The organism is Bradyrhizobium sp. 44, assembly GCF_023073095.1.
GTDB lineage: Bacteria > Pseudomonadota > Alphaproteobacteria > Rhizobiales > Xanthobacteraceae > Bradyrhizobium.
This window is the reverse complement of record NZ_JADPIY010000020.1, coordinates 396620-450966: the sequence shown is the minus strand read 5'-3', so window position 1 is coordinate 450966 and position 54347 is coordinate 396620. Positions and strand designations below refer to the sequence as shown.

At 63.6% G+C, this 54347-nt stretch carries 62 protein-coding genes and 1 pseudogene (1 of these 63 cut by a window edge); 36 read left to right on the top strand and 27 right to left on the bottom strand.

What is annotated here, in order from left to right; translation table 11 throughout:
• Positions 1 to 209: 209 nt before the first annotated feature.
• Positions 210 to 659: a hypothetical protein gene (locus IVB41_RS24365; protein WP_247435647.1), complete on the bottom strand. Its 450-nt coding sequence runs from the start codon at positions 657 to 659 to the stop codon at positions 210 to 212.
• A 223-nt stretch (positions 660 to 882) separates the two neighbouring features.
• Here IVB41_RS24365 and IVB41_RS24360 point away from each other — a divergent pair, with 223 nt between their 5' ends.
• The 7 genes from IVB41_RS24360 (at position 883) to IVB41_RS24330 (ending at position 3281) form a co-directional block, all read left to right on the top strand.
• Entirely contained in the window at positions 883 to 1269 is a 387-nt protein-coding gene (locus tag IVB41_RS24360) for a response regulator (protein ID WP_247435643.1), read from the top strand.
• Between the two features lie 50 nt (positions 1270 to 1319).
• Positions 1320 to 1565, top strand: a complete 246-nt coding sequence (locus IVB41_RS24355; RefSeq protein ID WP_247435640.1) for a hypothetical protein — start codon at positions 1320 to 1322, stop codon at positions 1563 to 1565.
• 57 nt (positions 1566 to 1622) lie between these two features.
• Entirely contained in the window at positions 1623 to 1853 is a 231-nt protein-coding gene (locus IVB41_RS24350; RefSeq protein WP_247359394.1) for a DUF6894 family protein, read from the top strand.
• A 75-nt stretch (positions 1854 to 1928) separates the two neighbouring features.
• On the top strand, positions 1929 to 2285 hold the full coding sequence (locus tag IVB41_RS24345) for a hypothetical protein (protein WP_247435638.1): 357 nt from the start codon (positions 1929 to 1931) through the stop codon (positions 2283 to 2285).
• Between the two features lie 116 nt (positions 2286 to 2401).
• Positions 2402 to 2785, top strand: coding sequence for a hypothetical protein (locus IVB41_RS24340; RefSeq protein WP_247435635.1), 384 nt, complete (start codon positions 2402 to 2404; stop codon positions 2783 to 2785).
• Between the two features lie 47 nt (positions 2786 to 2832).
• Entirely contained in the window at positions 2833 to 3024 is a 192-nt protein-coding gene (locus tag IVB41_RS24335; RefSeq protein ID WP_247397768.1) for a hypothetical protein, read from the top strand.
• A 74-nt stretch (positions 3025 to 3098) separates the two neighbouring features.
• Entirely contained in the window at positions 3099 to 3281 is a 183-nt protein-coding gene (locus IVB41_RS24330) for a hypothetical protein (protein WP_018457954.1), read from the top strand.
• Between the two features lie 581 nt (positions 3282 to 3862).
• Here IVB41_RS24330 and IVB41_RS24325 read toward each other — a convergent pair.
• Positions 3863 to 4069, bottom strand: coding sequence for a hypothetical protein (locus IVB41_RS24325; protein WP_027567024.1), 207 nt, complete (start codon positions 4067 to 4069; stop codon positions 3863 to 3865).
• Between the two features lie 163 nt (positions 4070 to 4232).
• On the opposite strand from IVB41_RS24325, the gene IVB41_RS24320 reads away from it, so the two are divergent.
• Entirely contained in the window at positions 4233 to 4592 is a 360-nt protein-coding gene (locus tag IVB41_RS24320) for a hypothetical protein (RefSeq protein ID WP_155809614.1), read from the top strand.
• Positions 4593 to 4784: 192 nt separating this feature from the next.
• On the opposite strand, the gene IVB41_RS24315 is transcribed toward IVB41_RS24320, so the two are convergent.
• Positions 4785 to 5447 (bottom strand): hypothetical protein, encoded by a 663-nt coding sequence (locus tag IVB41_RS24315; protein WP_247435632.1) that lies wholly within the window; start codon positions 5445 to 5447, stop codon positions 4785 to 4787.
• A gap of 484 nt (positions 5448 to 5931) precedes the next feature.
• Here IVB41_RS24315 and IVB41_RS24310 point away from each other — a divergent pair, with 484 nt between their 5' ends.
• The 4 genes from IVB41_RS24310 (at position 5932) to IVB41_RS24295 (ending at position 7425) form a co-directional block, all read left to right on the top strand.
• The gene (locus tag IVB41_RS24310) at positions 5932 to 6102 is read left to right on the top strand and encodes a hypothetical protein (RefSeq protein WP_007590796.1); all 171 of its coding nucleotides are present in this window, start codon (positions 5932 to 5934) and stop codon (positions 6100 to 6102) included.
• A gap of 320 nt (positions 6103 to 6422) precedes the next feature.
• Positions 6423 to 6665, top strand: coding sequence for a hypothetical protein (locus tag IVB41_RS24305; protein WP_007590794.1), 243 nt, complete (start codon positions 6423 to 6425; stop codon positions 6663 to 6665).
• Between the two features lie 123 nt (positions 6666 to 6788).
• Positions 6789 to 7028, top strand: a complete 240-nt coding sequence (locus IVB41_RS24300) for a hypothetical protein (protein WP_027567027.1) — start codon at positions 6789 to 6791, stop codon at positions 7026 to 7028.
• Between the two features lie 106 nt (positions 7029 to 7134).
• The gene (locus tag IVB41_RS24295) at positions 7135 to 7425 is read left to right on the top strand and encodes a hypothetical protein (protein ID WP_027567028.1); all 291 of its coding nucleotides are present in this window, start codon (positions 7135 to 7137) and stop codon (positions 7423 to 7425) included.
• Between the two features lies 1 nt (position 7426).
• Here IVB41_RS24295 and IVB41_RS24290 read toward each other — a convergent pair whose 3' ends face one another.
• Both IVB41_RS24290 and IVB41_RS24285 read right to left on the bottom strand, forming a co-directional pair.
• Entirely contained in the window at positions 7427 to 7846 is a 420-nt protein-coding gene (locus IVB41_RS24290; protein ID WP_035961255.1) for an NUDIX hydrolase, read from the bottom strand.
• 115 nt (positions 7847 to 7961) lie between these two features.
• Complete coding sequence (locus IVB41_RS24285) at positions 7962 to 9071, bottom strand: AI-2E family transporter (RefSeq protein ID WP_247435629.1); 1110 nt, start codon at positions 9069 to 9071, stop codon at positions 7962 to 7964.
• Positions 9072 to 9595: 524 nt separating this feature from the next.
• On the opposite strand from IVB41_RS24285, the gene IVB41_RS24280 reads away from it, so the two are divergent.
• The 3 genes from IVB41_RS24280 (at position 9596) to IVB41_RS24270 (ending at position 12386) form a co-directional block, all read left to right on the top strand.
• The gene (locus IVB41_RS24280; RefSeq protein WP_027567031.1) at positions 9596 to 9823 is read left to right on the top strand and encodes a hypothetical protein; all 228 of its coding nucleotides are present in this window, start codon (positions 9596 to 9598) and stop codon (positions 9821 to 9823) included.
• Positions 9824 to 9941: 118 nt separating this feature from the next.
• Complete coding sequence (locus tag IVB41_RS24275) at positions 9942 to 11990, top strand: acetoacetate--CoA ligase (RefSeq protein WP_247435625.1); 2049 nt, start codon at positions 9942 to 9944, stop codon at positions 11988 to 11990.
• A 93-nt stretch (positions 11991 to 12083) separates the two neighbouring features.
• A complete protein-coding gene (locus IVB41_RS24270) occupies positions 12084 to 12386 on the top strand; it encodes a hypothetical protein (protein WP_247435621.1) in 303 nt (100 codons plus the stop codon).
• 3 nt (positions 12387 to 12389) lie between these two features.
• On the opposite strand, the gene IVB41_RS24265 is transcribed toward IVB41_RS24270, so the two are convergent.
• Positions 12390 to 12626, bottom strand: a complete 237-nt coding sequence (locus IVB41_RS24265) for a hypothetical protein (RefSeq protein WP_247435618.1) — start codon at positions 12624 to 12626, stop codon at positions 12390 to 12392.
• Positions 12627 to 12964: 338 nt separating this feature from the next.
• Complete coding sequence (locus IVB41_RS24260; protein ID WP_247435614.1) at positions 12965 to 13252, bottom strand: hypothetical protein; 288 nt, start codon at positions 13250 to 13252, stop codon at positions 12965 to 12967.
• Positions 13253 to 13441: 189 nt separating this feature from the next.
• Between IVB41_RS24260 and IVB41_RS24255 the strand changes: the two genes are divergently transcribed.
• The 3 genes from IVB41_RS24255 (at position 13442) to IVB41_RS24245 (ending at position 15062) form a co-directional block, all read left to right on the top strand.
• Complete coding sequence (locus tag IVB41_RS24255) at positions 13442 to 14029, top strand: formyltransferase family protein (protein ID WP_247435611.1); 588 nt, start codon at positions 13442 to 13444, stop codon at positions 14027 to 14029.
• Between the two features lie 198 nt (positions 14030 to 14227).
• On the top strand, positions 14228 to 14572 hold the full coding sequence (locus IVB41_RS24250) for a hypothetical protein (RefSeq protein ID WP_007590760.1): 345 nt from the start codon (positions 14228 to 14230) through the stop codon (positions 14570 to 14572).
• Positions 14517 to 15062, top strand: coding sequence for a hypothetical protein (locus IVB41_RS24245; RefSeq protein WP_027567036.1), 546 nt, complete (start codon positions 14517 to 14519; stop codon positions 15060 to 15062). The genes IVB41_RS24250 and IVB41_RS24245 overlap by 56 nt, the downstream gene beginning before the upstream one ends.
• A gap of 52 nt (positions 15063 to 15114) precedes the next feature.
• On the opposite strand, the gene IVB41_RS24240 is transcribed toward IVB41_RS24245, so the two are convergent.
• Complete coding sequence (locus IVB41_RS24240; RefSeq protein WP_247435608.1) at positions 15115 to 15513, bottom strand: RidA family protein; 399 nt, start codon at positions 15511 to 15513, stop codon at positions 15115 to 15117.
• A gap of 150 nt (positions 15514 to 15663) precedes the next feature.
• On the opposite strand from IVB41_RS24240, the gene IVB41_RS24235 reads away from it, so the two are divergent.
• Positions 15664 to 16539: a DMT family transporter gene (locus IVB41_RS24235; protein WP_027567038.1), complete on the top strand. Its 876-nt coding sequence runs from the start codon at positions 15664 to 15666 to the stop codon at positions 16537 to 16539.
• Between the two features lie 204 nt (positions 16540 to 16743).
• Positions 16744 to 18165: a caspase family protein gene (locus IVB41_RS24230; RefSeq protein ID WP_027567039.1), complete on the top strand. Its 1422-nt coding sequence runs from the start codon at positions 16744 to 16746 to the stop codon at positions 18163 to 18165.
• Positions 18166 to 18240: 75 nt separating this feature from the next.
• Here IVB41_RS24230 and IVB41_RS24225 read toward each other — a convergent pair whose 3' ends face one another.
• Both IVB41_RS24225 and cysK read right to left on the bottom strand, forming a co-directional pair.
• Complete coding sequence (locus IVB41_RS24225; RefSeq protein ID WP_027518078.1) at positions 18241 to 18483, bottom strand: BrnA antitoxin family protein; 243 nt, start codon at positions 18481 to 18483, stop codon at positions 18241 to 18243.
• Between the two features lie 3 nt (positions 18484 to 18486).
• Positions 18487 to 19464, bottom strand: a complete 978-nt coding sequence (cysK, locus tag IVB41_RS24220) for a cysteine synthase A (protein WP_247435605.1) — start codon at positions 19462 to 19464, stop codon at positions 18487 to 18489.
• A 222-nt stretch (positions 19465 to 19686) separates the two neighbouring features.
• On the opposite strand from cysK, the gene IVB41_RS24215 reads away from it, so the two are divergent.
• Positions 19687 to 19905 (top strand): hypothetical protein, encoded by a 219-nt coding sequence (locus IVB41_RS24215; protein WP_027567041.1) that lies wholly within the window; start codon positions 19687 to 19689, stop codon positions 19903 to 19905.
• Between the two features lies 1 nt (position 19906).
• On the opposite strand, the gene tgt is transcribed toward IVB41_RS24215, so the two are convergent.
• Complete coding sequence (gene tgt / locus IVB41_RS24210; RefSeq protein WP_247435602.1) at positions 19907 to 21055, bottom strand: tRNA guanosine(34) transglycosylase Tgt; 1149 nt, start codon at positions 21053 to 21055, stop codon at positions 19907 to 19909.
• 204 nt (positions 21056 to 21259) lie between these two features.
• Here tgt and IVB41_RS24205 point away from each other — a divergent pair, with 204 nt between their 5' ends.
• From IVB41_RS24205 to IVB41_RS24190, 4 genes are all read left to right on the top strand, one after another.
• The gene (locus tag IVB41_RS24205; RefSeq protein WP_027567043.1) at positions 21260 to 22468 is read left to right on the top strand and encodes a patatin-like phospholipase family protein; all 1209 of its coding nucleotides are present in this window, start codon (positions 21260 to 21262) and stop codon (positions 22466 to 22468) included.
• Positions 22469 to 22601: 133 nt separating this feature from the next.
• Positions 22602 to 23348 carry a TetR/AcrR family transcriptional regulator gene (locus tag IVB41_RS24200; protein ID WP_027567044.1) on the top strand — a complete coding sequence of 249 codons (747 nt, stop codon included), beginning with the start codon at positions 22602 to 22604 and terminating at the stop codon, positions 23346 to 23348.
• Between the two features lie 249 nt (positions 23349 to 23597).
• A complete protein-coding gene (locus tag IVB41_RS24195) occupies positions 23598 to 24200 on the top strand; it encodes a PepSY domain-containing protein (RefSeq protein WP_247435600.1) in 603 nt (200 codons plus the stop codon).
• Positions 24201 to 24420: 220 nt separating this feature from the next.
• Complete coding sequence (locus tag IVB41_RS24190; RefSeq protein ID WP_247435597.1) at positions 24421 to 25458, top strand: aspartate-semialdehyde dehydrogenase; 1038 nt, start codon at positions 24421 to 24423, stop codon at positions 25456 to 25458.
• A 114-nt stretch (positions 25459 to 25572) separates the two neighbouring features.
• Here IVB41_RS24190 and queA read toward each other — a convergent pair whose 3' ends face one another.
• The 5 genes from queA to coaD all read right to left on the bottom strand — a co-directional run bounded on the left by queA (position 25573) and on the right by coaD (position 28784).
• Positions 25573 to 26646 (bottom strand): tRNA preQ1(34) S-adenosylmethionine ribosyltransferase-isomerase QueA, encoded by a 1074-nt coding sequence (gene queA / locus IVB41_RS24185; RefSeq protein WP_027567047.1) that lies wholly within the window; start codon positions 26644 to 26646, stop codon positions 25573 to 25575.
• A 143-nt stretch (positions 26647 to 26789) separates the two neighbouring features.
• On the bottom strand, positions 26790 to 27254 hold the full coding sequence (locus IVB41_RS24180; protein ID WP_007590736.1) for a peptidylprolyl isomerase: 465 nt from the start codon (positions 27252 to 27254) through the stop codon (positions 26790 to 26792).
• Positions 27251 to 27676 carry a hypothetical protein gene (locus IVB41_RS24175; RefSeq protein ID WP_027567048.1) on the bottom strand — a complete coding sequence of 142 codons (426 nt, stop codon included), beginning with the start codon at positions 27674 to 27676 and terminating at the stop codon, positions 27251 to 27253. Before IVB41_RS24175 ends, IVB41_RS24180 begins: the two co-directional genes overlap by 4 nt.
• A gap of 8 nt (positions 27677 to 27684) precedes the next feature.
• Complete coding sequence (locus tag IVB41_RS24170; RefSeq protein ID WP_247435594.1) at positions 27685 to 28248, bottom strand: peptidylprolyl isomerase; 564 nt, start codon at positions 28246 to 28248, stop codon at positions 27685 to 27687.
• A 41-nt stretch (positions 28249 to 28289) separates the two neighbouring features.
• Positions 28290 to 28784, bottom strand: coding sequence for a pantetheine-phosphate adenylyltransferase (gene coaD / locus IVB41_RS24165; protein WP_027567050.1), 495 nt, complete (start codon positions 28782 to 28784; stop codon positions 28290 to 28292).
• Between the two features lie 247 nt (positions 28785 to 29031).
• Between coaD and IVB41_RS24160 the strand changes: the two genes are divergently transcribed.
• Both IVB41_RS24160 and IVB41_RS24155 read left to right on the top strand, forming a co-directional pair.
• Positions 29032 to 29289, top strand: a complete 258-nt coding sequence (locus IVB41_RS24160) for a hypothetical protein (protein ID WP_247289802.1) — start codon at positions 29032 to 29034, stop codon at positions 29287 to 29289.
• Positions 29290 to 29504: 215 nt separating this feature from the next.
• Positions 29505 to 31358: a potassium transporter Kup gene (locus IVB41_RS24155; protein ID WP_247398181.1), complete on the top strand. Its 1854-nt coding sequence runs from the start codon at positions 29505 to 29507 to the stop codon at positions 31356 to 31358.
• A 260-nt stretch (positions 31359 to 31618) separates the two neighbouring features.
• On the opposite strand, the gene IVB41_RS24150 is transcribed toward IVB41_RS24155, so the two are convergent.
• From IVB41_RS24150 to IVB41_RS24140, 3 genes are all read right to left on the bottom strand, one after another.
• On the bottom strand, positions 31619 to 31936 hold the full coding sequence (locus IVB41_RS24150) for a BA14K family protein (protein ID WP_346283300.1): 318 nt from the start codon (positions 31934 to 31936) through the stop codon (positions 31619 to 31621).
• Between the two features lie 187 nt (positions 31937 to 32123).
• Positions 32124 to 34868 (bottom strand): DNA gyrase subunit A, encoded by a 2745-nt coding sequence (gene gyrA / locus IVB41_RS24145; RefSeq protein ID WP_247435589.1) that lies wholly within the window; start codon positions 34866 to 34868, stop codon positions 32124 to 32126.
• A 371-nt stretch (positions 34869 to 35239) separates the two neighbouring features.
• Positions 35240 to 35737 carry a single-stranded DNA-binding protein gene (locus IVB41_RS24140; protein WP_007590726.1) on the bottom strand — a complete coding sequence of 166 codons (498 nt, stop codon included), beginning with the start codon at positions 35735 to 35737 and terminating at the stop codon, positions 35240 to 35242.
• A 458-nt stretch (positions 35738 to 36195) separates the two neighbouring features.
• Here IVB41_RS24140 and IVB41_RS24135 point away from each other — a divergent pair, with 458 nt between their 5' ends.
• From IVB41_RS24135 to IVB41_RS24115, 5 genes are all read left to right on the top strand, one after another.
• Complete coding sequence (locus IVB41_RS24135; RefSeq protein ID WP_247435586.1) at positions 36196 to 36978, top strand: outer membrane protein; 783 nt, start codon at positions 36196 to 36198, stop codon at positions 36976 to 36978.
• 233 nt (positions 36979 to 37211) lie between these two features.
• On the top strand, positions 37212 to 37901 hold the full coding sequence (locus IVB41_RS24130) for an outer membrane protein (protein ID WP_027567055.1): 690 nt from the start codon (positions 37212 to 37214) through the stop codon (positions 37899 to 37901).
• A 276-nt stretch (positions 37902 to 38177) separates the two neighbouring features.
• Positions 38178 to 41159 carry an excinuclease ABC subunit UvrA gene (gene uvrA, locus IVB41_RS24125; protein WP_247435582.1) on the top strand — a complete coding sequence of 994 codons (2982 nt, stop codon included), beginning with the start codon at positions 38178 to 38180 and terminating at the stop codon, positions 41157 to 41159.
• Between the two features lie 47 nt (positions 41160 to 41206).
• On the top strand, positions 41207 to 41770 hold the full coding sequence (locus IVB41_RS24120) for a DinB family protein (protein ID WP_247435578.1): 564 nt from the start codon (positions 41207 to 41209) through the stop codon (positions 41768 to 41770).
• A gap of 18 nt (positions 41771 to 41788) precedes the next feature.
• Positions 41789 to 42463 carry an HAD-IA family hydrolase gene (locus tag IVB41_RS24115; protein WP_247435575.1) on the top strand — a complete coding sequence of 225 codons (675 nt, stop codon included), beginning with the start codon at positions 41789 to 41791 and terminating at the stop codon, positions 42461 to 42463.
• A gap of 48 nt (positions 42464 to 42511) precedes the next feature.
• On the opposite strand, the gene IVB41_RS24110 is transcribed toward IVB41_RS24115, so the two are convergent.
• From IVB41_RS24110 to IVB41_RS24100, 3 genes are all read right to left on the bottom strand, one after another.
• Positions 42512 to 43465 carry a cytochrome D1 domain-containing protein gene (locus IVB41_RS24110; RefSeq protein ID WP_247435570.1) on the bottom strand — a complete coding sequence of 318 codons (954 nt, stop codon included), beginning with the start codon at positions 43463 to 43465 and terminating at the stop codon, positions 42512 to 42514.
• Positions 43466 to 43467: 2 nt separating this feature from the next.
• Positions 43468 to 44049 (bottom strand): SRPBCC family protein, encoded by a 582-nt coding sequence (locus IVB41_RS24105; protein WP_247435567.1) that lies wholly within the window; start codon positions 44047 to 44049, stop codon positions 43468 to 43470.
• Positions 44050 to 44936: 887 nt separating this feature from the next.
• Positions 44937 to 45704: an AAA family ATPase gene (locus IVB41_RS24100; RefSeq protein WP_247435562.1), complete on the bottom strand. Its 768-nt coding sequence runs from the start codon at positions 45702 to 45704 to the stop codon at positions 44937 to 44939.
• Between the two features lie 262 nt (positions 45705 to 45966).
• On the opposite strand from IVB41_RS24100, the pseudogene IVB41_RS24095 reads away from it, so the two are divergent.
• Positions 45967 to 48038, top strand: a pseudogene (locus tag IVB41_RS24095) (DUF1217 domain-containing protein).
• Positions 48039 to 48054: 16 nt separating this feature from the next.
• On the opposite strand, the gene IVB41_RS24090 reads toward IVB41_RS24095, so the two are convergent.
• The 3 genes from IVB41_RS24090 to IVB41_RS24080 form a co-directional block, all read right to left on the bottom strand.
• Complete coding sequence (locus IVB41_RS24090) at positions 48055 to 48915, bottom strand: PCC domain-containing protein (protein ID WP_247359416.1); 861 nt, start codon at positions 48913 to 48915, stop codon at positions 48055 to 48057.
• Positions 48916 to 48924: 9 nt separating this feature from the next.
• Entirely contained in the window at positions 48925 to 50532 is a 1608-nt protein-coding gene (locus tag IVB41_RS24085; RefSeq protein ID WP_247435557.1) for an acyl-CoA synthetase, read from the bottom strand.
• A gap of 105 nt (positions 50533 to 50637) precedes the next feature.
• Complete coding sequence (locus tag IVB41_RS24080; protein ID WP_247435552.1) at positions 50638 to 51135, bottom strand: hypothetical protein; 498 nt, start codon at positions 51133 to 51135, stop codon at positions 50638 to 50640.
• Between the two features lie 94 nt (positions 51136 to 51229).
• On the opposite strand from IVB41_RS24080, the gene IVB41_RS24075 reads away from it, so the two are divergent.
• Positions 51230 to 51586 (top strand): hypothetical protein, encoded by a 357-nt coding sequence (locus tag IVB41_RS24075; RefSeq protein WP_247435548.1) that lies wholly within the window; start codon positions 51230 to 51232, stop codon positions 51584 to 51586.
• Between the two features lie 62 nt (positions 51587 to 51648).
• Here the strand turns inward: IVB41_RS24075 and IVB41_RS24070 are convergent, their stop codons facing one another.
• Positions 51649 to 52446, bottom strand: coding sequence for a lipopolysaccharide assembly protein LapB (locus IVB41_RS24070; protein ID WP_247435543.1), 798 nt, complete (start codon positions 52444 to 52446; stop codon positions 51649 to 51651).
• Positions 52447 to 52692: 246 nt separating this feature from the next.
• Between IVB41_RS24070 and IVB41_RS24065 the strand changes: the two genes are divergently transcribed.
• Positions 52693 to 52968, top strand: a complete 276-nt coding sequence (locus IVB41_RS24065) for a GNAT family N-acetyltransferase (protein WP_018458006.1) — start codon at positions 52693 to 52695, stop codon at positions 52966 to 52968.
• 54 nt (positions 52969 to 53022) lie between these two features.
• On the opposite strand, the gene IVB41_RS24060 is transcribed toward IVB41_RS24065, so the two are convergent.
• The gene (locus IVB41_RS24060) at positions 53023 to 53412 is read right to left on the bottom strand and encodes a DUF3597 domain-containing protein (protein ID WP_027518105.1); all 390 of its coding nucleotides are present in this window, start codon (positions 53410 to 53412) and stop codon (positions 53023 to 53025) included.
• 334 nt (positions 53413 to 53746) lie between these two features.
• Here IVB41_RS24060 and IVB41_RS24055 point away from each other — a divergent pair, with 334 nt between their 5' ends.
• A protein-coding gene (locus tag IVB41_RS24055) for a DUF2189 domain-containing protein (RefSeq protein WP_027567067.1) crosses the window boundary here: on the top strand, positions 53747 to 54347 show its 5' portion. Its footprint extends 308 nt past the window's final position; the window shows 601 of its 909 coding nt (coding positions 1-601); it begins with the start codon at positions 53747 to 53749; its stop codon lies off the right edge, out of view.

Sequence of the window (54347 nt, the reverse complement as noted above, 5' to 3'; positions counted from 1 at the left end):
CTGCATTTGCTGAGTCGCGCTTTAACCTATGATAGCCAACCCTCGCAGGACGGGGGCGAGCGGATTGCGCCGGACTGGCGCGTCCACAGGGCCAGGGCTTGGACGTAGGCTCCACGGCGGCGTAAGCCGGTAGTTTTCCGGGCTGTAGATTTTCGCCGGTCTTAATAATTCTGGCGAATGATTGCTCCGATGATTGGAGACCTCGACCATCAAGCAGAAGCCATCGCCGCGATGCAGAAGGCGATCGCCGCGACCTGTCCCGCCGAGCGGTTGAAGTGGTTGCGGACCGCCTTGGCCTGGAAGGACCTTGCAAGCTTGGCGAAGGGCAAGGCGGCAGCCTGAAGGTCACAGCCAACCCCTGCTAGCCGCTCAAGATCTCGCGCAGTTTTCGATCGTCTTCCCGAGTGCGGAGCGGAGAACCGGCTTCTCCAATCGGGGACATTGCGGAAGCCAACTGACAATCCATCGGATGTGTGGCTGGTCAGGAAGAAAAATGGCAAGCCGCGACCACGAGTGATCTCCGCCACCAGTTCGGTCGTTTCATCGCCAAGCCTCAGGTCGAGAATGGCCAAATCGAAGTCAGCCACCCGCGCGACTTCGATTGCTTCCTTCAGGGTGCCTGCTTCGGCGACGACTTCGCGACCCAACTCCTCCAGCATGTCGCAGACCATCATACGGATGACGGATCAGCGCGACGTCCTCCACGACCAAGATTGAGAGTGCGCCCATGCTTCGTCTCGTTGGCCTGATGTCAATGTATGTCGCGTCATGCGGCCCGGCAGTTCCTGGGGCCTCCGCACCCTCTTATGTTCACTTTCGGACACATTTTGGGGAAACGAAGCCGGGCAACATTGTAGGTCAGCCATCGGAGACGGAGTAAACATGACAGCGCCGCCGCCTCTCATCCTGGTGGTTGAGGATGAATATCCATTGCAGGCGGTGGTCGAGGAAGCCCTGCTGGAGGCAGGCTTCGCGACTGATATCCTGTCGTCTGCCGAGGAAGCTCTGACTCTCTTCAGAAGCGGTATGAAGGAGTACCGGGCGCTCGTCGCGGATGTAAACCTCAAGGGCAGGCTCAGCGGCTGGGACTTGGCCAGACAGGTCAGAGAACGAGAGCCGACGTTGCCCATAGTCTACATGACCGGTGGCGTGGCGGACGATTGGGGCTCGCAAGGGGTTCCAAGCAGCATCTTGTTGCAGAAGCCGTTCGCGCCGGCCCAGCTCATCACTGCGGTTTCGCAGCTCCTCAATCACGTCACTCGTGAGTAAAACCGCCGTCACCCATTCACTGGCTCTAGTAGCCGGCCACCATCCCAAGCGTGGCGGCGGGAACCAAGCTCGGCAATGAAAGTTTTTCATCTCAGGTGGCCGTTCAGGCTTTGCCTGCAATGACGCAGGATATCTTCATGTGCGGCAAATGCGATGAAATCGACGAGAAGATCGCGCACCATAGCCGGTTGTTGTCTCTTATTACTGACAAGATCGCGAGAGACGGCATCGCCGGCTTGATCGAGGAAATGAAGACGGAGAAAGCTGCACTTCATCCCGAACCAGAGGAGAAGTAACAGTGCACTCGCTGCCGAGCCAAGTTTTGCACGGAGCCTTTCGTCCGGATTTCAGGCATGCCGCGCTATTTTTTCCACGTCCGGGGTGTTGAACCGAGCACTGACCCTGAAGGCGAAGACCTGCCGGACGCTGAAGCGACCTGGCGAGAGGCCACGGTTTTTGCCGCCGACCTTCTGAAGAACATGCAGGGTCGACTTGAACCGGGCCACGAATGGCACCTGGAGGTCACCGACGAGGCCGGAACGTCGATCTTCAACATCTACATCAGCGCGCAGAACGGGCGATAGCCTCACTCTGTTGGAGGGGTTTGGCCGGAACGATCCCACGGCCGGGCGATTGCCTTTTTGAGTAGGAGTTGCGTCATGCGTCATGCGCCGTCGATTGTGCCCCTGGATCGGCTCGACCGTGAGATTTACCTGGTGCTGGAAGACTTCGGCGCGCGCGCCGGCTGCTCCTGGCGCGAGACCGACGAGCAGGACACCGATGTCGAGACCATCATCCGCGACCTACTCTCCGGGCAGTACGCCTATCCCGTCCGTATTGTCGCCTTCAACGCGATCGAGGGCTGGTCTCGCGATGCCACCAGCGAGATCGCAGATGAGCTTGCGGTGCGTGTCAGGGGTAGCGAGATCACGCCGGCCTTGCAGGCCTTCATCCAGGCAAATGCTTCCCGACCTTTTGCTGTACAACTGGCGCTCCCTCTACGGGGAGCCGCCTGACAGCAAATCTGCGATCACGATGTTGCGTGGGATTGATGCGATGACAGTGCGTTAAACAGGCACAATTATCGAAGGTTAGCGCTTCCCTTTGGCTTTATTTTTTGGTACCAAAATAAATGAAACCAGCAAAAAAGATTCGTGCCAAAAAACATCGCGGCCGCCCCGCGACTGGTCAGGGCGTCCAGATCGGCACGCGCTGGCCGGAATCGACTGTCGCTCAGATCGACGCATGGGCGTCGGGACAGCAAGACACTCCCGCTCGTTCTGAATCCATCCGTCGGCTGGTCGAGATTGGCTTGGGCAAATCCGCCCCTGCCCTCACGGTTACGTCTGCCGCCAAGGCCTCGTCCGAGCGGGCTCGGGAAATGGCGGGCAGCGCGATCGACAAGCTCAAAGACAACAAAGCGAGCCCGGATGACCAGGCCAGCCGCAAGCGGCGGCTCGTCAAGGGACCCGAGGAATTCCAGAACGTTCGACGCGACCGGCCAAATCGAAAATGAATTGACCGGCGCCCGCTTGGTCAATCTCGCCCGAAGGCAGAAAGCAAATGATCAAACCCAAACGGTCCGCCGCGCAACAACTGGCGGATGAAGCCGAACGAAGGACCCTCAATCCGATAGGATCGAGACAGACGATAGCCGACAGTCAAGCCACGCCGGAGTTTCAGGAAAACCTGAAACGCCTGAAGTCCGAGCGGCTGGAGCGTGAGGCTCGACTGAATCCGAAGCGCAAGGTCTGATTTGGGCTGATCCAGCTTTCGCCTCGCCTCGCCTGGTGGGGCCGGTCAGGCGAACGAGCCGCGTCGGATGGAGGGTGCAGAAGGTCATGGGAATGTTGAATCGTCGGTGGATGATCTTCCTGTTGGTTTCCGTGGTGATTGTTTGCTCGATCTTCGCAGGCGCTCGATACTATCTAAGCAAATGCCATGGCATGGATGCGTGCGCGGCCGCCGAAGCCGAGAGCCACGAGCGCGACAAGCCAACCGAGCCACAATAGTTTTCGGGTGAAAAGCCGGCCTGCAATAGCGGCTCCGGAGCCGCGGCGGGTGCAAGGTCGAAGGTGCTGATCCACCGTTTTACAACCTGGGGAAAACTCCCTGCAGGTCAGCGCGCCTGCATTTTCCGAATCGCCTGTGCGTGCTCGCTGCCTCAGTATGTTCTTCTTGTGGGGGGGCGCGTGAGCCAGTTTTTGTCCGTGCTGCTGTTGGCGACCGCCATGACTCTGACCCTGTGCTTCGGGGTGGCGGCGTGGCGCCAATCCGCTGTGAGAGACGTCGATATCACTGCCACCATTCCCCATCAGGAAAACGGCTGGCGAGCGAGGCCGACGAACTAAAGCACCTTCCGTTGCGCTATCCACCGTAGTTCTAACAGTTCGATGAACGGTCTCTTGATCTTGCGCTTGGGCCTGTACCCATAACTGGGTACGCGTGAATGCCAGCGGCCGCTGATCGTAGCAATCAACGACCATGTCGAGCAGATCACCGGTAACGGACAAAGCTGCACGCACCGCACCACCGCTGCCGATGAAGCGCCGGCGAATTTCGCGAACGAAAGTCAGAAGACCGCGACGGCGGACTACACCACGCCGCCGAAGTCGATGCCTTCCTTGGCGAGCGCCTCGGCTTCCTCGGCGGACGCTGTCGGCTTCGTCTCGAGGTAGGGACGCTCAGTCGCCGGCAGAATGGTGCGAATGTTCTGGCCGTCTGTCCGCGTGATGCGAGCAACCCAGCGCTTGGGGCCGTGCTCAACTTGCTCGATATGGTACTGCTTGTACGTAATCATGACTCACGGACGCAACTGACGCTGGCGGAAGGTTCCCTTTATATCCAACGGGACGCCTCCGGACAACGATTTCTTAGAGTGAGGTTAAGATCGCCGGCGTGAACCCGTTCAGCGATCATTCAGCCGCTCAGTCGTAGGCATATTGCGATTGGGAGAATATCCGATGATCGGTGCAGTCGTCGCAACCTTGCTGGCTCTACAGCTCGGTGAGGTTCATCAGGTTCAATACCGTGTCCCTGTACACCCACCGCCGTGCGGCAACGGCTGGGACGTCGGCGCCCGCGACGGCATGTGCTACCCCAACGGCTACTTGCCGCCGCAAGAACAGGCCGCTCGGCAATACTATGGTGGCGGCAGAGGCTCTGGCCACTATCCCGTTCCTTGCGGACACGGTGCCGATATCGATACCCGCGACGGCCAGTGCTACCCGAACGGAACGGTTCCGCCGCAGTTTCAACAGGGCCGGCAAGGCTATTACGGCGATGATTATTACGAGCGCCGTCCACGGCGCCGTTACTATTGAACGGCCCCTCGGGGTAAGCCCGCGGGCCCCTAATAATCCTTCTTCGGATCCGTGGTGACGGTGCCGGACTGCACTGTCACCTGCATTCCGTAATTCCAAGTCGGGCAAAAGCCCCGCTCGCGTGAGCCCGCCAAGTGAGCGCGGACATGGTCCCAGATCACTTGGTCCCAGGTGACTTGCCTGGCCCTAGCTTCAGCTCTCCGGGGCCGAAACTGTAGCAGGCACGCTCAGCGGCGCTCCTCCAACTGAAACGGGACCTACAGATTTCGACTGCCGGGCGAGCCGCTTGCGGATCGCTGCGGACAGTCCGTAGCGCGCATGCGCTCTTCGAACGGAGGACGTGACGTCCGACATCATGGCATTTTGCAGCGAGTCGATCTTCGCAATCAGAGTGGACAGCTGGGAGGATACCTTCTTCACATCGACGCGTTCGTCCGTGATGCTCTGTCGCAGCGAAAGCAGCACCATGGAATCGGCCTGCAACACAGCCGCGTTTTGCTGCAGTGCCTGGTTGCTCTCCTGCAGCGAAGCCGTGTGTTGCTGCTGGGTCGACTGAATATCCTTCAAGGCAGCGACAACCGGATCCGGCTTTGCCACTGAAGCCTCTTGCCGCGGTAGCAGATCAGCCAGGCTGCTCAGGTTCAGCGATGGCAGGCCCGACGGCCATGTGTAGATCGCCGCCGCGCCGTTGATGGCCAGGGCACACACCGACAGCGCCATGACCGACGTGCGGCTCGACCGCTTGATCGGTTCTGGAGCATCCAAGCTTGCTGGTTCGTCGGCCGCGATGGCCGCAGCCAGTGCTGCAGGGTCGAGCTGTTCGACAAGGCCTTGCGTTTCGAAAGTCGTGGTCATGGCATTGACCCCAAATGAGCGAGCAACAGGAAGCCGTCGCCGGAACGTCCTCGCGACGGCTCCCTTACGCAGCACCCATCTACAACTGTCTAAAATTGTGGGCTTTTCAGCTTAATTCCACGTTAGCGGCCGCGGCCTGCTGCAGACCCCACCACCCCGGCCGACTACGGGGGCGTACGACAGACATGACACGCAGGCCGGCGCGAGAGCTCCTCCCGATCCCGGGAAGCCGCCGCGTCCCGAAGCGGATTTTCCGAAGTTGGCAAACTACCCCTGTTTTGCCCGACGAGTCAACGGCGTCTCCGCCGGATGCAACCGCCGTGTGCCAAAAAGAAAGCGTTGCGCCAGCGGGACTTAGCTACTGTGCATGGGGTTGTTTTCGCGATTTTAGCCACCGCCTGCTCCTGCGCCGGCCCCCTGTCCCAAAAGCCGCGAGACAACCCGCTCAAAAAGTGTAGGATTCGACAAAACAGGGAGGAACGGCATGTTTGAAATCAGCGGTTTCGACACGGCAGGAATCGTCAGCCTCAAGCGGCTGTCACTCACCGCCGCCCTCAAGAAGGCCAAGGAGCTTATTGCTGACGGGTGCTGGGGCGTTCAGGTGATTGGTCCAGGTGGCCAGGTCTACACCTCGTTCGAGGAGCAAGCCGCGTAGCCGCCCGCCTTCGGCATCAATCTTCGGCATCATTCGGAAAGCACCCGACCGATCGCGCGCCGCGCGCTCTGGCCGTTACGGTGATCGACGTGAAAACCCCAGCGCCTGGTGGAGCGCTGGGGCGTTTCAAAATATCAATTGGTGAAGCAATGAGGCCTTCGTAGCAGCGATCCCGACCATCGCTTGTGAACTGCTTCACACGTCCTTCGATCTTTCCACACCTTGCTGAGGCTCAACTGCCGCGCGCCGTGCCGTTGCCAATCAACTCGTTTGGGAGCACGCTCTCTCCAGGCGCGCAGACGCCGCTCAGGGAGAAAGCCATGAAGGACACGGGCCTGGATCATCGCCACCGCGACAAGGATGGCGCGATCAGCAAGAAGCACGGCAACACGCTGGTCGGTACGTTGCGCAAGATCTACGGCAAGGGTTTTGCCGCCGGTTATCCAGATACGACTGAACTCAGCGAGGTCTTGCACCAGCTGAACGAGACATCGCTGAGCCAGTTGCGTCGCGATCACGACACCGGGCATCTCGGCCACAAGATCGACCACGTCCCGAAGTGACGGCCTCCCCTCGTCCCAACTTCAGGTGGTTGAAATCAACTTCGCTGCCGGGTGTCTCGGCGAATTTGCCGTTTGAGCCCTCGCCGCCCGAGCGCTAGAATGAGCCTTTTAATGGAGGCTCATTTGAAACAGCTCATTGTCATCACCGCCATTGCCCTCGCCGTGACGGCTCCCGCCCGCTCGCAGGCCCTCGTCGATCCCAACAAGGTCGCTCCCGAATATCGCGAGGCGGCCGAGAAGCGGCGGGCCGAGCAGATGCGGCAGCGCGAATGCGCGCTGAAGGCAGATCTCGAGAAGGTGCTGCCCAGGGATCGCACCGTCTACCTCAACCATTGCCTGGACACGATGGCGGCCAAGCAATAGGCGGCTGTTTCAAGCGGCTTGAAGTGCCGGACGCGTTCAAGCTTTCTTCAGACATTTGGGATCATCTGACGATCCATTTCCATCAGTCATTGTCGATCGACCGCGCATGAGTTTCGTCCAGATTCAGTGCACGCGCTGCAAGACCGTGTTCCGCGACCGCGCGGGACGGTTGCAGGACGGCTATTCCAGGCAATGTCCGAGCTGCGAGGTGGTGCTGTTCTTCGCGGAGGATTCGCCGAACCCTCAGGTCAAGCAGGCCATGAAGCGCGCGCGCAAGGTTCGCAAGGAGCAGCGCGAAACCGAAATGGCCAGGGTGTCCGCGCCGCAACCGCGCGCCAATTTTTCGCGGGCCCACACCGGACGGATACAGCTCTCGTCGGAGGACGACGGGGACTAGCTCACCCACGCTTCCGCGGAAACAGGCGGTCGCGGATATAGCGCGAGGTCGGCGTCAGGCGGATGCCGCGCGGCTTCTGCCAGACGGCGCGATCGATCTCGTTCTTGTCGCCAATCGCGAGCCTGCCCTTGGCGCCCTTGGCGATGAATATCGCGTCGCTCATCTTGCGGCCGGAGCGCTTGTTCCTGGCCGTCACTTCCTTCCAGAGGCTGATCCGGCCGAGCTTCAGCTTGGGCAGCTCTTCCTTGATCTCCCGCCGCAGGCAGTCCTTGTCGGACTCGCGCGCGCGCTTGCGGCCGCCCGGGAACATCCACAGGCCGTCCGACCGGCGCCTGACCAACAATACCTTGCCGCGCTTGGCGGCGACCAGCTTGGAAGACTTCGCCATGTCCGCCGTAATCGAGAACAGAATCGAGCCCATGGTAACTTGTCTAGTCGGATAGACAAGTTCCGTGGACCTTGATCACACGGGGCTAAGGCCGCCAGGTCTGATTGACTCCGGCAGGCAGGCCGATCCGCCGTTCGAGGGGGCCGGATCAGACCTCGCCCGTCGCTGTCCCCGCCCTCGACCCCGCCTCTGCCCGGTCCTCCGTCCTGATCCAGGCCATCATCATCTCCCAGGCCACCGACAGGATGATCGGGCCGATGAACAGGCCGACGATGCCGTGGGCCAGCGTGCCGCCGATCACGCCGACGAAGATGACGATGGTCGGCGTGGTCAGGCCGCGCCCCATCACCAGCGGCTTCAACATGGTGTCGAGGAAGCCGACGACGACGAGAAACACGGTGAGCAGCAGCGCGGTAGTGACGTCCTTGGCGGTCCAGATCCAGATGATCACCGGCAGCAGCACCAGGAACGCGCCGATCTGCACGATCGAGAGCAGCAGCACGATGAAGGCGAGCAAGCCTGCGCTCGGCACCGCGGCAAGCTTGAAGCCGATGCCGGCGAGCAATGCCTGCACGATCGCGACGCCGATCACGCCTTGCGCCACGGCACGGATGGTCGCCCCCGCGAGCCCCAGGAAATGCTCGCTCTGTTCGGGCACGATGCGAAACAAGAAGCCGCGGCCGGCCGCAACCAGCCTTGGCCCGTGCGGAAACAGGAAGCCGGCCACGAACACCGAGACCAGGAACTGCAGCGTGCCGACACCGGCGTCACCCGCGAGCCCAAGCAACGGTCCCGCCAGCGGCTGGAGATACGGCGCCACCTCGCGCAGCACCGCGCGGATGTTGTTGTAGGCCTGCTCCCACAAATCGAATAGCCAGGGGCCAACGAGCGGCCACGATTTGAGCTGCTCCGGCGCCGACTGAAGCGCGAGGTCGCCGGTGCCGAGCTGGTGCGCCAGCTCGCGCACGCCGTCCACTGCGCTGATGCCGAGCCAGGTCGCAGGACCGATGACGATGCCGAGCGTGATCAGGGTCAGGATCGCCGCTGCGGTCTTGGGCCGGCCGCCCAGGATCTTCGCGACCCAGCTGAAGGCCGGGTAGAACGCGACCGCGAGCACGCCGCTCCAGGCAAGGATCGGCACGAAGGGGCGGATGATCAGGAAGGTCCAGATGATCAGCAGGCCGAGCAGGCCGACGCGGATCACGAGCTGGATGATGTCCTCGCCCGTCAGGAGCTGACGCAGACTTTTCACGGGCACGGCTTTCCTTGCGGCATTGACGCGGGTTCCGCCACTTGCGCGGCCCAGCGTTATTGCCAGCCGCGCACCCGGCGTCAAGGCGACGGGGCCGGCCCGAGCCGGTGATTAGGAACGCATCGGGCCATTCGGCATTCCGAGACGATGGCACGCCGCCCCAGAGAGCCCGTCGCACACGCAGGCATTCACCGCGGCGTGCACTTTTCGCTGAAGCCAAACGCGGCACCGGGCTATTGGCGCTACGCCTATGCCGTCGGCGACAGGGCCCGCTGCGGGCGCGTGCAAGGCAGGCTGCCGTTGCTCGCCATCAGGCGCGTACAGATGCGCATCGACCGGGACATGCGGAGCAACCGGACCGGCGATTGATCTTGCGACAGCGCCGCGCGCGGCGAGCGCGCCGGCAAGGCCGGCAACCGGATGCCGGCTTGGCTAACGACGATTAACCGGATTTCAGCCGACCGGTTTACGCCGTTGCAAAGGCGGGCACCTAGGCTTCCGTCGAGGTCCCCCAAACCACTTTCGGTGCAATGGCCAATAGCATCTGGACGATCGAAGAATTCACCTGCCCGGGTTGCAGCATGAACTACACCGCGACAAGGGAGGAGCACGCCGAAGCGCATTCCGGCAGCTTCAAGTGCAGCATCTGCAGCGGCGTGGTGCACACCTGGTCCGGCAAGCATCATTTCTTCGGCTGGGAAGCGGTGAAGGCCAAGCCACCCGTGTTCGGAAGACGCTGGGCCGGAGCGGGCTGGTAGACCGCTTCCAGCGGACCCAGACCAGCTACTCCCGTCAACGCTGCCTGCCCGAACTGCGGCTTCTGCTACTCTGCGGCACCGGTTAACATCCGCGCCCCGCAACTGAAGCCGACACGCAATGACCTCACCCTTCGTTCCCCAGATCGCCCTTTACCGCGGCTGGCTCGCCGAACAGCGCGGCCTTACCTTCGCCAGCTACGAGGAGATGCGGCAATGGTCGGTGCGCGATCTCGACGGGTTCTGGCGCAGCATCTGGGACTATTACGATCTGCAATCGCCAACGCCGTTTGCGGCCGTGATCACCGAGCGCAAGATGCCCGGCGCGGTCTGGTTTCCCGGCGCCCAGGTCAACTATGCTCGGCAGGTGTTCCGCCATGTGGATGCGGCCGACGCCGCCGGCCTGCCCGCGATCGTCAGTTCCGGCGAGGACGGCAGGCTTTGCGAGACGAGCTGGCCGGAGCTGCGGCGCAAGGCGGCTGCCCTCGCGCTGCATCTGAAAGAAAAAGGCATCAGGCCCGGCGACCGGGTCGCCGCCTATCTGCCCAACATCCCCGAGACCATCATCGCATTCCTGGCGAGCGCCAGCATCGGCGCGATCTGGAGCGTGTGCGCGCCCGACATGGCCGCACCCGCCGTGATCGACCGCTTCAAGCAGATCGAACCGAAAGTGCTGATCGCCTGCGACGCAGTCACCTATGCCGGACGCCGGCACGATCGCAAAGACGTCCTCGCCGAGCTGCGGCGATCGCTGCCGACGGTCGAGCACGTCATTCTGCACAGCGACGCCGCCGCGCGCCCAGCGGCGGACGCCCTGCTCTCCGACATTGTCGCAGCAACGGGCGCCGCGATCGACGCGTTCGAGCCAGCGTGGCTGCCGTTCGATCATCCGCTCTGGATCGTCTATTCCAGCGGCACCACCGGTCTGCCGAAGCCGATCGTGCACGGCCATGGCGGCATCGTCATCGTGGTGCTGGCGCTGCTGGGATTGCACAACGATCTCGGCTGCTCCTACCACGAGAACTCGTTCGGCGAGCGCTATCACTGGTACTCTTCGACGGGCTGGATCATGTGGAACAGCCAGATCGGCGGCCTGCTCAGCGGCACCACCTGTTGCATCTTCGACGGCAGCCCCGGCGGAGCCAAGGACAAGCCGGACTGGACCACGTTGTGGCGCTTCGTCGCGCAATCCAAAACGACCTTCTTCGGGGCGGGCGCCGCGTTCTTCGCCAACTGCGCCAAAGCCGAGGTCGACCTCACCGCCGCCGGTGATCTCTCACAGCTTCGATGTCTCGGCTCGACCGGCTCTCCGCTGAGCGCCGACACGCAAGCCTGGTTCAACGACCGCTTCGCGGCGCTCGCGAAGATCAACGGCAGCAAGGCGCAGGCCGATATCTGGTGGGCCAACATCTCCGGCGGCACCGATTTCGCCGGCGCCTTCATTGGCGGCAATCGCGAACTGCCGCAGACGCCGGGCGCGATGCAGTGCCGTCTGCTGGGTGCCGCCGTGGAAGCCTTCGACGAACAGGGCCGCGCCGTCATCGGCGAGGTGGGCGAGCTCGTCTGCACCGAGCCGATGCCGTCGATGCCGCTCTATTTCTGGAACGACAAGGGCGATGCGCGCTATCGCGCGAGCTATTTCGAGACCTATCCGGACAATTTCGACGGCAGCGGCCGCGGGCCGGTGTGGCGGCATGGCGACTGGCTCAAGGTCGACCCGGACGGCTCCTGCATCATCTATGGCCGCAGCGATGCCACCATCAACCGGCATGGTCTGCGCATGGGCACGAGCGAACTCTACTCCGCGATCGAGGCGTTGCCGGAGGTGCTGGATTCCCTCGTCGTCGATCTCGAATATCTCGGCCGTGACAGCTACATGCCGCTGTTCGTGGTGCTGCGCGAAGGCGTCGCCTTCGACGGCGCGATGCGGGCGAGGATCAACAAGGCGATCGAGGCAGGCCTCTCCCGCCGCTTCCTGCCCAACGAGATTTTTGCGGTCGCCGAGATCCCGCGCACGCTCTCGGGCAAGAAGCAGGAGCTGCCGATCAAGAAGCTGCTGCTCGGCCAGCCCGTCGAGAAGGTCATCAACCGGGAGGCGATGGCCAATCCCGCCTGCCTCGACTGGTACCTTGCCTTTGCACGCGACTATCTGGCGCGGAGGGGGATCTGAGGGGAGATCGCCCCAATTGCGCCGATGCCGTTTGGACTCCGTTCACCGATCGCCGCTAGAGCAGGATGGATCTTCCGAAAACGAACGCGCGCCATGGCCGACCTCAACGCCGTCCTCACCAGGCTCAACGACCGTCTGCTCCGCCTCGAGGGCGAGCTGTTCGTGCTGCGCTCGCTGGCCCGCGCAACGCTGACGGCGGGCGATGACCACGCGGCGCGAATGCGCAAGCTGGTCGAGGCTGCAAAGGTCGCGCTCGACGATGAGGCCACCCGCCCCCTCGACAAGCCGACGCGCAAATATATCGATGCGGCGACCGCGCTGGTGGAGGAATTGCTGGTCGAGCCGACTCAGGCACGGCCGTTGTTCACCGTCATCGACGGCGGCCGGCGCGACTGAGCGTCAAATTGGCTGACCGTCGTCCGTCGCAGCGATATCGCCTGACTTGAGCCGGCTGAGGCCGGCTTCGATGATCGAGATCTCCTCGTCGATCTGACCGATCGGCAGGCTGAAGTCGTAGCCGGACCTGCTCTTCAGATCGACCGCAAGCCGCTGTCTGTGCATCATCAGCTCGTCAAGGCCGCGCCGGTTGTTCAGCCGGACATAGACGTCGACGATCTGCTCAATCGCGCTCGGCATGAAATCGGTCCCGGCGAAAAAGCCCGCACGGCGCACCCACGCCGGCGGGACGATCTCGGTGTCGCGGTACGCAATACAAATCCGCGACGGATTCGTCGATACGCCAAGCTGGTTGAGATCATGTTACCGTCAGATGATTTCGTGATGGCCGCGCATGAAAAAGCCGCTGGCGATCATGCCAGCGGCCAAATCCGGGTTCGAAAACGGATACGGGTTGAAATGTCGCCAGCCCCGGTTGGTCCACGTTCTACCGGCAAATCCTGGATCTCTGTGTTAAAAACGAAACACAGGAACAGGCCTATCTCTAATCGCCGCCCGACCGTGGCGGTGTGGCACGGCTAGTCTGTGACGCAGAAATAGTTGCGCGGCAGCCTGCGGTAGGCGCTGTAGCGGTAATGCGGCCGGTACGCGTAGCCGCGATAGAGTGCCGGCGGCTCCTGGCCGTAATAGGCGCCGTGATAGAAATTGATGACCGGCCCTTCCGCGCAGCGATAGGTGTCCCAGGTCGGACCGATGAAGGGCGCCACACCAACCTCAGGCGGAACCACCGGATAGGGCTGTCCGCCGGCGCGCGCCGGAGGGGTTGCGACCAGGGCCGCGAGAAGGACAAACCACGCGCTTCGCATGCGTTCGCTCCGAGCCGATGCCATCCGCGTATGGAAGCACCGGACCGGCCGACGCCGCAATCGCGGAATTCATCGCGCAGCCTCGCTCGGTGCATTGTTGATAACCGGCGCAAACGCAGTGCGGGTGGTGACAGGACGTCCGGACGTGTTATCGGGAGATGACGCAGTTGCGAGACGGATCGGACACCCATGCGCATTACCCTCGTCGGCTCCCGCCATTTCGGCGTGACCACCCTGAACATGCTCCGGGAGCACGGTGTCTCGATCGTGCGGGTTGTGGTGGCCGACGCCGAGGATCGTCTCGCCGCGACGGCCAAGGCGGCGGGCATCGAAGTCGTGGTCCAGGCCAATCCCAAGCTGGTGGTGGCCTCCGAGATCGCCCCCGACACCGATCTGATCGTCACCGCGCACAGCCACGCCCGGATCGGCAAGGACGCGCTCGAGGCCGCGAAGCTGGGTGGGATCGGCTATCATCCCTCGCTGCTGCCGCGTCACCGCGGCAAGGCGGCCGTGGAATGGACCATCAAGGAAGGCGACCCGATCGCCGGCGGCACGATCTACCACCTCGCCGACCGCATGGACGCCGGCGCCATCGCGGCCCAGGAGTGGTGCTTCGTCAAGAAGGGCGAGACGGCGCGGGAGCTGTGGGAGCGCGCGCTCGCCCCGCTCGGGCTCAAATTGCTGGCCGACGTGATCGATTATGCCAAGGTCCACAAGGCGCTGCCGGCGAAGACTCAGGACGAGCAGTTCGCGACCTCGGCGCCAAGCCTTTCCTAAGGCCCTCTCCTGAGTCGCTGTCCCGACGTTTACCCTTAACGTGAAGGGGCGTTGATTTTGCTTCGAAAATTGCAGCCGGAAACCCAAATAAACCATTGTTCCCACAGGAACAATTTTCGATTTGGCACCGCACCAAATTTCCGTCACATTTGGCCCGAATAACGGTCAGCATATCAGACAAATTCAAGGACGGATTTTATGCGTTTTGCTCGCATTGCGGCGTTCTGTGCCGCTTCAGTTTTCACCCTCGCCGCGCCCGCTTTCGCCCAGACTCCCTATGACGGCAACTGGCAGGTCACCATCGTCACCAAGAGCGGTTCCTGCGAGCCGACCGCAAGCTCCTTGCTGACGGTTGCCGACGGCAAGATCACCGCGCCGGGCGCTAACGTTTCCGGCACCATCGGCAGCGGGGGACTTGTGAAAGTTTCGATCAATGGTGCATATGCCAACGGTCAACTCAGCGGCAACGCCGGATCGGGGAAGTGGAATGGAGCATCTGCAGGCATACCGTGCAGCGGGCGGTGGGAAGCATCGCGCCAATAGAAGAATCGTGACCAGCGGTCTGGGCCAGCGGCTCCTGATTGCGGCTGCCGTCATGTTTGCGGCCGGAATTGCCAATTCCGAGAGCAAGGCCCAGTCGGGCCCGTTTGCCCCGCTGGCAGGCAGCTGGAGCGGCTCGGGAACGGTCACGTTGGACGACGGCTCGACCGAGCGGATCCGCTGCCGGGCCAAATACGCTCCGGTCGGACCGACGATGGAGTTGTCGCTGACCTGCGCCAGCGACGCGTACAAGTTCAACCTCGGCGCCAACGTAAAGGCTGAAGGCAGCGCCATCGCGGGCAGCTGGTCCGAGGCCAGCCGCAATATCAGCGGCTCCCTTTCGGGCCGCGGCGCGGGTGGAAACTATGAGCTGCTCGCCTCCACCGCCGGCTTCAACGCCAACATCTCGCTGAAGACGTCCGGCAACAAGCAGAACGTCACGATGCGTGCCGATAGCCAGTTCCGCGGCGCCAACATCTCGCTGTCGCGCTAAGCCGATACAAGTAGATTGACAATCGACCCGGCGATCTCGCCGGGTCGATTTTTTATGTGCCCGGCACGAACGCCGTGACCTCGATCTCGACCTTGGCCCGGTCGTCCACGAGGCCGCCGATGTAGAGCAAGGTCGAGGGCGGGAAATTGCGCCCCAGCGTTTCCTTCCAAGCCGCGCCGATGCCGGACCCGGCTGCCTCATATTCGCTGCGGCTGGTCAGGTACCAGGTCAGGCGGACGATATGCTCGGGGCCGGCGTCGGCCTCGCCCAGGAGCTTGACGACCCGCTTCAGCGCGGTCCCGACCTGCGCTGCCATGTCAGGCGCGTAATTGCCGGTCTCGTCGCCGCCGGTCTGCCCGGCCAACACCACCCAGCGGCCCGGCCCCTCGACCGCGACGCCATGGGAAAAGCCGCGCGGTTTTTTCCACTCGGCCGGCTGCAAGATTTGCATGAGCGAATATCTCCCGATTTTTCTCGTTGTTCAGTGATGCCTTAGCACGCCGCCATGCATCGCTGCACCGGCAGATTTGGCCGTTGCAAACGGCGACGATGTCGCCGATACCGGCCCTCCCTCAGAACCCTCGCCTCCAAACCTGCGCCGATGAACACCACACCGTCCAAAACGATGGCTGCCCTGTGGATGGCGGGCTGGCTGTCGCTGATGCTGGTCATGGCGGTCGCCGGGCGCGAGACCACGCGCGAGCTGAATGTATTTCAGATCATGGAAGTGCGTTCGGTGATCGGGTTCACGCTTCTGCTGCCGATCATCTACCGGTCCGGTGGCTTCAAGGCGGTCGCGACCAAGCGCCTGCCCCAGCATCTCGCGCGCAATGGGGTGCATTATTTCGCACAGCTCGGCTGGTTCTACGCACTGACGCTGATCGGGATCGGCCAGGTCGTCGCGATCGAATTCACCATGCCGATCTGGACGGCACTGCTGGCCGCAACATTCCTGTCCGAACGCATGACCGTCTGGAAGATCGCCGCGATCGTGCTCGGCATCGTCGGCGTGGTCATGATCGTGCGGCCCGCCACCGGCGAGATCAATCCGGGCCAGCTGATCGCGCTAGGAGCCGCGATCGGCTTCAGCATCTCCATGATATTGGCGAAATCACTGACCCGGACCGAGAGCGCATTGTCGATCCTGTTCTGGATGATCGTCGTGCAGATGGTCGTGGGTCTGCTCCCTACGCTCTATGTCTGGACCTGGCCGTCGGCCTCCCTGTGGGGTTGGCTGTTCGTTATCGGGGTCTGCGGCACATTCTCGCACTATTGCCTCGCCAGCGCGCTCCGGTATGCGGATGCGACCATCGTGGTGCCGATGGACTTTCTGCGGGTTCCGCTCACGGCCACCGTCGGCTGGCTGCTCTATTCCGAGCGGCTCGACTCCTGGACCGTGCTCGGCGCGGCGCTGATCCTCTGCGGCAATCTCCTGAACTTGAAGCCGGCTTCGCCGGTTCCCGCCCGCGCACGCTGAACCTCGCGCCGCTTCGCGCGACAAAACCAAGTGGCCGTGTGATTTAGATCACGTTGGAAGGGTATTCCATCGTGCACATTCTGCCACACTGCAGCGGGTTGAACGCGACGAACTGCCGTTTTGGTGGCGCCAAATCGGCCACTTCGTGTAAGTTCGTTGCCAATCTGTTGCTGCCTGCAATTTCGATTCTGTTGGGGATTCCAGATGCGCACTCTCACCCTCCTCGCGTCGCTGATGTGCATGGTACTGTCGGTCAGTGCCGCGAAGGCCGACCGCCGTGTTGCTTTCGTCGTCGGCAACGGCACCTACAAGAACGTCGCACAATTGCCGAACCCGCCGATCGACGCCAAAGCGATGGCGGCAACGCTGCGCAATGTCGGCTTCGAGGTGATCGAAGGTTCGAACCTCTCGCGCGACCAGATGACGGAGAAGCTGCTGGACTTCGGCCGCAAGGCGCAGGGCTCCGATGTCGCAGTGTTCTATTATGCCGGTCACGGCATCGCGGTCGGCGGCTCCAACTATCTTCTGCCTGTCGATGCCGACATCAAGTCGGAGATGGACGTCAAGCTCGGTGCCGCCATCAACATCGATCTGACGCTCGAGCAGACCATGGGCGACGCCAAGGTCAAGCTGGTCTTCCTTGACGCCTGCCGCGACAATCCGTTCGCCGCCAAGATCAAGTCGAACTCCGCGACCCGCAGCGTCAACGTGCAGAGCGGTCTTGCCGAGATGAAATCCGGCGAAGGCACGCTGATCGCGTTTGCCACCGGTCCGGGCCAGACCGCGCTCGACGGCCAGGAGGGCAACAACAGCCCGTTCACCCGTGCGCTGATCGACAACATCACCAAGCCTGGCATCGAGATCCAGCAGGCGATGACGTCGGTCCGCGCCCAGGTCAACGAGGAGACCCACAAGGGTCAGCTGCCCTGGGGCCACACCAATTTGATCGGCGCGGTCTATCTCAACCAGGCTCCGACGACCCAGGTCGCCAATGCGGCACCGACGGCTGCTGGCGTCGTGCCCGCGGCAACAGGCGGCAATTCGGACGGTGTCGAGCTCGAATACTGGCGGTCGGTCAAGGAGAGCAACAAGCCCGAAGAGCTCAACGCCTACCTTTCCACCTACCCGAACGGCCAGTTCAAGGCACTGGCGCTGGCGCGGCTCGCGGCAATCAAGAGCGGCCCGTCGACGACGACCCGCAACCTCAACGCCGGTGTCGATCCTGCCACCTTCACCGACGACGCCAGCCAGCTCACCGAGGACCAGATCGGCCTCGACAAGGGGCAGCGCCGCGACGTGCAGCGCCGCCTGACCGGACTTGGATTCGACACCAAGGTCACCGGGGCGTTCAGCGAGGACACCCGTACGGTGCTCAAGCGCTGGCAGGCGGCACGTGGCTATCCATCGAGCGGCTATCTCAACAAGCTCCAGCACAAGGCCCTGCTGTCGGAGATCGTGGCCTCCGCGCCGACCACTGCGAGCGACGACAGCGCGAAGCCGGCCCGACGTGCCCCGGCCCAGGCGCAGAGCGCACCCGCCCAGCATCGCGGCGGCGGCGGCGACGCCGGCGCAGCCTTCGTCGGTGGCGTCGTCGGCGGCATGATGGGCGGCATGTTCCGCCGCTGAGGCGAGGCCAACCGCAAATACAAAAGCCCGGCTCGCGCCGGGCTTTTTCGTTGCGGTTAGCCAAACCTTTGGCGCCTACTTCCCCGCCGCCTTTCGCAGCGCCTCGTTGATGCGATCCTGCCAGCCGGGCCCGCCGGCCTGGAAATGCTCGAGCACGTCCTGGTCGATGCGCAGCGTGACCTGCTCCTTGACCCCCGGCGCCACGTTCTGCTTTGGCGGCGCCGCGGCGACCTTCGCCGTCACCTTCTTGAACGCCGCCTCGGCCTCCGTCCTGGCGTCGCCCAACGTCCGCGGCCGCCTCGGTGGTTGATCCGCCATGTCCTAGATTCCCTCAAACAGAGCCGTCGAAAGATACCGCTCGGAGAAGGACGGCACTATAGCCAGGATGGTTTTTCCCGCAGCTTCCGGCCGCTTGCCGATCTCGAGGGCCGCGGCGATCGCTGCGCCCGAGGAGATGCCGCCCGGAATGCCCTCGTGCCGCGCCAGCGCCCGCGAGGTCTCAATCGCCGTCGTGGAGTTGATCTTCACGATCTCGTCGATCACCGAGCGATCGAGGATGTCAGGGACGAAGCCCGCACCGATGCCCTGGATCTTGTGCGGCGTATGCTGGCCACCCGACAGCACCGGGCTCTCCTCCGGCTCGACCGCGACCACGCGCAGCGAGGGCTTGCGCGGCTTCAGCACCTGGCCGACGCCGGTGATGGTGCCGCCGGTGCCGACGCCGGCGACGAAGAAGTCGACGTTGCCGCCGGTGTCGTTCCAGATCTCCTCCGCGGTGGTGCGGCGGTGCACCTCGGGATTGGCGAGATTCTTGAACTGCTGCGGCATCACCGAATTCGGCGTCGTCTTCAACAGCTCTTCGGCCGTAGCGATGGCGCCCTTCATGCCTTGTGCGGCCGGTGTCAGCACCAGCTCGGCGCCCAGAAAAGCCAGCATCTTGCGTCGTTCGATCGACATCGACTCCGGCATGACCAGCTTGAGCCTATAGCCGCGCGACGCGGCGACGAAGGCCAGCGCGATGCCGGTATTGCCGGAGGTCGGTTCGATCAGCACGGTGTCGGGCTTGACGATGCCGGCCTCCTCCATGGCGATGATCATGGCCGCGCCGATGCGATCCTTCACGCTTGCGGCGGGATTGAAATATTCAAGCTTTGCCAAAATGGTCGCGTTCACGCCGTGCATGCCCGGCAGCCGGCGCAAGCGCACGATCGGCGTGTCGCCAAAAGCATCGACGATCGAGTCATAGATCCGGCCGCGGCCGGGTTGGTGCGCTGCACCCGTGGTGGACGATGCGTCCATGATGAACTCCCTGTGGCGACGATTGTGCTTCTGTTGCAGCTCTTGCGCAGTTAGAGACAGCCTGCGGCGACACGCAAGCGAGATTGCGGCACATGTTAAATACGCTGCATCGCAAAATCGCGTGAGCAATAATTATCAGAAAACCAACGCATTTGTGTTGCGACCTCGTCAACTGATTCTGCTTATGTTAGACTTAGGTCTCAAAGCTGGGAGGTCACCACGATGTCAGCAGTCGCTGAAGTGTTGTCGACCGTCGCAACGAACCGCGCTCCGCGTTGCAGTGAGTTGCCGACCTGTCCCGTCTGCGCCGACTCCATGATCGCCGCCGAAGGTTCTGCGTATCTGTCGGAACACGTGATCAGCTATCTCTGGACCTGCGACAATTGCGGCTACGGCTTCGTGACCAAGCACTCCGTCAAGCAGCGTTTCCTCTGCAACTGACCTAGCGCGGGGCGATGTCGCCCCTCGCCCAGTTCTCGCGCGTACGCCGATAGAACTCCTCGAACGTTCCCTGTGCGACCGCGTCCCTGATGCCCTGCATCAGAAACTGGTAGTAAGCGATATTGATCTCGGACAGCAGCATCGCACCCAGCGTCTCGCCCGCCTTGACGAGATGATGCAAATAGGCGCGCGCGTAGGTGCGCGCCGACGGCCAGGTACTTTCTTCGTCGAGCGGCCGGGGATCGTCGGCGTGGCGCGCGTTGCGCAAATTCACCTGGCCGAAGCGTGTGAAGGCTACGCCATGCCGGCCATTGCGCGTCGGCATCACGCAGTCGAACATGTCGATGCCGCGCTTGACAGCCTCGAGGATGTCGTCGGGCGTGCCGACGCCCATCAGATAGCGCGGCCGCTCTCTCGGCAGCAGCGGCGCTGTCTCGTCGATCATCGCGAGCATCACGGCTTGCGGCTCACCGACGGCAAGGCCGCCAATCGCATAACCATGGAAACCGATCTCGACGAGGCCTTGCGCGCTGGCATGGCGAAGCTGGGGTATGTCGCCGCCCTGCACGATGCCAAACAGCATGTAGCCGTCGGGCGCGCTCTCGAAGGCGCGCTTGCTTCGCTCGGCCCAGCGCAGCGACAATTGCATTGCGCGGTCGATGTCGGCGCGCTCGGCGGGCAGCCGCACGCATTCGTCCATCTGCATCGCGATATCGGAGCCTAGCAAACGCTGCACCTCGATCGAGCGCTCCGGCGACAGCTCGACCTTGGCACCGTCGATATGCGAACGGAACGTCACGGCGTGCTCGCTGACCTTGCGCAAATCCGCCAGCGACATCACCTGGAAGCCGCCGGAATCCGTCAGCATCGGCCCGTTCCAGCCGGTGAATGTCTGCAAGCCGCCAAGTGCTGCGATCCGCTCGGCGCCGGGACGCAGCATCAGATGATAGGTGTTGCCGAGCACGATGTCGGCACCGGCCTCACGCACCTCGCGCCAGTGCATGCCCTTCATCGCGCCGGCGGTACCGACCGGCATGAAGGCGGGCGTGCGCACCACGCCGTGCGGCGTGGTCAGGCGCCCGGTGCGCGCGGCGCAATCGGTGGCGAGCAGTTCGAAATGATTGGGCAGACCGGTGTCAGGACGATTCATGACGGTGCTTATTGCGTGTCGGAGCGGGCCGATCAACCCGCCCAGGCGCTGCATCGGCCGGCTTATGCATCGGATTGGGACAGGGCCACCAATATTTGGAACACGGAAATTTGCGCCTGCTACGCTTGTTGAACAAAACGATACAGTGTAGTTTTATCCCCGGGGCTGGATGAGCTGCCGCGGCGATGTTGCCGGCGGCGGTAGATGCGTGATCGCCAGCCACCGACTATGCCCTTCCCTTTAAATTCGACTGACACGTCCGGCAGTTCGCATGGCTGGGCAAGGCAGACCTGCGCCCGCCTGTTCGGATGGCTGGTCCTGACGTGTAGCCTGGCGCTCGGCGCCTGCACCTCCCTGCCCCGCACGCCCTATACGGCCGCTGAAGCCAGCACATCGCGCGTGCTCGATATCGACGGCCTGCGGCGCTACGCCGACGAACCCATCACGAGATTCAGCTTCGAGAAGGACACCAGCACCGCGACCAAGTCCTACCTGGCGCTGTCAGGCGGCGGCGCCGATGGTGCCTACGGCGTCGGCGTGCTCAACGGCTGGACCGCGGCCAGAACCCGTCCCACCTTCTCGGTCGTCTCGGGCGTGAGCACCGGCGGCCTGATTGCACCCTTTGCGTTTCTCGGCTCGCGATATGACGACACGCTGAAGGAGGTCTACACCAGCGGCGTCGCGGAGAGCCTGTTGAGCGATCCCAGCATCATGCGCGTGCTGTTCGGATCCGGCCTGTTCGGCAACACGCGGCTGCGCGAACTCGTCGCCCGTTATGTCGGGCCCGAGATCATGGCGCAGGTCGCGCGTGAAAACGCCAAAGGGCGCAAGTTGCTGGTGGTGACGACAGATCTCGACACCCAGCGCACCGCGATCTGGGACATGGGCAAGATCGCCACGATCGGCACGCCCGAGGCGCTCAAGCTGTTTCGCGACGTGATGGCGGCCTCCGCCAGCATCCCGCTGGTGTTTCCGCCGATCATGATCGACGCCGAAGGCGAGGGCCGCAGGTTTCAGGAGATGCATGTCGACGGCGGCGTGACGGCCCCGGTGCTGACGCTGCCGGAAGCCCTGCTTTTCCAGGGCAGTCGCCTGCCCGGCCCTGCGAAGCTGGACATCTACATCCTCGTCAACAAGAAGATCGAACGCAATTTCGAGCTCGTCTCCAACAGCACCATCGACGTCGCCTCACGCAGCCTGTCGTCGATCACCCAGTCGCAAACCCGTTCGATCATCTTCTCGACCTATGATTTTGCCAGGCGCAACCGCCTGGGCTTCCATCTCTCCTACATCGCGCGCGATTATCCGGCGGCCCCCTCGGAAGGGTTCGACACCGCCTATATGCGGGCGCTGTATCAGTACGGATATGAGAAGGCGGCTTCGGGCCAGGCCTGGACTTCGACGCTTCCGTGAGCGCTCGCTGAGGAACGGGGCCGTGCCGAGACGGTTGACGATGCGGCCCATTCGGCCAGATTGGCCATGACGCACCCGTTGCTGCGCGTTATAGAGCATCACTGATGTCACGACTGCGCAGGAATCATTGGGCATGGGATTGACTGCGAGCAGGACCAGACCGGCAGCTCAGCGGCGCGAGGTGCCGAAATCGCGCGGCGGCCGGCCGACGAAAAGCGCCGCGATCGAGCGCGATCAGCGGCTGATCGAGGTCGCCACCCGCCTGTTCCTGGATCGCGGCTTTGACGCCACCTCGCTCGATGCGGTCGCGGAAGCCGCGCGAGTGAGCAAGCCCACCGTCTATGCCCGTTACGGCGACAAGCGCGGCCTGTTCGCCGCCGTGCTGCGGCGTGAGATCGCGCGATGGCTTGCACCGCTGTCCGCGGCTGCCGAGACGAAGCTCAGCAGCGCCTCGGACATCTCGGTCGAGCAGCGGCTGGTCGAGATCGGGCGCGAGATGCTGACATTCACCTGCGGTCCCGATGCCGTCGCCTTCAGCCGCATGATGACGTCGCAGGCCATCAACTTCCCCGACATCGCCAAGCTCGGCAAGGAGGAAGGCTGGCTCAAGGCCGTCGCCACCACGGCGCGCTTCTTCGACCATCTGGTGGCGCAAGGCGCGCTCGACGTCGACGACACCACCATCGCGGCGGAAGTGTTTCTCGACGTCGTCGTCGGTCACAACCATCGCCTGGCGACGTTTGGAACGCCGCCGGAGATGAAGGTCGCGGAAAAGCGCATGCGCGCTGCGATCAAGCTGTTCCTGGCAGGCGCGCTGGGATCTGCGGACGACAGCCAGGGTGCAGCCAAGACCACGCAGCGGCGGCGCCCCTCGCGCTGACAATTCCGTGAGGTTGCGATCTTTCCAGGGGGATCCTGCGCGCACGCCGTTGACCAAAACAAAACGATACGGTATGGTTTAATTATAGGGCGATGCGGATCGCTTTTTCACCGGCCCCAAAGAGGTCCGCACCGCCTCGATCGCCGCGGCGGACAGCCCGTCACGACGCTCAGCGGCCGACCGATGCCCAAGGTCGGCCGCAAATTCTTTACGATCATCCGGCACACTCGCTGGCCGAGGGGTTCGAGCATGACGACGGCCAAACGACGGATCTCGGGATTGCTCGCGATCGCCCTGTCCGCACTCCTGCTCGCAGCGCCGGCGCGGGCGATCGTGAGTTCGGGCACGCCGACCACGCTTCACAGCGACACAGATGGTGACGCCGAGGCCGATCGCAAAGCGGTCAGTCGCGAGATCGAGCGCTTCCGCAGCTCGTCGATCTCGATCAACCAGGCCATGGCGATTGCGGAAGCCCGCCACGCCGGTGCCACCACGGCGGATGTGAGTTTCGACGGAGCCTCCGGCGTGCCGGTCTACCGGGTGAAGACCCTGCACAACGACCGGATCTGGCGCCACACCATCAATGCCGCGACCGGCGAGCTCGTCGGCGGGGAAGCCGCCCTCCCTCTCGCCGAGCTCGACCTCGACGACCGCAGCAACCTCGCAGCGCTCGGTGCCATCAAGCACCGACTTGCGGATGCCGTGCACGTCGCCGAACGCGCGGCCTCGGGCAAGGCGATCAGCGGCGGGCTGGTGCGCGAAAGCGGCCGGCTGAATTTCGCGATCGTCGTCATCAGTGGCGACAACCTCAAGGAGGTCATCCTCGAACCGCCGGGCGCCCGGACCAAATAGCGGCAGCCCCAATCCCGCCGAAAAGCCATTGACGGGCGCAAGACTCTCCCGCATAAGCTCCCGCCATGTTCACGACCACCAAACGCGCGACTAAAACCACCACGGCCTTCGGGGCCCGGGGAGGCGTGCGCGTGTAGTCGTCGACTAGAACGCAATCCACTCTACCGAAGCCCCGCCCTCGTTGGTCCGGGGCTTTTTTGTTGTCTGAATTCTCAAATCAATGGAGGACACATTGAGTAACGAACCCGTCGTCGCGATTGTCGGCGTCACCGGTGCGGTGGGCGCCGAATTCATCGCCACCATGGACAAGCGCGGCTTTCGCGTCGGCAAGCTCAAGGCGCTGGCGAGCGCCCGCTCGGCTGGCAAGACGGTGTCGTTCCGTGGGCAAAGCGTCGTCATCGAGCAGCTGACCGAACGCGCCTTCGAAGGCGTCGACATCGCCCTGTTCTCGGCCGGCGGCAGCATCTCCAAGAAGTTAGCGCCGATCGCGGTCAAGGCGGGTGCCGTCGTCGTCGACAACTCCTCCGCCTTCCGCATGGACCCGAACGTGCCGCTGGTGATCCCCGAGATCAACCCGAACCGCATCCGCGACCACAAGGGTATCATCGCCAACCCGAACTGCGCCGCCATCACGGCGCTGGTGCCGCTGTGGCCGATCCACCAGAGCAACCGCATCAAGCGCGTGATCATCTCGACCTACCAGGCGGCCTCCGGCGCCGGCGCTGCCGCGATGGACGAGCTGGTCGAGTCCACCCGTGCCAACCTCAACGGGCAGGTTTATACGCCGAAGGTGATGCCGCATCCCTACGCGTTCAACCTCTTCAACCACAACACGGCGATCGACCTTGACACCGGCTACAACGACGAAGAGACCAAGGTCATCAACGAAACCCGCAAGATCTTCGAGGACGACAAGATCGCGATCGGCGTCACCTGCGTGCGCGTGCCGGTGCTGCGGGCTCATTGCGAGGCCATCACCTTCGAATGCGAGAAGCCGATCAGCGAGGATCAGGTCCGCGCCATCATGGCGCGAGCGCCGGGCGTCAGGATCGTCGACGACCGCGCCAGGAACTACTTTCCGATGCCGATCGACGCCTCGGGCCAGGACGACGTCCTGGTCGGTCGCATCCGCAAGGATCTCAGCGACCCCTCCGGGCATTCGATCTCGATGTTCGTGGCGGCGGACCAGCTGTTGAAGGGCGCGGCGCTCAACGCGGTGCAGATCGCGGAGCTGTTGCCACAGCGGGTGATGGCGTAACGGAAGGTGCGGTAGGGTGGGCAAAGGCGCGCAAGCGCCGTGCCCACCACTTCTCTCGCGCATCCACGAAAGATGGTGGGCACGCTTCGCTCTGCCCACCCTACTCCGCCAAAATTAGTCGTGCGCCCGAAACAACAGACACGCATCGCCATACGAATAGAACCGATAGCCGGTCGCGATCGCGTGTGCATACGCCTGCTGCATCGTCTCCAGGCCGGAGAACGCCGACACCAGCATGAACAGCGTCGACTTCGGCAAATGGAAATTGGTCAGCAGAACATCGACGGCGCGGAAGCGGTAGCCGGGAGTGATGAAGATCGACGTCTCGGCGGCGAACGGCTCAATGGTGCCGTCCTCGCTGGCTGCGCTTTCGAGCAGACGCAACGACGTGGTGCCAACCGCGATGATACGGCCGCCGTTCTTGCGCGCAGTGTTGAGCCGCTCCGCCGTCTCGGCCGAGAGCGTGCCCCACTCGGCATGCATCTTGTGGCCTTCGGTGTCGTCCACCTTCACCGGCAGGAAGGTCCCTGCCCCGACATGCAGCGTGACGCGATTGATCCCGACGCCGCGCGCGTGCAGCGCCTGCTCCAGCGCCGGCGTAAAATGCAGGCCGGCTGTCGGCGCGGCAACGGCGCCTTCATTCGCCGCGAACATGGTCTGGTAGTCGGCGAGATCCTGATCGTCAGGGGTACGTTTCGAGGCGATGTAGGGCGGCAGCGGCGGGCTGCCGAGATCGGCGATCGCTTGATCCAGTGTCGGGCCGTGGAACGAAAATGACAGCGTCACCTCGCCCTCCACGCCCTTGGCCTCGACCTCGGCGTCGAGATGGCCAAGCAAGCAGACCTTTCCCTCATTGCCGAAGCGGATGCGGTCGCCGGCTGCGAGTTTCTTGGCCGGCTTCACCAGTGCCTGCCAGCGCGAACCGTCGAGGCGCTTGATCAGCGTTGCCTCGATCTTCGGCTCGGTCTCGCGGCCAATGCGACGGCCTTTCAATTGCGCCGCGATCACTTTGGTGTCGTTGACGACGAGCTGGTCGCCCGGCCTCAACCATTGCGGCAGATCGGCGATGATATGGTCGCGCAGCGTGCCGTGGTCGACAACCAGCATCTTCGCGGAGTCGCGCGGGCTCGCCGGGCGCAATGCGATGTGCTCGGCGGGCAGGTCGAAATCGAAGAGGTCGGTGCGCATCGCGTGCTCACGGCCGTACAGTCAGACCCTCATGGTGAGGAGGCGCGGAGCGCCGTCTCGAACCATGAAGGCCGGGCTGCAGCAGCGGGGCCTTCATCCTTCGAGACGCGCGTTCCGCGCGCCTCAGGATGAGGGTTGAACGCCTACTCCGCGTCAGCCGCCATTCGCGCCTTGACGATCTTGTCGGGGTTCTGCACGGGCTCGCCGCGCTTGATCTTGTCGACGTTCTCCATGCCCTCGGTGACCTTGCCCCACACCGTGTACTGGTTGTCGAGGAAGCGAGCGTCGTCGAACACGATAAAGAACTGGCTGTCGCCGGAATCCGGGCTGGCGGCGCGCGCCATCGAGGTGGTGCCGCGCACATGCGGCTCCTTGTTGAACTCGGCCTTCAGCTTCTTGCCGGAGCCCCCGGTGCCGGTGCCCTGCGGGCAGCCGGTCTGCGCCATGAAGCCGTCGATCACGCGATGGAACACGATGCCGTCGTAGAAGCCTTCACGCACGAGTTCCTTGATGCGCGCGACGTGGCCCGGCGCCAGATCAGGCCGCATCTCGATGGTGACGGGGCCCTGCGTGGTTTCGAGGATCAGTGTGTTTTCGGTGGCGCTCATGCTCGTCTCTCTTGGGTTGGGGGTGAAGTCCTGTCAGGTGAAGATTTGCGGTTGCGAAACTGGATCGCGAATGGACGCCCCGCAGCGGCGCCAGCCATCGCATCGGTAAATGGCATCGGCGTGCAGCGTTGCAATGCCTCCATCACCGCGATCCGGTATTGCAGCCGGTCATCGTCGGAGGCCTCCGCGGATTCATAGGTAATCCGCGGATGGCCCAGAATGTTTCCAGCCCGGTTAAAGCTCACGACGACGGTGATGTCGATCGGGCGGGCCTTGGCGGCGGGCGGCGGCTTCCAGCAGGTGCGCAGATGCCGGAAGATGTCCTGGATGGTGTTGACCTGTGCGTCCTCGGCGACCGCGCCGGGGACGCCGAGCAGCAGCACCGCGGCAACCAACAGGAGCTTGCCACCGCAGCGCGCCATCGCCTCTCCTACTTGATGTCGGAAGCGACCTGCACCTTCACCATCTTGTCGGGGTCGGTGACGGTGCCGCCGCTTGATCCGGGAGGCGCCTTCTTCAGCTTGTCGACGACGTCCATGCCCTGCACGACCTCGCCGATCACGGTGTACTGGTTGTCGAGGCTGCCGCCGTCGGCGAACATGATGAAGAACTGCGAATTGGCGGTGTCGACGCTGTCGCCGCGCCGGGCCATGCCGACGATGCCGCGCGCAAAATGCACCTTGGAGAATTCCTGCTTCAGGTTCGGATATTTCGACCCGCCGGTGCCGTTGAAGTTCTGACCATCGCCGGTCTGCGCCATGAAGCCGTCCATGACGCGGTGGAACGGCACGTTGTTGTAATAACCCTCGCGCGCGAGCTGCTTGATGCGCTCGGCGTGCTGGGGCGCAAGGTCCGGCCTCAGCTTGATGACGATGCGGCCCTTCGTGGAGTCGATGACGATGGCGTTGACCTTGTCGAGGCCGGCCGGCAAAGTTTGCGCGAACGCCGGCACCGCGAACAGAACCGCGGCAAGAACTGCGAGAATTCGGATCATGACAACTCCGGATCAGAGATGAGAAAGGAAACGCGCCGTTATCAGGCGAATTTTGCCTTGAGCTGGGCCGCAACCAGCGGCGGGACGAAGGTCGAGACATCCCCGCCCATGGCTGCGATCTGGCGCACCAAAGTGGCGGTGATCGGGCGGACCATGGGAGAAGCCGGCAGGAAGACCGTATGCACCTCGGGCGCCATCGCCTCGTTCATGCCGGCGAGTTGCATCTCGTAGTCAAGGTCGGTGCCGTCGCGCAGGCCCCGGATCATGATCGTCGCCCCGTGCTTGCGCGCCGAGGTCACCGACAGATCGTCAAACGTCGCGGCTTCGAGCACGCAGCCTGCCTGGGCCGCCACCGGCCCGCAGACGTCGTGGAGCATCTTGAGCCGCTCCTCGGTCGAGAACAGCGGCTTCTTGCCGGGGTGGACCCCGATCGCGACAACGAGCCTGTCGCACAGCGACACGCTGTGCCGGACCACGTCCAGATGGCCGTTGGTGATGGGGTCGAAGGAACCTGGATAGAAGGCAATGCGCGGCATGGCCACGTCCTACCGCGCCCGGCCCGGCCCGGCAAGCCGGTCGGGTTCCCTGGCGGTTTTTCCGCAAAACTGTGTCGGAATGCGCCGAATTGTTTCGTCCTGAGGGGGCCACGAAACAAAACGGGGCGAGAACGAAACCATTTCCCACGTTCGCGAAGACGTCCGGAAACTGGCCATGGTTACTAATCCGGCCAACGAACGACGGGCCGCACAACTGGGCGTAGCGGCCGCATCACAGGGGACTGTCATGATCAAAGCGCTTTCGGCGATCGCCATTTCTGCGTGTGTTGCTGCCGCCCTCACCCTCCTGCCCGGCTTCGCCCCGACCGTCGAGGCGAGCGTGCCGCAGCCGCTCGCCAAGAGCGACCGGCTCGATATCCGCACCATCGGCAAGGACTGCTCGCAGCAGGCCTGGCCGAATTTCGAGGCGTCCTGCCTTCGTCAGGCCGGCACCAAAGCCAACATCCGCGAGGCTCGTCTCGTGACCGCCAACCGTACTCCGTAGCGGGGTGTGTCAGTTTCGCGTCAGGAATCCTCGCGATAAGTCCCAACGATAAACCCCAAAGATGACCCATGGATATTTGCGACGTCCCGTCGCAGACTGCCCGATGCTCGCGCCCGCCGGAATGACCCGTCGGGCGCGATCCCATCGAGGGGTCGCCATTGTCCAGCACGCCCGCAGTCGCCTCCGGCCATCAACCTGATCCACTGCCGCTTGCCATGACCATGGGCGCCCTCGGGGTGGTCTATGGCGATATCGGCACTAGCCCCCTCTATGCCCTGAAGGAAGCCGCCAAGGCCGCTGCCCACGGCGGCACATTGACGAACGATGCCGTTCTGGGCGTTGCCTCGCTGATCCTCTGGGCGCTGTTGCTGATCATCTCGCTGAAATATGCGCTGCTGATCCTGCGCGCGGACAACCGCGGCGAAGGCGGCATCGTCGCCCTGCTGGCGCTGCTGCACGCGCGCAACGCCCAACCCGGCACCTGGCGCGCGCATCTGCTGGTCGTCGGCCTCGTCGGCGCCGCGCTACTGTACGGCGACGGCGCGATCACGCCGGCGATCTCGGTGCTGTCAGCCATCGAAGGTCTGAAGGTCGACGCCCCCTCGCTCGCGCCGGCGGTGGTGCCCGTGACCGTCGTCATCCTGATCGGACTGTTCATGATGCAGAAGCAGGGCACCGGCTTCATCGGCCGTATCTTCGGACCGGTGATGCTGGCCTGGTTCTTCGTGCTGGCAGCGCTCGGCATCCACGGCATCGTCAAGGCGCCGGCGGTGCTGGCGGCGCTGAGCCCGCTCTATGCGTTCGACTTCCTGATCCACCAGGATTTTCATGTCTCCTTCGCGATCCTGGGGGCGGCATTCCTCGCGGTGACCGGCGGCGAAGCCATGTATGCCGACATGGGGCATTTCGGCCGCCTGCCGATCCGCCTGGCCTGGTTCGCGATCTGCCTGCCCGCGCTGGTGCTGAACTATTTCGGCCAGGCCGCGCTGCTGATCACCGATCCCACCATGATCGAAAATCCGTTCTTCCAGCTCTGCCCCGACGCACTGCACTATCCGCTGGTCGCGTTCTCGGCGGTCGCGACCGTGATCGCCTCGCAGGCCATCATCTCGGGCGTGTTCTCGCTGACGCAGCAGTCGATCCAGCTCGGCTTCCTGCCGCGCATGCAGATCCGTCACACCACGAGCGCAGCGATCGGCCAGATCTACGTGCCGTTGGTGAACTGGCTGCTCGCCGCCGCAACGCTCGGTGCCGTCCTGAGCTTCGGCAGCTCGGAGGCGCTGGCCGGCGCCTACGGCATCGCAGTGTCGCTGTTGATGGCTATCACCACGCTGCTCGCGGCCCTCGTCGCGATCCAGTGGGGCTATTCGCCATGGCTCGTGGTGGCCGTGAACGGCTTCTTCTTCGTAATCGACGTGATCTTCTTCTCGGCCAATTCGATCAAGCTGTTCGAGGGCGGCTGGTTTCCGTTGATGCTCGCGGCCTTCGTCGCCTTCCTGATGCTGACCTGGCGCAGCGGCGTGAAGCTCGTCGAAGCGGCACGCGCGAAGCTGCGCCAGCCCGAGGAGGATCTGATCCAGACCGCGGTCAACAAGTGCAGCGCCAGACTCCCCGGCACCGCCGTGTTCCTGGCGTCGGCGCCGCGCGGCGTGCCGCTGGCGCTGACCCAGTTCGTCAAGCACAACCACGTGCTGCACGAGCGCATCGTCCTGGTCACCGTGCTGATCGAGGAGCTTCCTCACATTGCCGACGAAGACCGCACCGAGGTGATCGAGATCATTCCCGGTATTACCCGCGTCATCCTGCACTACGGCTTCATGCAGAACCCGACGATCTACGAAGGACTGACCCTGGCCTGCCGCCACGGTAAGTTGCCCGGCATCGACCTCTCCGACATCACCTATTACGTCGGCCGCGAGACCATCATCCCGCGCGAGGACGTGCCGGGCATGTGGGTCTGGCGCGAAACCGTGTTCGCCTTTCTGCAACGCAACGCCGAGCGCTCAGCCGCGTTCTTCGGCGTGCCGACCAAGCAGGTGGTAGAGTTCGGCACGGAGCTGGAGATTTAGCAGGCCCCGGCCCGGCTAAAGCAAGCATCGACGTCGAGCCGCAGCTGGACCGCAAATTACGCTCGCGGCGGCGAGCTGATGCTGGCCCACGATGACAGTGAATTAAACTGAGGTATCAACGTTCCGACAATGCGTTCCCCTCCGCCGGAAGCTCGCGAGTGGGATATGACCACTTCAATATCGATGCACTGTCAGCCGGCACAGAGCTGGAGCGAGTAGCTCGGGAGCCACGTTGATAGCGCGGCTCCCTCGCTTGTCCGTTATGGACAGGCGTAACGCTGCCCGTCGTAGGCCAGATACGTTCCCGAGGCCGGATCGTAGGACTTGTAGCGTTGGGCACAAGAGCTCACAGCATCCTGGCGTGCCTGGCTGTTTGCGATCGCGCCGCCGATAATCGCTCCGGCCGCCAGTCCGCCGATCACAGCTGCACCGGTTCCGTAGCCCCGATGTCCGTAGCCATGGTGATATCCGCGATGGCCATGACGCCAACCGGGGCGATACTGGACGGTCTCGACATTCGCTCCATTCACACCGAGCGTTTGATCTACTTGAAGCGGCGCAGCCGAGGCAGATTGCATAGTGGCCAGAGCGGTCGCACCAGCGAGAGCGGCAGCAAGCAGAGTTCGGGATTGTCGCATGGTAAACTCCGTCATTTCATCAACGCGGAGCCAACAAGCGCGTCCTGATGCAGTTCCTGCATGAAACAGGTTTAATCAATCGCGTCACAAGGTCAAACGCATGGACGCAGGCGCGCGGCAGGGCGCATCACTCCCCGTTTGCGTCTCCGTTCGCTCCGTTCCCGCTCTCGGCCTCTTCCGTGATGTGCTCGACCGAGACGACGTGCTCGTCCTCGGCGGTGTCGAACACGATCACGCCCTGGGTCGAGCGGCCGGCGACGCGGATGCCTTCGACCGGGCAACGGATCAGCTGGCCCTTGTCGGTGACCAGCATGATTTGATCAGCGTCTTCCACCGGGAAGGAGGCCACCAGATTGCCGTTGCGGTTGTTGACGCTCATGGCCACGATGCCTTTGCCGCCGCGGCCCGTGGTGCGGTACTCGTAGGACGAGGTCCGCTTGCCATAGCCGTTGACGGAGACGGTCAGCACGACCTGCTCGGCCGCCGACATCTCGATGTAGCGCTCCTGGGCGAGCTGGTAGCTGCCGGAGGTCTCTTCGGCCTCGGCGTCCGCCGCCGGCTCCTCGGCCGCAGCTTCGCCGGCGACCGCACGACGCATCTTCAAATACGCCGAGCGCTCGTCGGACGTCGTCTCGACGTGGCGCAGGATCGCCAGCGAGATCACCTTGTCGCCCTCGGCAAGCGCAATGCCGCGCACGCCCATCGAGGTGCGCCCGGTGAACACGCGCACGTCGGTGACGGGGAAGCGGATGCACTGGCCGCCGGCGCCGGTCAAAAGCACGTCGTCGTGCTCGGTGCATATCTGCACGTCGACGATAGCTTCGTTGTCGTCGAGCTTCATCGCGATGATGCCGGAGCGGCGGACATCGACGAAGTCGGACAGCTTGTTGCGCCGGACGTTGCCGCCTGTCGTGGCGAACATCACGTCGAGATTGCCCCAGGTGGACTCGTCCTCCGGCAGCGGCATGATGGTGGTGATGCGCTCGCCCTGCTCTAGCGGCAGGATGTTGATCAGCGCCTTGCCGCGCGCATTCGGCGCGGCCATCGGCAGGCGCCAGACCTTGATCTTGTAGACCTGGCCTCGCGAGGAGAAGAACAGCATCGGAGTATGCGTGGACGCCACGAATAGCCGGCTGACAAAATCCTCGTCGCGGGTCTGCATGCCGGCCCGGCCCTTGCCGCCGCGGCGCTGGGCCCGATAGGCCGACAGCGGCACGCGCTTGACGTAGCCGGCGTGAGAGACGGTGACGACCATGTCCTCGCGCTGGATCAGGTCCTCGTCCTCGACCTCGCCTTCCTGCTCGATGATGACGGTGCGGCGCGGGGTGGCGAACTCGGCCTTCACTTCGGCGAGTTCGGACTTGATTATTTCAAGCACGCGGTCGCGCGAGCGCAGGATGTCGAGATAGTCGGCGATCTCGCCGGCGAGCTTGTCGAGCTCCTCGCGGATTTCGTCGCGGCCGAGTGCGGTGAGGCGTTGCAGGCGCAAATCGAGAATGGCCCTCGCCTGCTCCATCGACAGCCGGATCGTGCCGTTCTCGCTGATGCGGTGGCGCGGATCGTCGATCAGCGTCAGCATGTCCTCGACGTCCCGGGCGGGCCAGTCGCGCGACATCAGGGTGTCGCGCGCGGTCGTCGGGTCGGGCGAGGTCCGGATGACGCGGATCATCTCGTCGATATTGGCGACCGCGATGGCGAGACCGACCAGGATATGGGCGCGATCACGGGCCTTGGCCAGCAGGAACTTGGTGCGCCGCGTGACGACCCGCTCGCGGAAGTCGACGAAGATCGCCAGCAGGTCCTTCAGATGCATGATCCGCGGACGGCCGCTGTCGAGCGCCACCATGTTGACGCCGAAGCTCGTCTGCAGCGGCGTGAACCTGTAGAGCTGATTCAGCACCACATCCGGCACGGCGTCGCGCTTCAATTCGATGACGACGCGGTAGCCGTCGCGATCGGATTCATCGCGCAGGTCGCCGATGCCCTCGATCTTCTTTTCCTTGACCAGCTCGGCGATGCGCTCGACCATCGTCGCCTTGTTCACCTGGTAGGGAATTTCGGTGATGATGATCGCCTCGCGCTCCTTGCGGATGGTCTCGATCGCGACCTTGCCGCGCATCATGACCGAGCCGCGGCCGAGGTGATAGGCGGCGCGGATGCCTTGCCGTCCGAGGATGACGCCGCCGGTCGGGAAATCCGGTCCCGGCACGATGTTGATGAGCTCGTCGATGGTGAGCGCAGGGTTGTCGATCAGCGCGACGCAGGCGTCGATGACCTCGCCCAGATTGTGCGGCGGGATGTTGGTCGCCATGCCGACCGCGATGCCGCCGGCGCCATTGACGAGCAGGTTGGGGAACTTGGCCGGCAAGACCGACGGTTCGGTCTCGTTGTTGTCGTAGTTCGGCTGGAAGTCGACCGTGTCCTTGTCGATGTCGGCCAGCAGAGCCAGCGCCACCTTCGTCAATCGGGCTTCGGTATAACGATAGGCAGCCGGGGGATCGCCGTCGACCGATCCGAAATTGCCTTGGCCGTCGATCAGCGGCACGCGCATGGAGAAGTCCTGCGCCATCCGGACCATGGCGTCGTAGATCGACTGGTCGCCATGCGGATGATATTTACCGATGACGTCACCGACCACGCGGGCGGACTTCACGTACTTCTTGTCCGGCGTGTGCCCCTGCTCGTTCATCGAGTACAGGATGCGGCGATGCACCGGCTTCAGACCGTCGCGGGCGTCAGGCAGCGCCCGCGCCACGATCACGCTCATGGCGTAGTCGAGATAGGACTTCTTCATCTCCTCGAAGATGGAGACGGGGCGAATATCCGAGGGTTGCGCCGGCTGTTCGCCGGGCTTGTCGTCGTCGTCAGCCAAGGGGAAATCCGGTGAGGTTTTATCTGGGAATCATATAGCGCATCGAGCCCCTGATAACCACCCTCGCGGCGATCTGGGAAGCGCTTTTTCCGCCTATTTTTCCAACAACTTAAGCCCTTGCGAGCGGTGTCTCGGACAGCCCGCGCATCGACCTTGCAAAATCGCCGCTCACGCGCGGAAAATCGCGCGGCGAGCTTGCCCCGTCAGCGCGCTTGCCAAGCCGCAATCCGAGCTCACCCGAAACATGAAGCGGGCCCGGAAATCCCGAGCCCGTCCTGCCGATTAGTGGGATCTTCTGACACGAGATGAGAAGAGCCGACCATCCGGCCGGCGCGTCGCATTGAGACCCCGCGTTCTCAGAGCGGGATCGCTCAGAACGGGATATCGTCGTCCATGTCGCTGTTGCGGCCACCGCCGCCAGCGGCAACGGGACGGCGCGGTGCGCTGCTGACCGGACCGGAGGAGCCGAAATCGCCGCCCGGCTCGTCGCCGAAGCTGCCGCCTCCCCCACCGCCGCTACGACCGTCCAGCATCGTCAGGGTGGAGTTGAAACCCTGCAGCACGACTTCGGTCGAGTACTTCTCGACGCCGCTCTGGTCGGTCCATTTGCGGGTCTGGAGCGCACCCTCGACGTAAATCTTGGCACCCTTCTTCAGATACTGTTCGGCGACCTTGCAGAGCCCTTCATTGAAGATCACGACGCGGTGCCACTCGGTCTTTTCCTTGCGCTCGCCGGTGGCCTTGTCGCGCCACGTCTCCGAGGTGGCGACGCTCAGGTTGGCGATCGGCCGCCCGTCCTGGGTGCGGCGGATTTCAGGATCCTTGCCGAGATTTCCAACCAGAATGACCTTGTTGACGCTTCCCGCCATCTCCGCTCTCCGCTCCGAATGCCACTGAATTCAACAAGGCCGGTCCGCTCCCCGCGTTCCGCCGTGCCCGTTGAGGCGACCCTATACGCTCGCCGAACGCTTGCGGACGACGATCAGTCCGTCACTCCTCCGGTTATCCCCACATATAGCATCGACCTCCCGTTCGTTCCAGATTTGTTCTTGGCGAACCACCGCATCGATGTGTGGCGTCGATCAGCCAATGTAGTGCGGGAATGCGCGCAGCGGTTGGAACCTTTGTAGGTTCCCGAAAACGAGGGAAAGAACTTAACATTCAGTAAGTTATGGGTACTCGCAGTGCCCCGTTCTTGTTGCATTTCGGAGACGGACTTTGCCGCCCCGTAGAGCTACGGTTTCCTCGGACTTAGTTCATATGGGCCCTCGCGCCTGATCAGCCGCTTCGGGGAAGAAAGAAGCGGACGAAGCTGGGGAGACTGGCAATGAATAAGCTTCTGATTGGTGCGATCGGTGCAGTGGCTATGGGCCTGTCGGCTCCCGCGAGCGCGGCGGATATGGCCGCGCGTCCCTACACCAAGGCCCCCGCGCCGGCGATTGCCACGATCTACGATTGGAGCGGCTTCTACATCGGCATCAACGGCGGCGGTGGCTCGAGCCACACGTGCTGGGACTTCGTCACGCCCGCGACCGGCGTTTTGGTCGGCGAAGGCTGTCACAATGCGACGGGGGGCACCGTCGGTGGCCAGATCGGCTATCGCTGGCAGTCCGCCAATTGGGTGTTCGGTCTCGAAGGCCAAGGCAACTGGGCCGACTTCCGGGGCGACAATGTGAGCACCCTCTTCCCAGGTACCGCTTTGGTGACGGGTGATCGCAACCGTTCCCGCATCGACGCTTTCGGCCTCATCACCGGTCAGGTCGGTTACGCCTGGAACAACGTGCTGTTCTACGTGAAGGGCGGCGCCGCCGTCGTCGGCGACAAGTACGACATCTACGCTGCTACAGGTACGCCCGGCGCGGGCGCGCTGCTGGCTTCGGCGCGGGAGACTCGCTGGGGTGGTACGGTCGGGGCCGGTCTGGAGTTCGGCTTCGCCCCGAACTGGTCGTTGGGCTTTGAGTACGACCACATCTTCCTTGGCGATCGCACGATCGGCTTCACAACGCCCCCGGGTGGGGTCTTCGGCAGCGACCGGATTCGGCAGGACGTCGACATGGGCCTCGTCCGCCTGAACTATCGCTGGGGTGGTCCGGTGATCGCGAGGTACTGATCGAACTGACATCCATCAAAGCAAGGCCGGCCTCGCGCCGGCCTTTTTCGTTGCTGTTCCCATGGGGGAAACCAAAGGTCAGTAATTGCACCATTTTCAGGCCGCTGTGGCTTTCCAGTGACACAACTTGCGGCTTCAATGGTGTAAGTACGGCCTCAGTTGGGCAAGTGAGTCCGATGCCCTTCCCTATCGTGGAAGGCACAATCAGGAACTGGGACTGGGATTAGTTGAAAATGAAAAAGGTTTTGTTGGCTTCGGCCTGTTTGTTCGCTCTCGCTGCCCCGGCCTCGGCCGCTGATCTGGCGGCGCGTCCCTACACCAAGGCCCCGGTGGCCATGGCTTCGGTCTACAACTGGACCGGCTTCTACCTCGGTGTTGTCGGTGGCGGCGCCTGGGAAAATTCCTCGACCGACCCGAAGATGAAGGGCGGCTTCGTCGGCGGTACCGCCGGCTACAACTGGCAGACCGGCAATGTCGTGTTCGGCATCGAGGCCGATGGTGCCTGGGCTGACGTCAGCGCGTCGGTCACCGGCCCCGTTGCCGTCCCCGGCTTCGGCCTCGTCAGCACCACCCTCAGCTCGAAGACCGATGCGATGGGCACCGTGCGCGGCCGCATCGGCTACGCCGTCAACAACGTCCTGTTCTACGGCACCGGTGGTTACGCCTGGATCGACAACAAGCTCAGCATCAGCGCGCTCGGCGTGACCGTTTCCGACAGCAAGTGGCACTCCGGCTGGACCGTCGGTGCGGGCGTCGAAGCGTTCTTCGCTCCGCAGTGGTCGGTCAAGGGCGAGTACCTCTTTCGCAGCCTCGGCGGCGAGACCTACTTCTCGGGCGCCCTGCCCACCGGCACGCTCGAGTTTCACACCGTGCAGGTCGGCGTGAACTATCACTTCGGGGGCCCGATCGTCGCGAAGTACTGATCTTCGCTATCGACGCCATCGTGTTACGAAAGGCCGGCCTCGCGCCGGCCTTTTTGTTTGCCGGGCACGTTACTGCGCAGTTCCACCGCCCTGCTCCTGCCAGATGCCGCCAGCGTGCCAACAATCGGTTGACGATTCGCAGACGCCACTGGAAATCCGTCCCCGTTCTTCCTACGTTCGCTCACATACCCATCGGCGCCGATCCCGGTTCCGGGCGAAGCGCGCCTATTCAGTTGGCGCGATCGCGCGCTTTTGGATTCCCTGAGGACCACCAGGATGGATGAAGTGATCAAGGCGAAGCGCCAACAACAGAACGCGGGATCAAACCTGCGCGCAATAACGATCCGTGGCGCGCGCGAGCACAACCTCAAGAACGTCGACGTCGAGATTCCCCGCGACAAGCTGGTGGTGTTCACGGGGCTGTCAGGCTCCGGCAAATCCTCGCTCGCGTTCGACACCATCTATGCCGAGGGCCAGCGCCGTTACGTCGAATCGCTGTCGGCCTATGCCCGCCAGTTCCTGGAAATGATGCAGAAGCCTGACGTCGACCAGATCGACGGCCTGTCGCCGGCGATCTCGATCGAGCAGAAGACGACGTCGAAGAACCCGCGCTCCACCGTCGGCACGGTGACCGAAATCTACGACTACATGCGCCTGCTGTGGGCGCGCGTCGGCGTGCCCTATTCGCCCGCCACCGGCCTGCCGATCGAGAGCCAGACCGTCTCGCAGATGGTCGACCGCGTGCTGGCGCTGCCCGAGGGCTCGCGCCTCTATCTGCTCGCGCCGGTCGTGCGTGGCCGCAAGGGCGAGTACCGCAAAGAGCTCGCCGAATGGCTTAAGAAGGGCTTTCAGCGCGTCAAGATCGACGGCGCCTTCCACGAGCTCGCGGAAGCCCCTGTGCTCGACAAGAAATTCCCGCACGACATCGACGTCGTCGTCGACCGCATCGTGGTGCGCGCCGACATCGGCCAGCGCCTCGCCGAAAGCTTCGAGACCGCACTGAAGCTCGCCGAGGGCCTCGCCGTCATCGAATTCGCCGATGCGCCGGCTGCAGCAGCACCCGCGGAAGAGAAAAAGAAGACCGCAAAGATCCACGACAAGAGCGGACCCGAGCGCATGCTGTTCTCGGAAAAGTTCGCCTGCCCGGTCTCCGGCTTCACGATCCCCGAGATCGAGCCCCGGCTGTTCTCGTTCAACAATCCCTATGGCGCCTGCCCCGCCTGCGGCGGACTCGGCGTCGAGCAGCATGTCGACGAAGACCTCGTCATCCCCGACAAGGAACTTGCCATCGGCAAGGGCGCGATCGCGCCCTGGGCCAAGTCCTCGTCGCCCTATTACATTCAGACGCTGACTGCGCTCGGCAAGCACTACAAGTTCACGCTGACCACCAAGTGGAAGGATCTGCCCAAGAAGACGCAGAACGCGATCCTCCATGGCTCCGGCGAGGACGAGATCAAGTTCTCCTACGAGGACGGCGTCCGTTCCTACGACACCAAGAAGCCGTTCGAAGGCGTCATCACCAACATCAACCGCCGCTATCGCGAGACCGAGAGCGAGTGGGCGCGCGAGGAGCTGGCGAAGTATTTCCACGACGTGCCCTGCGAGGGCTGCAAGGGTTTTCGGCTCAAGCCCGAGGCGCTCTGCGTCAAGATTGGCGGCAAGCATATCGGCGACATCTCCGAGATGTCGGTGAAGGGCGCCGGCGCGTGGTTCGAGACCGTTCCGGAGGCGCTGAACACCCAGCAGAACGAGATCGCCGGCCGCATCCTCAAGGAGATCCGCGAGCGCCTCACCTTCCTGCTCGACGTCGGCCTCAACTACCTCACGCTGTCCCGCTCCTCCGGCACGCTGTCCGGCGGCGAGAGCCAGCGCATCCGTCTGGCCTCGCAGATCGGCTCGGGGCTAACAGGCGTGCTCTACGTGCTCGACGAGCCCTCGATCGGCCTGCATCAGCGCGACAACGCGCGCCTGCTCGACACGCTGAAGCGACTTCGTGACCTCGGCAACACCGTAATCGTGGTCGAGCACGACGAGGACGCGATCCTGCTCGCCGACCACGTGCTCGACATCGGCCCCGGTGCCGGCATGCATGGCGGCAACATCATCGCCGAAGGCACGCCCGCCGAGATCATGCGCAACCCCAACTCGCTCACCGGCAAATATCTCACGGGCGAGTTCGAGGTCGAGGTGCCGGAACGGCGTCCGCCGAACCATCGCCGCACCATCAAGGTGGTCAACGCGCGCGGCAACAACCTCAAGAATGTCACGGCCGAAATCCCGCTCGGCCTGTTCACCTGCGTCACCGGCGTATCAGGCGGCGGCAAGTCGACGCTGCTGATCGACACGCTGTACAAGGCGATCGCCCGCAAGCTGAACAATGCCAGCGAAGGCGCCGCACCGCACGACCGCATCGAGGGTCTCGAGCACATCGACAAGATCATCGACATCGACCAGTCGCCGATCGGCCGCACGCCACGCTCCAACCCCGCGACCTATACCGGCGCCTTCACGCCGATCCGCGAATGGTTTGCAGGCCTGCCGGAATCGAAGGCGCGCGGCTACGAGCCCGGCCGCTTCTCCTTCAACGTCAAGGGCGGCCGCTGCGAGGCCTGCCAGGGCGACGGCGTCATCAAGATCGAGATGCACTTTCTGCCCGACGTCTACGTCACCTGCGACGTCTGCAAGGGCAAGCGCTACAACCGCGAGACGCTCGAGGTCCTGTTCAAGGGCAAGAGCATCGCCGACGTGCTCGACATGACGGTCGAGGAAGCCGCCGAGTTCTTCAAGGCGGTCCCGCGCGTGCGTGAGACGTTCCAGACGCTGCATCGCGTCGGACTCGACTACATCCATGTCGGCCAGCAGGCCACGACGCTGTCGGGCGGCGAAGCCCAGCGCGTCAAGTTGGCAAAGGAGCTGTCAAAGCGCGCCACCGGCCGCACGCTCTACATCCTGGACGAGCCGACCACCGGCCTGCATTTCCACGACGTCAAGAAACTCCTGGAGGTGCTGCACGAGCTGGTCGCACAGGGCAACACGGTCGTCGTCATCGAGCACAATCTCGAAGTCATCAAGACCGCCGACTGGGTCATCGACCTCGGCCCCGAAGGCGGCGACGGCGGCGGCGAGATCGTCGCTTGGGGCCCCCCGGAGGACATCGCGAAGGCACCGCGGAGCTATACGGGTAAGTTTCTGGCCCCCGTGCTGGCGAAGGCGCGCAAACCGAAGCGGAGGCGCGCGGCGAGCGAGGCGGCGGAGTAGGTTACGCAGCGAGAGCATGCCGACACATTGTCTGAGGGAGACTGAGCTTGCCTGCAGGACTTGTGCAAACCTATCGTGCGTTCGCCCACAATAATGCCTGGGCAAATCACCGGCTGCTCACCGCTTGCGCGACGCTGTCTCAGGCCGACTTCGAAGCCGCACGAACCGGCTTCTTTCCGAGCCTGCAGCGCACGCTCAACCACATCCATGTCATCGACCTCTTCTATGTCGATGCGCTGGAGGGCGGGTGGCTGGGATCGGCGGCCTGGAAGAACGAAGTGCCACATCCCTCCCTTGCCGCGCTGAAGGCTGCGCAGGCTGCGATCGACAAGCGTTTGATTGCCGTCTGCGATGGACTGACGCCCGAGATTCTCGACGGTCTCGTGCGGATAAACCGCGACACCCGCGTGCAGACCGAACCTCGTGACCGGCTGCTCATGCATCTGTTCCAGCATCAAATTCATCATCGCGGACAGGCGCACGCGATGCTGTCTGAAACGCACGTTCCCCCGCCCCAGCTGGACGAGTTCTTCGCCGAGGGAGAGGCGCCGCTCAGAGCCACCGAGTTCGACCAACTCGGATGGACCGAGGAAACGGTGTGGAAAGCCTAGCGGTGTAGCTTCGTCTCCATGGCCTACTCCCTCGCCATCTTCGATCTCGACGGCACGCTGGCCGACAGCTTTCCGTGGTTCCTGCGCACCATCAACGACGTCGCCGATCGCTTCGGCTTCCGCCGCGTCGCCGATGAGGATGTCGAGGGGTTGCGGCATGCTTCGTCGCGCGAGATCCTCAGCCGGCTCGAGGTGCCCTTGTGGAAGCTGCCGGCGATCGCGCGGCATGCGCGGCGGCTGAAGGGAGAGGCGGCGGCGGAGATTGCGTTGTTTGCGGGCGTCGAGGCGATGTTGAAAACGCTGGCCGGTAACGGTGTGCAGCTAGCGCTGGTGACGTCGGACAGCGAAGCCAATGCGCGCGAGAAGCTCGGCGATTGCGCGGCGCTGTTCGCCCATTTCGATTGCGCGGCCTCGCTGTTCGGCAAGCCGTCGAAATTTCGCCGCGTCATGCGGCGCGCCGGCGTGGAGCCGGGCAAGGTCATCGCGATCGGCGACGAGGTGCGCGACATCGAGGCGGCTCGCGCTGTGGGGATTGCCTGCGGCGCGGTGGGCTGGGGTTATGCGGCGCCGGCGGCGCTGCGGGCGCTGGCGCCGGATCACATGTTTGAGCAGATGGATCAGATTGTCTGGACGCTGTGCCCCGGTGCAGTAGCCCGGATGAGCGAAGCGACATCGGGGAACGCCGGTGGATGAGGAGAGCCCTGTCCCGCATGTCGCTCCGCTCATGCGGGCTACACGCCCCTACTCCGTCCTGCGCAAGAACGCCCCAAACGCGCGCGGGCCGTCGCCGGTCTTGACCTCGCCGATCACCTTCAGCTCGACCGCATCGATGATATCGAGCGTGTTGCTTTCCCAGCAGGCGACGATGATGCGCTTGCCGTCGGCGGTCGCGGCAATGCCTTCGGGATAATCGCCAACGTTGATCCGCTTGATCGGCTTCAAGGTCGCCAGATCGAACACACTGACAGTGCCGCCATACTGGTCGGTGACGAAGCCGCGGCCCTGCGCCAGCGCCACCGCATAGGGCCGCATCCCGACCGGCACGCGGCCGATCTCGCGCGCTTCGGCGATGTCGATCACGGAGACGTCGTCAGAGCCGACATTGGCGGTGTAGGCCCGCTTGCCCTCGGCATCGATAGTGACGCCGAACGGGCGGGTGCCGACCTTGATGGTCGCCCTGCGCTGGCGCGTCGCGGTGTCGACCACCGAGACGCTGTCGTCGTCGCGGTCGGCCGAGAGCAGCAGCTTGCCATCCGGCGTCACCGCGAGCCCCGACGGCGAGGCGCCGACCGCGATGCTGGCCGTGACGCTGCGGCTCGCCGCGTCGATCACCCGCACGGCCGCCGCATACCAGTCCGCGACATAGACGGTCTTGCCATCAGGCGCGACGGCAACGCCGAGCGGCCCGCCGCCGACCTCGATCCGCGCCGCAACCTGCCGCGTTGACGCGTCCACCACCGTCACGGCCTTGGCATCCGGGCTCGTCACATAGGCAAAGCGCCCGTCCGCGCTGACGGCGACGCCGGCCGGCTTGCCGCCGATCGGGATGGTCGCGACGCTGCGTGCCGTGGCGAGATCCACGACCATCAGATTGTCGCTGAGCTGGTTGGTGACGAACGCCTCTTCGGCGGACGCATGCGCGATGCCGGCAAGGCAAAGGCTGGCGGCGAGCGCCGCCAGGACCAGCGCCCGCACCGTCAGCTTCCGCTCTCGATCTTCTTCTTGAGTGCCTCGAGGCCCGCCTGGTACAGCCCCTTCACCGCCTTGACCGCGGCCTCGTCGCTCAGCTCCGGCGGAGGATCGTTGTTGGGAAAGCCGCGGTAGAACGCGCCAGCCCATTCCAGGGTCGAGGCCTTGCCGTCAGCGCTCGGCGTCACCGTCAACGTCGAGGAGTAATTGGTCACCGGCAGCACCTTCACGTCCACATTGGTGATCCGGTAGGAATAGGTCATGGCGGCCGCGTCGAATTTGTAGAGTTCCTCGTCGACGGTCGCGCCTCCCGTCAGCGTCAGCTTCCGGGTCGCGCCGATCTCGTTGCCTTTCTCGCCCTCGGTCTTGGTGACCGGCGGCAGCCAGCTCATGTCCTGGAAATTGCCAATCGCGGCCCACACCTTGGCCGGGGCAGCGTTGATCTCGATGGATTCGCGCACCTTCTGCCGGGTCGGGCCGTGGGCCCAGGCCGATGTCGAAGCCGGGCCAAACGCCGCCGTCAAGGCCGCCGCGCTCGCGGTCGTCAGCATCGCGGCCAGCACCGTGCGCCGTCCAATCGTCACCCTCATCTCGTTTCCTCATGCGTCTCGTTGGTCGTGCGCGACTTGAGGCGCGCCGCGATCATCCTAGCGCATTTTGGGGCCGAGGGGAGACCGGTTCATGGCGCCGTTACGGCAGGTGCTCGCAGGTCCACAACTCCTTGCGCCGGACGGCGGGCAAAACCCCAATGGAAGGTCAATCACACGGAGCAAAAATAATTCTCTTTATCCGTATTTCGGATTACCGTATAAAAAGCCACCCCAACCCGGGCCGAGGGGCGGATCGCGATCGTCACGAACGCGGGATGGGACGTGGTGGACGCAGGCGGCGTCGGCGCGAAGGGCTTTGCAGGGCGGGAAACCGTGAGCGAAGGCGGCGCGCACACGACCGGTGCAGCCTGCGTACGGCAAAATCGTGTGGTCCTGGCGCCCGGGGTCTGTGCGCCAAGTCTTGCGGTGATGTGGCGGCCCGACCGGGTCCGCACCATCAGTCATCCGCAAGGCGACGGGGGCAATAGTGCATCGCTCCCCGGGGAGATCACGACATAAGCCGTAAAACCACTGCGCAGGGAAGGCCGTGTGTTGGGCTTCACCTGTATGCCGCTGTGCAGCCTCTTGTAGCGCAACCTTCGCACAGTGGACCGTGGGTGCCAGCCGGCACCCGGCCTTCCCTGCGCCCTCGGCATTTTTGAGGGCAAAGAATACGGCAAAGCTCGGGCGCGATGTTGCCGCGAGGAGGCGAAGGTGTGTCTACGATTCAGAAGCGAGTTGGTGGAGAACAACGAATGCTGCTCGCTCCGTCATTGCGAGCACAGCGAAGCGACCAGAGTACCTCCGCGGAGAGACTCTGGATTGCTTCGTCGCAAGGGCTCCTCGCAATGACGACCGAGACAGTGAGTGCCGGTCACGCCGCTCGATCACTCCGCCAGCGTCGTCTCTACGAACCCGCGCGGGTCGTCACAGAACTCCCGCATCACCCGGTAATGATCGGTCTGCTCCACTGTCGTCGGCTCCAGGCCGTATTTCCCGAGCCGAAGCAGTTGTGCGTTGGGATAGGCCATCAGCATCGGCGAATGGGTCGCCATGATGACCTGGCAGATGCGGGAATCCTCCATGCGTCGGAGCAGCTTCAGAAATTCGATCTGGCGCGCCGGCGACAACGCCGATTCAGGCTCGTCGAAGATGAAAATGCCCTGGCGCTGGCAGCGCTCCTCGAAGAAGCGCAGGAATCCTTCGCCGTGGGAATGCGACAGGAAATCGGGGCCGACCTGCCCGGCATCACGTGCGGCCTTGTCGAGATATCGCGCCACCGAGAAAAAGCTCTCGGCGCGAAAAAACCAGCCATTCGTGATTTTCGGCAGCCAGCTTGCGCGCAGCGCCCTGGAGAGTTGGCCACCCATCTTCTCCCGCGCTTCGGAGTGATCGACCGGCATGTAACCCTTGCCGCCACCGGCGTCGTCGTAGCCGGCGAGCGCTGCGATCCCTTCGAGGATCGTCGACTTCCCGGTGCCATTCTCTCCGACGATGATCGTGATGGCGGCGTCGAAGTTGAGATCGAAATCATCCGGAAAGATGGGCAGGCAAAACGGATAAGCCTCGCGATCGCGAACTTGCGACGGGTCGAGCCAGACCCGCTTCAGGTAAGGCGCCGGCAGGTTGATCGTTCGGCTGCTTCTTCGGCTCATGTCCGGTTTCCGATCCATTCCGTCCCGTCGGGACGCCAGAACATATCCGGAACGCAACCCTCGCGAAAGCTGCATTTGAGAAACATACAGCAACAAACCCGACACGCGTGGCGAGGGCAAACTGGAATCTGGAATTGCGGTCCGAAATCGCCTTAGAGAACGCAGCTCTGAGGCAGTCGGCAGGCATGAGACCCGCCCCCACCTCGCGACCCCGCAATGATTGACGGACGTCCGGGACCGTAAGAGCCGCGAGGAGTGCGCGATGGTATCAACGTATTTCAGTTACAGCTACATCACGCGCAATCTCAAGCAGTCCTTGACGCGGGTCGAACAGCAACAGGACGTGGCGCGAGAGGCCGCCTACTACAAAGCCCACATCGGCAAGGTGAAGTCCGTCGACGACTTCATGAAAGACTATCGCTTTATCACTATGCAACGAAGGCGTATGGCCTGGAAGACATGGCCTACGCCAAGGCCTTCATGAAAAAGGTGCTGGAGAGCGACCTCTCCGACGCAAACAGCTTCGTCAACAAGCTGGTCGACAAGCGTTACCGCGAGTTCGCCGCGGCATTTTCCTTCAATGGCAGCGCCACGCCGGTTGCGCAATCGGAGAACCAGACCGATGAGATGATCGGTCTGTACACGGCGACCAGGAAGAGCCAGGTCGATGCACTTACCGGCGACTCGAATTACTACAGCGCCGAAATCGGCAACATCAGCAGTGCAGACCAGCTCCTGAACAACGACCGACTTCGCAATTATGTCTATTCGGCGTACGGCATCGATCAAAGCAAGTGGTCGCGTGACACGATAAGTCAGGTCTTGCGCAGCGATCCGTCCGATCCAAACAGCTACGTCAACACCACTTTCGCTTCTCAGCTGAGTGGCCTCAACGCCGATCTTGCTCAGGCCCGATCGGATGTCACCGCGGCCACTTCAAGGATCGCAGACTACACCGCCCAATTATCGCAACCGGGCGCGAACGTGACCCAGTTGAACGTCCAGATCCTGGTCGAAAAATATCACCTGGAGTCATATGCGAGCAGCATTTCCAGCCTCAGCGACCAGATAGGGACGATTGGCGGGTTCGTCGACCTGGCCGGCGCGTTCGAGTTTTCGCCCGACGGCTCGCTTCCGTCAGGTGTGTCGGCGCAGACTGCTGCAAATGTCACGATCACGAAACAGAAGTTCGACGACAGCAAGTCCGCCGTCTATTCGGCGGCAAGCCCGTTGAACGAAGCTTTCGCAATCAGGCAATTCAGAACTGCCATCCTCAAGATCAATTCAGTCCAGACGTTCGTATCGACACCAGGCGTGTATGATTTTGCGCTGGGAGCTGTCGGCCTCGACCCCGGAAACGTCCCGCCGGCGACTGTCAAGGCCGTGCTCGAAAGCGACCTCAACGACCCCAAGAGCTACGTCTATACCCTCAAGGACAATCGGTATCTGGAGCTGGCACGCGCCTTCAACTTCGACGCAAAAGGCAATCTGACGACCCCCCTGGTGGCTCAGGACTCGGCTGAAGTCCTCCAGATCGCCAAGGACTACGTCATTGGAGCGGCGAAGAGCGCAAGCACGGCAACTCCCCAGCAGCAGGCCGCGGTTCGGGCACAGGCCACGAAGGATGCGTCGGAATATCAGCAAGCCATCGCCGGCATCGACAGTGTTTCCGATCTCCTCGCAAACAGGCCGATGGTTGATTTCATTCTCCTGGCCAAGGGCCTGGATCCCAAGAAGGTCAGCACCGAATTTCTCGGGAAGGTCTTCAGCTCCGATCTGAACGATCCAAAGAGCTTCGCGAACACCGAGAGCGATCCTCGCTTTGCCGAAATCGTCGCGTCGTTCAATTTCGACAGCAAGGGCAACGTCGCGCGTCTTCCGATGATGGGTCCACAGAAGCGGGATCAGTTTCGGGAAACACAAGCGAACTATGTCGAGCAAAGCCTGGAGCAGCAGCAAGGCGATGCGAATCCCGGCGTGCGCCTGGCGCTCTATTTCCAACGAAAGGCGGGGGACATCACGTCCGCGTACGACATCCTTGCGGACAAGGCTCTTTCAGAGGTGTTCAGGACCACCTTCGATTTGCCTGACTCGATGGCGGCGATGCCGATCGATCAGCAGGCCAAGTTCGTGGACAGGTTCATGAAGATCAAGGATCTGTCCGATCCCGCGAAGGTTACGAAGCTGCTGAACCGTTTCTCCGCCATGTATGACATCAGAAACAGCCAGAGCACCGGCCAGGGTCAATCCCCTCTGCTCAACCTCTTTCAGGGATCCGGTTCGGGGATCAGTGACTCCACGTACTTGGCCATTGCCAAGCTACGCACCCACTGATGATCGCTCGCCGGGACTAGCCCAACACCTCGAGCACCAGCTCCATGGTCATCAGCACGGGATTGTCGCCACGGATCAGACGGCCCTCCGCCAAGCCGCCGGTGTAGTCGATCAGGGCAACGTCGAGTGCGGCTTCGAGCGCGCCGGAGGAGCCCACCGCAATCGTGCCGCCGGTCACCGCAAGCTCGGTCGCGAAGGGTTCGGTCACGCCGCCATGGCTGAAGCGAGCGCCGATGGTCGAACCAACACCGCCATGGATCTTGGCGCGCGCGATGCCGTGCGCGCGGCAGAAGTCTTCGAGACAACCGGCGAAATCCTGGTTGGGGCGCAGCCGCAGCGCGAAAGCGCGGCTGGTCGTGCGTGCGCCGGTGCTCGCAGCCGCCACCGGCCCGAACAGCTTGAAGTTGGTTTCGGAATCGGGCTCTGCGCCGAACATCGCACCATCGATACCGAAGGCCTTGACCTCGAACGGCTCCGCGACATCAGTCTCGTCCGGGAGCATGTGGCCGCCACTGGCGCGGCCATCGGCCTCTGTCCACAGCCCATGGCAATGAAAGAACGGCGCGCCATCGCGCATGCCCAGCGTCATGCTACCGAGCCTGGTGCGCGTCACGCCGCTCGGCCGGAATGTGTCGCTATAGAACGCGGCGTTCTCATTGGTTTTCGACAGCGCCGGCATGACATAGCCGAACGGCCCGAGCGTGCCGTGCCCGAAGTTGAGCACACCACCGGCAAATCCCTCAGCGGCAAAACCGCGGCGCGCCGCCTCCAGCAGCGGCAGACCTGCTTGAAGCGTGAAGGAGAAAGCGCGTCCCCTCGCCTCCACCCATTGGATGCGTTCGGCGACCGGCACGCCGGGCTGCTTGATGCTGCGCATCACCTTCGCTCAGCCCGTCCTTGTCTTGTCGAGATCGAGCAGCCCGCGCGCCTCGAGCTCGTCGCGAACCATCCGTTTGGGAATCTTGCCGTAGCCGGATTTCGGCAAGGCCTCCCAGAAGAAGAACCGCTTCGGCATCTTGTAGCGCGGCACCTTGGGCGACAGGAACGCCGCCATCTCCGCTTCACTCACCGGCTTGGCGCCATCGCGGGCGACGCAGACGGCCACGCCGACCTCGCCCCAGGTTGCATCGGGCACGCCGAGCACCGCGACCTCGCCGACGCAAGGATGGGTCAGGATTTTCTCCTCGATCTCGCGCGGATAGATGTTGGAGCCGCCGGAGATGTACATGTCGGAGGCTCGTCCCGTGATGTAGACGAACCCCTCCTCGTCCATGTGGCCGAGATCGCCGGTGCGGAACCAGCCGTTGCGGAACGCCTTCGCGTTGGCCTCGGGATTGTCGTAGTAGCCGGCCAGCACCGCGGGGCCGATCACGCAGATCTCGCCGCTCTGGTTGGCGCCGAGTTCACGGCCCTCGTGGTCCTGGATCGAGACCTGCATGCCGGTACGCTCGAAGCCACAGGTACCGATCTTCGCGTGCGGCCCGTCCTCGGGATCATGCAGCGCCGCCGGCAGCACCGTGATGTTGCCGGTCACCTCGCCGAGACCGAAATACTGCACGATGACCTTGCCGAGCTTCCTCAGCGCAGCCTTCTGGTCCTCGCGATACATCGGCGCACCCGCATAGATCACCTGGCGCAGCGAGGAGTGGTCGTATTTGTCGGCGGCGGGATGCTCGACCATCATCTTCAGAATGGTCGGCACCACAAAGAGATTGCTGACCCGATGCGCCTCGATCAGGCGGAACGCCTCGTCGATGTCGAATTTCTCCGTCGGCAGCAGGACCGTGCACACGCCGCGCGCGGTCTGAACCAGCTGATGCACGCCGGCGCCATGCGACAGCGGCGCCACCACCAGCGAGGCATCCGCTTCGGTGACGCCGGGCGTGAGATCGGCGAGATGGTTGGTGACGACAAAACCCATCTGGCCGTGGGTGAGCACCGCAGCCTTGGAGCGGCCGGTGGTTCCCGATGTGAAGAAGAACCAGCAGGGATCGTCGTGCTCGACCGCGACGTTCTCGACCATCGTGCCGGCGCGCGACGCAACGGCATCCGCAACCGACGTTTCGGCAAATGGCGCCCGACCGTCGATGCTCCAGGTGAATTCGAGCGCGCCACCGCTCACGGCCGCGGCGTGCTCGGGAAAATCGACGTGGCACAGAAACGCCTTCGCGCCGGAGGCCTGCGCAAGATAAGTCACTTCGTCCGGCATCAGTCGGAAATTGGTGGGTACCCAGACGGCACCGAGCCGGAACGCCGCGAACATCGAGAAAAACATCTCGTCGCCGTTCTTGGAATGGACGAGGATACGGTCGCCCTTCGCGATGCCGCGCGCCGCGAGGGCTGCCGCCAGCGCCGAGACCTGCGCATCGATCTCGCGCCATGTCCAGGATTTGTCGCCCCAGACGAAACCGGGACGCGCCCCATGCCGCCGCGCATTCTGGGTCAGCATGTGAGCGAGATTCATGACGCGGCGGGACATGCGCAGGGGCTGCATCGGGCTTCCTCTTCAGCGGCGGACGGCACGCGAGCCGCCCGCTCATTGCAGCCCATTTATCGCCATCGCCCACGACCTCGCAAGGCCGTCGGCCGCACGCCTGCCCTACGGCTGCTTGAACGCGAACGGCGTAGCCGTGATGGCCTTCTCCTTGACGCAGGCCTGCGCACCAAAGCCGCCGCAATAGCTGCCATGCAGATCGAAGCGGATGGTGCGCCCCGCACCCCGCTTCGTTGGCTTCGGCTTGATCTCGTAGCTGCGGACATGGCCATCGAAGACGGGTTGCACACTGCCGTCCGGCAACGTGACCAGGATGTTCATGACGCAGCCGCCGGTTCCGCAATAGGTCGTCTCGCGATCGCCGCATTTGGTGTCGCGGAAATCGACGATGTAGTCATCGCGGCCGTCACCGGTCAGGTCGATCCTGCGCACCGTATCGACCGCAAAAGTCACCGCGTCGCCGCCCTGGCTCTCGCATTCCTCGTAGGCGTAGCGCACTGCCTTCTGCACGCCGGGCGGATAGTCGGCGGGATTGAACGGCTTTGCGTTGTCGGCGCGCGTAGCGGTTGCGAACAGTACGAGCAGGAGGATCAGATATCGCATTGGCATGGGTCGTCAGCGCAGCCGCGATCGTTCAGGAAATTTTAAACATGATCGGCGCACCCTTGGTCAGTTTTCGCGTAAAGAGTGCCGCATCATGGTCAAAGCGCCCGCCCTCCTCCTGTTATCGCTGGCGCTTGCCGGATGTGCCGTGGGCCCACAAGCGCACCTCGCCTCCGATCCCGCTTTCAAGCCTGCGCGTTACGCATGGGACGGCGCCGGCGAAAATCCCAATCATTCGCGCGCTGCCTCAGAGCCGACACGGATCGCCCGATCCGAGCGCAACAGGTCGCAAGCCGGGCTTCAGCCCTATTCGAAGGAATGGTGGCAGGCGCAGGACGGCATCGAGGCGGAACAGGACGCCAGGGTCAACCGTTCCCTCGTCATCTGCCAGGGGTGCCTGCGCCCGCAGGCGCAGCCGGAGGATTCCAGGCTCGCCAAGGCGACCGATTGAAGCATCCGGACTCTCAGGACTGATGGAGGTGCAGCCTCGTCGTCGCGAGAAGCGGCCGAGAGCTACAACGCCCCGAGCTTCCGTAACGACTCCTGCGCCGTCGCCAAGCCCGGCTTCAATTCCAGCGCCTTCCTGAAATCGGCGATCGCGCCCTGTTTGTCGCCGAGCCGCAGCTTGGCCTGTCCGCGGTTGTTCCACGAGAACACGTCGGAGGGATCGTATTGCAGCGCCTTGTCGTAATCGGAAACGCCGCCCTTGCTGTCGCCCTGATAGAGCCGGATCATGCCACGATTGCGCCAGCCGCGCGCGTCGGTCGGCGCAACACGGATCGCCTCGCCATAATCCGCGGCGGCGCGATCAAGCTGCTCGCTGTCGCGATAGACGTTACCGCGGTCGATATAGGCGAGCAGATCGGGCGCAAGCTTGATCCGCACGGTGTAGTCGGCGATGGCGTGCGCCATGTCGCGCCTGCGGTAATACACCAGTGCGCGATTGGCATAGGCCATGGCGTATTTGGGATCCCGCTTGATCGCGGCGTCAAAGTCGGCGAACGCACCGTCGAGATCGCCCTTGCTGAAACGCGACTCGCCGCGATTGCCGTAGGCCAGCGCCAGCGAGGGATCGAGCTTGATCGCCTGGTCGTAATCGGCGATGGCGCGATCGTAGTCGCGCTTGAAACTGTAGATACGGCCCCGATTATTGTAGGCGCAGGCATAGCCGGGGTCGAGCTTGATCGCCTCGTCGAGATCGGACAGCGCCGCGTCGAGCTCACGCTTCTCGGTGAGGCCATGACCGCGATTGCAATAAGCGCCGGCGAGCCGGATCCGCTCTCGCTCTTCGTTTCGATCACGGTCGAGCAAGCCTTGATCCGTTCGTCCGGCGTGCTGGCCAATCCGACGCAGGCCTCCCAGGCCGGACCGCCGGCCGCCAACGCCGGAGCCGGAGCCGGAGCCGGCGAGATGAGCGCGGCGAGCAGCGCGATGAGGCTGAGCGGGACACGCATTTTCCGGATATCTCCCCTGCGGCAACCACTCTTGGTCGCACCTTGGCAAGGGCCGGTTCAGACGCCTAGATCAAAGGCAAGCAGCAGGTCGGAAGGATTTTCCATGGCGCCATCGGTACGGGACAACAAGGACAGAAGCCGCTTCGAGCTCGATGTCGGCAGCGAGATCGCCTTCGCCAATTACCGGCTGACGCCGTCGGCGGTGATCATCACCCACACCGAGACGCCGCGTGCGCTGCGCGGCCGGGGCATCGGCTCCGAACTGGTCAAGGGCGCGCTGGAATTGATCCGCCGCGACGGCAGGAAGGTGATCGCCGGTTGCGGCTTCGTCGTCGACTATCTCGATAGGCATCCGGAAGATGCGGATCTCGTCGCCTGAATGCAAAAAGGGCCCGCGCGATTGCGGGCCCTTGAATTGCGACCGGGCGATCGGTCAGTGCTTGATCTCCGGCGGCAGCTTGCCGCCATTCGCCGCGAGCTTGGACATCACCTGCTTGTGCAGCCAGACGTTCATGGTCGCGGAATCGTTGGTGTCGCCGCTGTAGCCGAGCTCCTTGGCCAGGTCCTTGCGCGCAGCGAGGCTGGAATCGATGTCGAGCGCCTTCATCAGGTCGACGATCGAGGTGCGCCATTCCAGCTTCTCGCCCTTGTGCGCGGCGGCCGCCGCGTCGACGATCGAGGCAACGTCCACCGTCGCCGCGGGCGCCGATCCGCTCGGCGCGGCCCCTGCTGGCGCGCTGCCCGACGGTGCGCTGCCTGCGGGCGCGGCGGAAGCTGGCTGGCTACCGAAGATCGCGCCCATAATTTTCCCGAAAATGCTCATGTCTGCTCCCCGAAAAGGACCCGCTGGAGGGCCTTGAGTGGCACTTATAGACCAAGTTGCGTCGTTGCACCCGCAAAGTTCCGCGGACCAGCAAGCAGCATCAGCTTATCTACGGCGAAATGACGACCGAATGACATCATCGAGGTTGCGCTGCGGCATCGAATCTCACCCAAGCGTGAGGGACAGGACTCGCAAATGGGCGTACGCTCGACATTCAGTTCGCGTGCCATCCGGAATTCGAGCGTCTGGTTGGGAATCGCGAAACTCAGAATAGCGGCCGCTTGCGCCGTTTGCTGGCGCCAGATGCGGCCGCATGGCAAGGGAGCTAGCGACCATGGCCACACTCTACCAGGGCAATGTCCCCACCGTGGCCCAGACCGCAGAAGCGGCTGGACCGGTGATCCGAACCATCCAACTCTCCGATCTGCACGATGCGCTCAAGCGCGGCTGGGACGATTTCAAGGCGGTGCCGAGCCACGCCATCATCCTCTGCGTGATCTATCCTGTGCTGGGCCTCGTGCTCGCCCGCGTGGTGATGGGCTATTCAGTGCTGCCGTTGTTGTTTCCGTTGGCCGCGGGCTTCGCGCTGATCGGCCCGTTCGCGGCGCTCGGTCTCTACGAGCTCTCCAGCCGGCGCGAGCGCTATGAGGAGGCCAGCGCCTGGGATGCCATGGAGGTGCTGCGTTCGCCCTCCTTCGGCGCCATGCTCGGTCTGGGCGCGCTGCTGCTGGCCCTGTTCGTGACCTGGGTTGCGACCGCGCAGGCGATCTACGTCGCCGCTTTCGGCTATGAGGGCGCGTCCGGGATCTCGGATTTTCTGACGCGCGTTCTCACGAGCCGGCAAGGCTGGTGGCTGATCGTGGTCGGCTGCGGCACCGGCTTCCTGTTCGCCCTTGCCGCGCTCTGCATCAGCGCCGTGTCGTTCCCGCTGATGC

Bases quoted from the DNA above. Each gene is read 5' to 3' on its own strand.
- IVB41_RS24150 (WP_346283300.1), bottom strand. From the start codon at position 31,936: ATGCAATCTGCCTCGGCTGCGCCGCTTCAAGTAGATCAAACGCTCGGT.
- IVB41_RS24305 (WP_007590794.1), top strand. From the start codon at position 6,423: ATGAAGGACACGGGCCTGGATCATCGCCACCGCGACAAGGATGGCGCG.
- IVB41_RS24255 (WP_247435611.1), top strand. From the start codon at position 13,442: ATGCGCATTACCCTCGTCGGCTCCCGCCATTTCGGCGTGACCACCCTG.
- IVB41_RS24065 (WP_018458006.1), top strand. From the start codon at position 52,693: ATGGCGCCATCGGTACGGGACAACAAGGACAGAAGCCGCTTCGAGCTC.
- IVB41_RS24140 (WP_007590726.1), bottom strand. From the start codon at position 35,737: ATGGCGGGAAGCGTCAACAAGGTCATTCTGGTTGGAAATCTCGGCAAG.
- IVB41_RS24060 (WP_027518105.1), bottom strand. From the start codon at position 53,412: ATGAGCATTTTCGGGAAAATTATGGGCGCGATCTTCGGTAGCCAGCCA.
- IVB41_RS24290 (WP_035961255.1), bottom strand. From the start codon at position 7,846: ATGGGCTCGATTCTGTTCTCGATTACGGCGGACATGGCGAAGTCTTCC.
- IVB41_RS24195 (WP_247435600.1), top strand. From the start codon at position 23,598: ATGACGACGGCCAAACGACGGATCTCGGGATTGCTCGCGATCGCCCTG.
- IVB41_RS24230 (WP_027567039.1), top strand. From the start codon at position 16,744: ATGCGCACTCTCACCCTCCTCGCGTCGCTGATGTGCATGGTACTGTCG.
- IVB41_RS24280 (WP_027567031.1), top strand. From the start codon at position 9,596: ATGGCCAATAGCATCTGGACGATCGAAGAATTCACCTGCCCGGGTTGC.
- IVB41_RS24240 (WP_247435608.1), bottom strand. From the start codon at position 15,513: ATGCAAATCTTGCAGCCGGCCGAGTGGAAAAAACCGCGCGGCTTTTCC.
- IVB41_RS24215 (WP_027567041.1), top strand. From the start codon at position 19,687: ATGTCAGCAGTCGCTGAAGTGTTGTCGACCGTCGCAACGAACCGCGCT.
- IVB41_RS24235 (WP_027567038.1), top strand. From the start codon at position 15,664: ATGAACACCACACCGTCCAAAACGATGGCTGCCCTGTGGATGGCGGGC.
- IVB41_RS24090 (WP_247359416.1), bottom strand. From the start codon at position 48,915: ATGCGCAGCATCAAGCAGCCCGGCGTGCCGGTCGCCGAACGCATCCAA.
- IVB41_RS24270 (WP_247435621.1), top strand. From the start codon at position 12,084: ATGGCCGACCTCAACGCCGTCCTCACCAGGCTCAACGACCGTCTGCTC.
- IVB41_RS24265 (WP_247435618.1), bottom strand. From the start codon at position 12,626: ATGCCGAGCGCGATTGAGCAGATCGTCGACGTCTATGTCCGGCTGAAC.
- IVB41_RS24365 (WP_247435647.1), bottom strand. From the start codon at position 659: ATGCTGGAGGAGTTGGGTCGCGAAGTCGTCGCCGAAGCAGGCACCCTG.
- IVB41_RS24320 (WP_155809614.1), top strand. From the start codon at position 4,233: ATGATCGGTGCAGTCGTCGCAACCTTGCTGGCTCTACAGCTCGGTGAG.
- IVB41_RS24115 (WP_247435575.1), top strand. From the start codon at position 41,789: ATGGCCTACTCCCTCGCCATCTTCGATCTCGACGGCACGCTGGCCGAC.
- IVB41_RS24190 (WP_247435597.1), top strand. From the start codon at position 24,421: ATGGAGGACACATTGAGTAACGAACCCGTCGTCGCGATTGTCGGCGTC.
- IVB41_RS24310 (WP_007590796.1), top strand. From the start codon at position 5,932: ATGTTTGAAATCAGCGGTTTCGACACGGCAGGAATCGTCAGCCTCAAG.
- IVB41_RS24345 (WP_247435638.1), top strand. From the start codon at position 1,929: ATGCGTCATGCGCCGTCGATTGTGCCCCTGGATCGGCTCGACCGTGAG.
- IVB41_RS24275 (WP_247435625.1), top strand. From the start codon at position 9,942: ATGACCTCACCCTTCGTTCCCCAGATCGCCCTTTACCGCGGCTGGCTC.
- IVB41_RS24325 (WP_027567024.1), bottom strand. From the start codon at position 4,069: ATGATTACGTACAAGCAGTACCATATCGAGCAAGTTGAGCACGGCCCC.
- IVB41_RS24175 (WP_027567048.1), bottom strand. From the start codon at position 27,676: ATGGCGCGCTGCGGTGGCAAGCTCCTGTTGGTTGCCGCGGTGCTGCTG.
- IVB41_RS24100 (WP_247435562.1), bottom strand. From the start codon at position 45,704: ATGAGCCGAAGAAGCAGCCGAACGATCAACCTGCCGGCGCCTTACCTG.
- queA (WP_027567047.1), bottom strand. From the start codon at position 26,646: ATGCGCACCGACCTCTTCGATTTCGACCTGCCCGCCGAGCACATCGCA.
- IVB41_RS24350 (WP_247359394.1), top strand. From the start codon at position 1,623: ATGCCGCGCTATTTTTTCCACGTCCGGGGTGTTGAACCGAGCACTGAC.
- IVB41_RS24250 (WP_007590760.1), top strand. From the start codon at position 14,228: ATGCGTTTTGCTCGCATTGCGGCGTTCTGTGCCGCTTCAGTTTTCACC.
- IVB41_RS24260 (WP_247435614.1), bottom strand. From the start codon at position 13,252: ATGCGAAGCGCGTGGTTTGTCCTTCTCGCGGCCCTGGTCGCAACCCCT.
- IVB41_RS24200 (WP_027567044.1), top strand. From the start codon at position 22,602: ATGGGATTGACTGCGAGCAGGACCAGACCGGCAGCTCAGCGGCGCGAG.
- IVB41_RS24340 (WP_247435635.1), top strand. From the start codon at position 2,402: ATGAAACCAGCAAAAAAGATTCGTGCCAAAAAACATCGCGGCCGCCCC.
- IVB41_RS24180 (WP_007590736.1), bottom strand. From the start codon at position 27,254: ATGAGCGCCACCGAAAACACACTGATCCTCGAAACCACGCAGGGCCCC.
- IVB41_RS24335 (WP_247397768.1), top strand. From the start codon at position 2,833: ATGATCAAACCCAAACGGTCCGCCGCGCAACAACTGGCGGATGAAGCC.
- IVB41_RS24225 (WP_027518078.1), bottom strand. From the start codon at position 18,483: ATGGCGGATCAACCACCGAGGCGGCCGCGGACGTTGGGCGACGCCAGG.
- tgt (WP_247435602.1), bottom strand. From the start codon at position 21,055: ATGAATCGTCCTGACACCGGTCTGCCCAATCATTTCGAACTGCTCGCC.
- IVB41_RS24085 (WP_247435557.1), bottom strand. From the start codon at position 50,532: ATGCAGCCCCTGCGCATGTCCCGCCGCGTCATGAATCTCGCTCACATG.
- IVB41_RS24245 (WP_027567036.1), top strand. From the start codon at position 14,517: ATGGAGCATCTGCAGGCATACCGTGCAGCGGGCGGTGGGAAGCATCGC.
- uvrA (WP_247435582.1), top strand. From the start codon at position 38,178: ATGGATGAAGTGATCAAGGCGAAGCGCCAACAACAGAACGCGGGATCA.
- IVB41_RS24105 (WP_247435567.1), bottom strand. From the start codon at position 44,049: ATGAGGGTGACGATTGGACGGCGCACGGTGCTGGCCGCGATGCTGACG.
- IVB41_RS24205 (WP_027567043.1), top strand. From the start codon at position 21,260: ATGCGTGATCGCCAGCCACCGACTATGCCCTTCCCTTTAAATTCGACT.
- IVB41_RS24315 (WP_247435632.1), bottom strand. From the start codon at position 5,447: ATGACCACGACTTTCGAAACGCAAGGCCTTGTCGAACAGCTCGACCCT.
- IVB41_RS24295 (WP_027567028.1), top strand. From the start codon at position 7,135: ATGAGTTTCGTCCAGATTCAGTGCACGCGCTGCAAGACCGTGTTCCGC.
- IVB41_RS24135 (WP_247435586.1), top strand. From the start codon at position 36,196: ATGAATAAGCTTCTGATTGGTGCGATCGGTGCAGTGGCTATGGGCCTG.
- IVB41_RS24130 (WP_027567055.1), top strand. From the start codon at position 37,212: ATGAAAAAGGTTTTGTTGGCTTCGGCCTGTTTGTTCGCTCTCGCTGCC.
- IVB41_RS24075 (WP_247435548.1), top strand. From the start codon at position 51,230: ATGGTCAAAGCGCCCGCCCTCCTCCTGTTATCGCTGGCGCTTGCCGGA.
- IVB41_RS24080 (WP_247435552.1), bottom strand. From the start codon at position 51,135: ATGCGATATCTGATCCTCCTGCTCGTACTGTTCGCAACCGCTACGCGC.
- IVB41_RS24360 (WP_247435643.1), top strand. From the start codon at position 883: ATGACAGCGCCGCCGCCTCTCATCCTGGTGGTTGAGGATGAATATCCA.
- IVB41_RS24155 (WP_247398181.1), top strand. From the start codon at position 29,505: ATGACCATGGGCGCCCTCGGGGTGGTCTATGGCGATATCGGCACTAGC.
- IVB41_RS24170 (WP_247435594.1), bottom strand. From the start codon at position 28,248: ATGATCCGAATTCTCGCAGTTCTTGCCGCGGTTCTGTTCGCGGTGCCG.
- coaD (WP_027567050.1), bottom strand. From the start codon at position 28,784: ATGCCGCGCATTGCCTTCTATCCAGGTTCCTTCGACCCCATCACCAAC.
- IVB41_RS24160 (WP_247289802.1), top strand. From the start codon at position 29,032: ATGATCAAAGCGCTTTCGGCGATCGCCATTTCTGCGTGTGTTGCTGCC.
- cysK (WP_247435605.1), bottom strand. From the start codon at position 19,464: ATGGACGCATCGTCCACCACGGGTGCAGCGCACCAACCCGGCCGCGGC.